50 protein-coding genes (2 of these 50 only partly in view) are annotated in these 57671 nt (G+C 42.4%); 33 read left to right on the forward strand and 17 right to left on the reverse strand.

The features are described from left to right. The 5 genes from CVU62_01340 to CVU62_01360 all read right to left on the reverse strand — a co-directional run. Positions 1 to 1069, reverse strand: partial view of an ATP-dependent protease gene (locus CVU62_01340; protein PKN38873.1) — the 5' portion only. Its footprint begins 461 nt before the window's first position; the window shows 1069 of its 1530 coding nt (coding positions 1–1069); it begins with the start codon at positions 1067 to 1069; its stop codon lies beyond the left edge, outside the window. Positions 1070 to 1535: 466 nt separating this feature from the next. Continuing rightward, positions 1536 to 2339 (reverse strand): hypothetical protein, encoded by an 804-nt coding sequence (locus CVU62_01345; GenBank protein ID PKN38874.1) that lies wholly within the window; start codon positions 2337 to 2339, stop codon positions 1536 to 1538. A 208-nt stretch (positions 2340 to 2547) separates the two neighbouring features. After that, a complete protein-coding gene (locus CVU62_01350; GenBank protein ID PKN38875.1) occupies positions 2548 to 3369 on the reverse strand; it encodes a hypothetical protein in 822 nt (273 codons plus the stop codon). 48 nt (positions 3370 to 3417) lie between these two features. Beyond that, positions 3418 to 4458 carry a hypothetical protein gene (locus tag CVU62_01355; protein ID PKN38876.1) on the reverse strand — a complete coding sequence of 347 codons (1041 nt, stop codon included), beginning with the start codon at positions 4456 to 4458 and terminating at the stop codon, positions 3418 to 3420. 34 nt (positions 4459 to 4492) lie between these two features. After that, positions 4493 to 6523, reverse strand: coding sequence for a hypothetical protein (locus CVU62_01360; GenBank protein ID PKN38877.1), 2031 nt, complete (start codon positions 6521 to 6523; stop codon positions 4493 to 4495). Positions 6524 to 7074: 551 nt separating this feature from the next. On the opposite strand from CVU62_01360, the gene moaC reads away from it, so the two are divergent. From moaC to pyrG, 6 genes are all read left to right on the forward strand, one after another. After that, positions 7075 to 7551 carry a cyclic pyranopterin monophosphate synthase MoaC gene (gene moaC / locus CVU62_01365; GenBank protein ID PKN38878.1) on the forward strand — a complete coding sequence of 159 codons (477 nt, stop codon included), beginning with the start codon at positions 7075 to 7077 and terminating at the stop codon, positions 7549 to 7551. A gap of 71 nt (positions 7552 to 7622) precedes the next feature. After that, a complete protein-coding gene (locus CVU62_01370; GenBank protein PKN38879.1) occupies positions 7623 to 8138 on the forward strand; it encodes a hypothetical protein in 516 nt (171 codons plus the stop codon). Between the two features lie 65 nt (positions 8139 to 8203). Continuing rightward, positions 8204 to 8524, forward strand: coding sequence for a hypothetical protein (locus CVU62_01375; protein PKN38880.1), 321 nt, complete (start codon positions 8204 to 8206; stop codon positions 8522 to 8524). Between the two features lie 89 nt (positions 8525 to 8613). Then, positions 8614 to 9822, forward strand: a complete 1209-nt coding sequence (locus CVU62_01380) for a UDP-N-acetylglucosamine pyrophosphorylase (protein PKN38881.1) — start codon at positions 8614 to 8616, stop codon at positions 9820 to 9822. Beyond that, positions 9822 to 13538 carry a glutamine--fructose-6-phosphate aminotransferase gene (locus tag CVU62_01385; GenBank protein ID PKN38882.1) on the forward strand — a complete coding sequence of 1239 codons (3717 nt, stop codon included), beginning with the start codon at positions 9822 to 9824 and terminating at the stop codon, positions 13536 to 13538. Before CVU62_01380 ends, CVU62_01385 begins: the two co-directional genes overlap by 1 nt. Positions 13539 to 13615: 77 nt before the next feature. Then, entirely contained in the window at positions 13616 to 15262 is a 1647-nt protein-coding gene (gene pyrG / locus CVU62_01390; GenBank protein ID PKN38883.1) for a CTP synthetase, read from the forward strand. Here pyrG and CVU62_01395 read toward each other — a convergent pair. Then, positions 15255 to 16574 carry a hypothetical protein gene (locus tag CVU62_01395; protein ID PKN38884.1) on the reverse strand — a complete coding sequence of 440 codons (1320 nt, stop codon included), beginning with the start codon at positions 16572 to 16574 and terminating at the stop codon, positions 15255 to 15257. The two genes, pyrG and CVU62_01395, sit on opposite strands and share 8 nt — an antisense overlap. Positions 16575 to 16952: 378 nt before the next feature. Between CVU62_01395 and CVU62_01400 the strand changes: the two genes are divergently transcribed. Together CVU62_01400 and CVU62_01405 are read left to right on the forward strand one after the other, a co-directional pair. Continuing rightward, entirely contained in the window at positions 16953 to 17216 is a 264-nt protein-coding gene (locus tag CVU62_01400) for a 30S ribosomal protein S20 (GenBank protein ID PKN39437.1), read from the forward strand. 239 nt (positions 17217 to 17455) lie between these two features. Then, complete coding sequence (locus CVU62_01405; GenBank protein PKN38885.1) at positions 17456 to 18187, forward strand: DUF1460 domain-containing protein; 732 nt, start codon at positions 17456 to 17458, stop codon at positions 18185 to 18187. A 299-nt stretch (positions 18188 to 18486) separates the two neighbouring features. Here CVU62_01405 and CVU62_01410 read toward each other — a convergent pair whose 3' ends face one another. The 4 genes from CVU62_01410 to CVU62_01425 form a co-directional block, all read right to left on the reverse strand. Continuing rightward, a complete protein-coding gene (locus CVU62_01410) occupies positions 18487 to 19041 on the reverse strand; it encodes a hypothetical protein (GenBank protein PKN38886.1) in 555 nt (184 codons plus the stop codon). A 5-nt stretch (positions 19042 to 19046) separates the two neighbouring features. Next, a complete protein-coding gene (locus CVU62_01415; protein PKN38887.1) occupies positions 19047 to 21449 on the reverse strand; it encodes a hypothetical protein in 2403 nt (800 codons plus the stop codon). Between the two features lie 221 nt (positions 21450 to 21670). Further along, the gene (locus tag CVU62_01420) at positions 21671 to 22207 is read right to left on the reverse strand and encodes a hypothetical protein (GenBank protein ID PKN38888.1); all 537 of its coding nucleotides are present in this window, start codon (positions 22205 to 22207) and stop codon (positions 21671 to 21673) included. A gap of 170 nt (positions 22208 to 22377) precedes the next feature. Continuing rightward, a complete protein-coding gene (locus tag CVU62_01425) occupies positions 22378 to 24954 on the reverse strand; it encodes a leucine--tRNA ligase (GenBank protein ID PKN38889.1) in 2577 nt (858 codons plus the stop codon). A 415-nt stretch (positions 24955 to 25369) separates the two neighbouring features. Between CVU62_01425 and CVU62_01430 the strand changes: the two genes are divergently transcribed. Further along, positions 25370 to 26191 carry a hypothetical protein gene (locus tag CVU62_01430; protein PKN38890.1) on the forward strand — a complete coding sequence of 274 codons (822 nt, stop codon included), beginning with the start codon at positions 25370 to 25372 and terminating at the stop codon, positions 26189 to 26191. Next, complete coding sequence (locus CVU62_01435; GenBank protein ID PKN38891.1) at positions 26182 to 26376, forward strand: hypothetical protein; 195 nt, start codon at positions 26182 to 26184, stop codon at positions 26374 to 26376. Before CVU62_01430 ends, CVU62_01435 begins: the two co-directional genes overlap by 10 nt. A 105-nt stretch (positions 26377 to 26481) precedes the next feature. On the opposite strand, the gene CVU62_01440 is transcribed toward CVU62_01435, so the two are convergent. The 4 genes from CVU62_01440 to CVU62_01455 form a co-directional block, all read right to left on the reverse strand. Continuing rightward, positions 26482 to 27474 (reverse strand): hypothetical protein, encoded by a 993-nt coding sequence (locus tag CVU62_01440; GenBank protein ID PKN38892.1) that lies wholly within the window; start codon positions 27472 to 27474, stop codon positions 26482 to 26484. An 89-nt stretch (positions 27475 to 27563) separates the two neighbouring features. After that, positions 27564 to 28280, reverse strand: a complete 717-nt coding sequence (locus CVU62_01445; protein ID PKN38893.1) for a hypothetical protein — start codon at positions 28278 to 28280, stop codon at positions 27564 to 27566. A 345-nt stretch (positions 28281 to 28625) separates the two neighbouring features. Further along, a complete protein-coding gene (locus CVU62_01450; GenBank protein PKN39438.1) occupies positions 28626 to 29900 on the reverse strand; it encodes an MFS transporter in 1275 nt (424 codons plus the stop codon). Positions 29901 to 30029: 129 nt separating this feature from the next. Then, positions 30030 to 31349, reverse strand: a complete 1320-nt coding sequence (locus CVU62_01455) for an amidase (GenBank protein PKN39439.1) — start codon at positions 31347 to 31349, stop codon at positions 30030 to 30032. A gap of 134 nt (positions 31350 to 31483) precedes the next feature. Between CVU62_01455 and CVU62_01460 the strand changes: the two genes are divergently transcribed. The 20 genes from CVU62_01460 (at position 31484) to CVU62_01555 (ending at position 52558) form a co-directional block, all read left to right on the forward strand. Further along, positions 31484 to 32404, forward strand: coding sequence for an ATP-binding protein (locus tag CVU62_01460; GenBank protein ID PKN38894.1), 921 nt, complete (start codon positions 31484 to 31486; stop codon positions 32402 to 32404). A 23-nt stretch (positions 32405 to 32427) separates the two neighbouring features. Next, on the forward strand, positions 32428 to 33081 hold the full coding sequence (locus CVU62_01465) for a hypothetical protein (GenBank protein ID PKN38895.1): 654 nt from the start codon (positions 32428 to 32430) through the stop codon (positions 33079 to 33081). Positions 33082 to 33234: 153 nt separating this feature from the next. Continuing rightward, positions 33235 to 34593, forward strand: a complete 1359-nt coding sequence (locus tag CVU62_01470; GenBank protein ID PKN38896.1) for a hypothetical protein — start codon at positions 33235 to 33237, stop codon at positions 34591 to 34593. A gap of 284 nt (positions 34594 to 34877) precedes the next feature. Next, positions 34878 to 36104 carry a type II secretion system protein GspF gene (gene gspF, locus CVU62_01475; protein PKN38897.1) on the forward strand — a complete coding sequence of 409 codons (1227 nt, stop codon included), beginning with the start codon at positions 34878 to 34880 and terminating at the stop codon, positions 36102 to 36104. A 169-nt stretch (positions 36105 to 36273) separates the two neighbouring features. Further along, positions 36274 to 36726, forward strand: a complete 453-nt coding sequence (gspG, locus tag CVU62_01480) for a type II secretion system protein GspG (protein ID PKN38898.1) — start codon at positions 36274 to 36276, stop codon at positions 36724 to 36726. Continuing rightward, positions 36668 to 37381, forward strand: coding sequence for a hypothetical protein (locus CVU62_01485; GenBank protein PKN38899.1), 714 nt, complete (start codon positions 36668 to 36670; stop codon positions 37379 to 37381). Before gspG ends, CVU62_01485 begins: the two co-directional genes overlap by 59 nt. A 15-nt stretch (positions 37382 to 37396) precedes the next feature. After that, positions 37397 to 37768: a hypothetical protein gene (locus tag CVU62_01490; protein PKN38900.1), complete on the forward strand. Its 372-nt coding sequence runs from the start codon at positions 37397 to 37399 to the stop codon at positions 37766 to 37768. A 3-nt stretch (positions 37769 to 37771) separates the two neighbouring features. Next, complete coding sequence (locus CVU62_01495; protein ID PKN38901.1) at positions 37772 to 38668, forward strand: hypothetical protein; 897 nt, start codon at positions 37772 to 37774, stop codon at positions 38666 to 38668. Between the two features lie 5 nt (positions 38669 to 38673). Then, positions 38674 to 39633, forward strand: coding sequence for a hypothetical protein (locus tag CVU62_01500; GenBank protein PKN38902.1), 960 nt, complete (start codon positions 38674 to 38676; stop codon positions 39631 to 39633). After that, complete coding sequence (locus CVU62_01505) at positions 39633 to 41153, forward strand: hypothetical protein (GenBank protein PKN38903.1); 1521 nt, start codon at positions 39633 to 39635, stop codon at positions 41151 to 41153. The genes CVU62_01500 and CVU62_01505 overlap by 1 nt, the downstream gene beginning before the upstream one ends. Beyond that, complete coding sequence (locus CVU62_01510) at positions 41150 to 41698, forward strand: hypothetical protein (GenBank protein PKN38904.1); 549 nt, start codon at positions 41150 to 41152, stop codon at positions 41696 to 41698. Before CVU62_01505 ends, CVU62_01510 begins: the two co-directional genes overlap by 4 nt. A 16-nt stretch (positions 41699 to 41714) precedes the next feature. After that, positions 41715 to 42539 (forward strand): type II secretion system protein GspN, encoded by an 825-nt coding sequence (gene gspN, locus CVU62_01515; GenBank protein ID PKN38905.1) that lies wholly within the window; start codon positions 41715 to 41717, stop codon positions 42537 to 42539. Next, positions 42539 to 43489 (forward strand): hypothetical protein, encoded by a 951-nt coding sequence (locus CVU62_01520; GenBank protein PKN38906.1) that lies wholly within the window; start codon positions 42539 to 42541, stop codon positions 43487 to 43489. Before gspN ends, CVU62_01520 begins: the two co-directional genes overlap by 1 nt. A 23-nt stretch (positions 43490 to 43512) precedes the next feature. Further along, positions 43513 to 44379 carry an AAA family ATPase gene (locus CVU62_01525; protein ID PKN38907.1) on the forward strand — a complete coding sequence of 289 codons (867 nt, stop codon included), beginning with the start codon at positions 43513 to 43515 and terminating at the stop codon, positions 44377 to 44379. A gap of 34 nt (positions 44380 to 44413) precedes the next feature. After that, positions 44414 to 45157: a hypothetical protein gene (locus CVU62_01530; protein PKN38908.1), complete on the forward strand. Its 744-nt coding sequence runs from the start codon at positions 44414 to 44416 to the stop codon at positions 45155 to 45157. Continuing rightward, the gene (gene gspD, locus CVU62_01535; protein PKN38909.1) at positions 45093 to 47402 is read left to right on the forward strand and encodes a type II secretion system protein GspD; all 2310 of its coding nucleotides are present in this window, start codon (positions 45093 to 45095) and stop codon (positions 47400 to 47402) included. The genes CVU62_01530 and gspD overlap by 65 nt, the downstream gene beginning before the upstream one ends. Before the next feature lie 20 nt (positions 47403 to 47422). Continuing rightward, on the forward strand, positions 47423 to 49216 hold the full coding sequence (gspE, locus tag CVU62_01540; GenBank protein PKN38910.1) for a type II secretion system protein GspE: 1794 nt from the start codon (positions 47423 to 47425) through the stop codon (positions 49214 to 49216). A 59-nt stretch (positions 49217 to 49275) separates the two neighbouring features. After that, entirely contained in the window at positions 49276 to 50094 is an 819-nt protein-coding gene (locus CVU62_01545; GenBank protein PKN39440.1) for a diaminopimelate epimerase, read from the forward strand. Positions 50095 to 50220: 126 nt separating this feature from the next. After that, entirely contained in the window at positions 50221 to 51390 is a 1170-nt protein-coding gene (locus CVU62_01550) for an LL-diaminopimelate aminotransferase (protein PKN38911.1), read from the forward strand. A gap of 136 nt (positions 51391 to 51526) precedes the next feature. Then, positions 51527 to 52558: a redox-regulated ATPase YchF gene (locus CVU62_01555; protein ID PKN38912.1), complete on the forward strand. Its 1032-nt coding sequence runs from the start codon at positions 51527 to 51529 to the stop codon at positions 52556 to 52558. Positions 52559 to 52722: 164 nt separating this feature from the next. Here CVU62_01555 and CVU62_01560 read toward each other — a convergent pair whose 3' ends face one another. The 3 genes from CVU62_01560 to CVU62_01570 form a co-directional block, all read right to left on the reverse strand. Further along, complete coding sequence (locus CVU62_01560; protein ID PKN38913.1) at positions 52723 to 53157, reverse strand: hypothetical protein; 435 nt, start codon at positions 53155 to 53157, stop codon at positions 52723 to 52725. Next, positions 53151 to 53648, reverse strand: a complete 498-nt coding sequence (locus CVU62_01565; protein ID PKN38914.1) for a hypothetical protein — start codon at positions 53646 to 53648, stop codon at positions 53151 to 53153. Before CVU62_01565 ends, CVU62_01560 begins: the two co-directional genes overlap by 7 nt. A 126-nt stretch (positions 53649 to 53774) precedes the next feature. Continuing rightward, the gene (locus CVU62_01570) at positions 53775 to 55211 is read right to left on the reverse strand and encodes a hypothetical protein (GenBank protein PKN38915.1); all 1437 of its coding nucleotides are present in this window, start codon (positions 55209 to 55211) and stop codon (positions 53775 to 53777) included. A 207-nt stretch (positions 55212 to 55418) separates the two neighbouring features. Here CVU62_01570 and CVU62_01575 point away from each other — a divergent pair, with 207 nt between their 5' ends. The 3 genes from CVU62_01575 to CVU62_01585 all read left to right on the forward strand — a co-directional run. Next, positions 55419 to 56513: a hypothetical protein gene (locus CVU62_01575; protein ID PKN38916.1), complete on the forward strand. Its 1095-nt coding sequence runs from the start codon at positions 55419 to 55421 to the stop codon at positions 56511 to 56513. A 147-nt stretch (positions 56514 to 56660) separates the two neighbouring features. Beyond that, entirely contained in the window at positions 56661 to 56930 is a 270-nt protein-coding gene (locus tag CVU62_01580; GenBank protein PKN38917.1) for a hypothetical protein, read from the forward strand. 139 nt (positions 56931 to 57069) lie between these two features. Further along, positions 57070 to 57671, forward strand: the start of a protein-coding gene (locus CVU62_01585) for a phosphoglucosamine mutase (GenBank protein PKN38918.1). 748 nt of this gene lie beyond the right edge of the window; the window shows 602 of its 1350 coding nt (coding positions 1–602); its start codon is at positions 57070 to 57072; its stop codon lies beyond the right edge, outside the window.

Genomic DNA, 57671 nt, shown 5'->3' on the forward strand with positions numbered 1-57671 from the left:
AATAGCCGCAGGGACAAGGATTCATCGCCGCTACCAGCATGAATTTCGCGGGAAAAGAAGCGGTTACTGAAGAACGAGTGATTGTTATTGTGCCATCCTCCAAAGGTTGTCTCAGAGCTTCCAGAGCGTTTTTTTTGAACTCAGGAAGTTCGTCCAGAAAAAGGACGCCCAAATGGGCAAGGCTTATTTCTCCGGGGCGCGGTGTCTGGCCACCTCCAACCAGACCGGCATCGGATATCGTATGATGCGGTGAACGAAAGGGACGCACTGCCATTAACGTTTCTTCCTTATTAAGGAAACCGGCAATAGAAAATACTTTGGTCACTTCAATTGCTTCATCAAAGGAAAGATCCGGTAAAATCGTCGGCATCCTTTTTGCCAGCATACTTTTTCCTGAGCCGGGCGGTCCGATCATCAAAACGTTATGTCCGCCGGCTGCCGCTATTTCCAGAGCTCTTTTGGCCTGCTTCTGCCCTTTTATTTCGTTAAAATCCAAATCATATCTACTTGTTCTTTGAAAAATTTTACTTATGTCCAGATCAAGCGGTTCAATGTTCTTTCTGCCTTCCAGAAATTCCACAACATCCGGTAATGTTTTTACCGGGATTACCTTAATCTCTTCCACCATGGCCGCTTCCGCTGCGTTTTCTTCAGGAACAAAGACAGACTTAATGCCTATTTCCTTCGCCTTGAAAGTAGCCGGCAAAACGCCGTTTACTCTTTTTATACTTCCATCAAGAGATAGTTCCCCGATAAAAAAACAATCCTTTAAATTATCTTCTTTAATTAATTCTTCTGCGGCCAGAATGCCCACAGCGATGGGAAGATCAAAACCGGTGCCCTCTTTTTTAATGTCGGCAGGCGCCAAATTAATGGTTACATGACTGCGGGGGAAACGATAGCCGGAATTTTTTATAGCGGCTTTGATTCTGTCCCTGCTTTCTTTAACTGAAGCATCCGGCAAACCTACCGTAGCAAACTGAGGCAGCCCCTGAGATGTATCAACTTCCACGAACACAGGGTATGATTCCATGCCAATAACGCTCATACTTATTACTTTAACGAACATCAGGACCTCTGCAACAACAATTTTTTAATACCATTTTAATTGGAAGCTGCCGCCTGCAAGGTAGTAATTACAAGCGAATTGGCGTAAAACACTATCTAATCGGAATCTCAATATCAAGATATTTTCTTGCTTTTCCCAATTCTAAATCAAAGCGCTATTTTTGTTGGTCCCGATTCATCGGGATTGTCGGCTTCCTCAACGTATAACCTAAAGGTCCCACGTGTATAATACGCCTCAGAGTTTACCCGGCGCATGCCGGGCATTAAGCCTAGCCCCGCTGAAGCGGGACAGTTCAACTAATGAATTCCAGTTTACTTTGTTCCTGCAATTCGAGTTTCACTGCCGCCTCAATATCATCTTTGATCGGGAGCGCATCCCCTTTAGGGGGCGCATAATAAATAGAAACTTTCATTGCCGAGAATTTTCGCCAGCATGGCGAAAACTTCCTTTAAAAATGGGATTGCTTCTATTTCTCGTTGTACCAGCATTTAGGCAAAGGAAGAGAGGGCTTGTCTTTCGTATTATCAATGTCTAAAGGGTGCGGGAAAATTTTAGCAAATGATGAACTACTGATGCGATCATTGCGCAAGAAGGTAAGTTCAGTCACCATAGGAAGCTCTATATCTTCGAATTTTACAGAATCGGAACAATTATTGGGATGGTTGTGTACACATGTATGCGTCTGTAATAGTCTTTCAAATACCAGCGATGCCATATTAAAAAATGGTTTACTCCAAAGTTCGTTTAGAGAATGAAATTCAACCACAATAATCCTGAAACGTTTCAACAGATCATCAGAAGCGATTAATAATACCTCATATTCAGAACCTTCAATATCCATTTGCAACAATAAATCACCTTGCGAATCAGGCCATGATGATTTTACCCAATCGTCAATATTCATAAAATTATCGTTGGTTTTTATACCGATATGCTTTTTTGTAAACACAAAAAGCTCGTGAGACAGGCTTGGTTGATCTAAAGATCCATCTGCTAAAAAAACCTTCATTCCTCTGTTCGCACAATCTTTTTCAAATACGGAATCAAAACCCACACCGGGTGAAAAACATGCTTCAATTCCCGCAAGGTCATCCGGGACAAGATAACCTCCATCACCTATTGCCCCTAAACGAATCAATTCTTTGTCGCAGGATACAGGCTGCAATTTGTTCAATAATGATTGTAGCTTGTCTTTTTTTGTCAATCCACGGTAATGTAGACTCATTGCCACAAATAAACTAAGTGCAGGTTCATTTATAAATTTTTTCATTATTGATGCTCAGTTCATATTTATTGTTTAAATTAACATACGATTTTTCCAATTAAAATTTCTTTTAAAAGACTAACTAATCGAAATATTTATATCAAGACTTTTCTCAAAAAATGGGCATTTGGTTAATGAGAATTTTAGAAAAAACAAGATTATGCACTTCTCTTTTTATTCAAAGTTTCTAGTGTTAAGAATTGATACTTTGAGATTATGGGTCACTTTCCAAATACTCAAGCAGTAAACGGTTCAAGCGCTCCGGTACATCAAGTGGAATCCAGTGGCTCGCGCCGTCGATCATCTCGTATCTCCACGGACCATCAACATAGGCGGCACTTTTCAACATTTGCCCCTTGGACAAAAATATATCACCGCTGCTCCAAATACCGAAGACCGGAACTTTTACATGCGGGAAATCGTCAAAAAGTAGACGTGAAAAATTTGCGCGGTACCAGTTCAGGCCTGCCGTTAGGCGGCCTTTCCTGGAAAGATCGCTGATCCAGTTATTTGTTTCTGTATGGTTTCCCGTAAGCTTTCGCAAAAGGAACCAGTCTATGGCACTGACCCCCAATTCCGAAAGAAAGGGAATTTGAAATAAAACTGCATACCAGGATCGTAATTTTTGTATAAAATCAGATCGGTAGGCCAGCGGATGGCCGACAGATATGGCAACGTAGCACTCTACGCGTTGTGGATGTTTGATAGCCAGTATCCATCCGACAATGGCTCCCCAATCATGACCCACCACTAAAGCCCGATTAATGCCGAGCTGATCCATTAGAGCCGTCACGTCACCGACTATGGTCTCGAGGGTATAATTTTCTTTGCCTTCCGGAGCGTCGGAATCACCGAATCCCCGAAGATCCGGAACAATCACTTGAAAACCACGGCTTGTCAAGAATTTGATCTGATCACGCCAGATACGGGCCGAATCCGGAAAGCCGTGCAGAAGAATAACCGGCCGCCCCTTCCCCTCTATAACAACATTCAGATTAATATTATTGACTGTTATTTTCTGACCTTTAAGGCTCATTCAATTCTCACCATTTCCTCATAAAAACTTGTAAACATCACTATTATTTTATTTTCTGCAAACCGCGATTCCGTGGATTTTAAACGGTTCGTAAACTAGTCGGATTTCTCCCGCCGTAAACCCACCATGAATGAGCAGGTCAGCGAATTCTTCTTCGCTGCGATAGATCATGGGCCAAATAAGCACCCAATCAAGAAATATCTTTTCCCTGTTTTTTCTAATGTTACAAGTGATAAAAATTCCACCTTCCGGAAGCTGCATTTTGATTCGATCAATTAAAGTTATCGCCTGGCTGCGAGAACGGTAATCCAGAAAGCCCACCATTTCAATGATATGGGGTTGGAAAACACTGGCAGCATTTTCTATGACTTTGATCGTGTCATGAACATAAGAAAAGTGAGCATCAAAGCCAGCTTCTCTGACCAGTTTTTTCGCTTCGTTGATGGCGCTGGCATCGGCATCAAGTAGGAGGACTTTGATATTGAGATGCGGACATCTTTTCATGGCCTCAATTACTTCCTGGGCAGCGCCGGAAGCAATTGAAAGGAGTCTAATTTCTTTGTCTGCAGGAAATTCGGAAAAGGCAGCAACCAGAAGGTCAATAACAACTTTAAATCTGTTGGTCACGGCCTGGCGGTTTTCAAATTTACCGATCCAATGACGCGTTATCCATCCTTCAAAATTCCCTTTTAATTGCGGCTTTATTTTCTCGTGATAGTTGTAAAACAAATCAAGCGAGCGCCAGCCAGCCGCCCCGTATTTTGCCTGGCGATTGAATTTACTCAAACGGTCAAAGGCGAAACTCGAAATATGATTACGATCCCGTCCCATATTCCAGAGGATCTTATTAAGAGAACCGCCGCCATTGGCTGCTTTCCTGTACAAAGCCTGAGCAAGATTAGTTGCCATAGCAACCATGCTGGTGACCCATACACCGCCAACATAGCAAATGTTTCGGCGGTCATATTCTCCGCCGAAGTCATCAGGGTCAAATATATATACGGGCAATTCACCTTTTACTGTTTTTATTCTGTAATGTTTTATTACTTTTGTCCCCGCTTCACTCATATTTAATATTATGCCATACACCAGGAATTATCACACAACATATCCCTTCCTGAAATTATGAATCTGAACAAGTTCTGTTCTTCCCATTTTTTTTCCCCTGGTACATAAGATGATCAACCCTGTTAACGAAAGCCTTTACGTCCTCCTGTTTCTTGTATTGCGCAACTCCTATGCTCACTGTTAGATAAACTTGTTTATTGGGCATCGGAGAAAAATTCTCTTTTTTCAATTCTTCTCTTATTCTTTCCGCGGTAACAACGCCTTCCTCGCTTGTTGTCATAGGCAAAATAATTGTAAATTCCTCGCCACCATAACGATAGGCGGAATCTTCCTTGCGCAGGCATCTTTTTATAACCTGACCGAGTCGTAATAAGACCTGATCTCCCTCAATATGACCATAAGTATCATTGAAAGCCTTAAAATCGTCGAGATCAAGAAGGAGAAGAGTTAATGAATATTCACGCCTTTCCAGTCGATCGATCTCTCTTTTAAGCTGATGGTAAAAATATCTGGAATTGTAAAGCTGGGTAAGGTCATCGATAATACTTAACTCGCGGTACCTTTTTTCACTATCTTTTAACTTCTTCTCCACCAATTTGCGGTCCGTGATATCGCGAACAATAGCCTGAAGGTAGTATTTGCCCATATTGCTAAAGGCGTTCAGGCTGACATCTGCGTCAAATAGAGTTCCATCGTAACGCCGGTGTTTCCACTCAAAGTACTGCGTCTGACCTCTAAGCGCCGCCTGGATCTTCTCCCGGGCTTTCTCTATGGATCTTCTTCCATCAAGCTGAAATTCCGGGGAAAAAAGATAAGGATGCTGCCCGACGATCTGTTCCCTGCTGCAACGAAACATTTCCAAGGCCTTGAAGTTGCAATGAATAAAAATATCCTGATCCATTAAAAAAACAGCATCGTTGGCCGTCTCGAAAAGAGTCCGGAATTTGGATTCGCTCTCCTGCAAAGCTTCCTCCGCCCGCTTGCGGTCGGTAATATCCTGATATATAATTTGGAATTGTTTTTCACCATTCCAAAGTATCTCTTTGCGAAAGACCTGGAGATTACGGACTTCACCATTTTTTCTGATGATATCTATTGTATATTCGAACGGAACATCGACACCTCGTTTTATTTTCTCATTTCTGATCTTGAATTCTGAATAGCTTTTTTTTGTATAGCGTTTCTCTACGGGGATCATTTCCAATTCTTCAATGCTATCATAGCCATAGAAATCCAAAATAGCCCGATTGGCATACAAGGTTTCCTCTTCTTTGGTCACGATGCGCACACCCAGCGAAGACTCATTTATAGACCGGCGAAAATTATCTTCGCTCAACCTTAATGCTTCCACCGCCTGTATGTGGCTGGCGATTTCCTGCTCAAGCGCCTGATTAATAATCTGATAATCAGCAGTTCGTCTTTTCACTCGCTCTTCCAACTCCTGATTCACCTTATTAACCTTCTCCCGCTCAATCTCCAATTGCTGCGTCAGAAAAAAATCATGTCGAGCATAGAATTCGATGAAATAACTGGCCAGCATTCCAAGGGCGTTTGCGCTGATTAAAAAAAAGTTATTATTGATCAGAATATCAAAGGGCACAGGATTTATCCAGATAACCACGACTTCATACAATATAACCAGCACCCATCCAGCCAATGCAGCCCAAAGAAAACGAAGACGGATAAACATGTAGCCCCACATAAAAACAAGCATAAGGCCGGCATAATAGTAATAACTGACTGGCGGCGGTGCAATAGCGATCATACAAATAATGCCCCCGCCAGCCACAATTAGGATGCTGGCCAGTATCGGCTGCATATACCGTTCAAAAAAATCTGAAAACGATATCAATAAAACCACTAACAGCAGAGGACAAACGACAACAAAACGAATAAACCATATTGTAGTTTTTTGTTGAGGCATAAGGAGCGCATCGAGGATACCAAAAGTCGCGTAAAGCAGCGATCCCAATACCAGAAAGGTGCGGATTTGTGTAAGTGATAGACGATAGTAATTATTCTGGAACAGTGCTTCAAGATTTGAATATTTACCGGAAAATTTCAGCGTCAGCAGATGCAATTTCATAATGTGCCAGATAATTTATGACTAATTAGGCTATTTTTTTAAGTCGAAAAAAGCTATTTCTTTTAATACTATTGATTTTGTTCTCTTATGTAACCATCATAATTCTTAGCAATGTTATATTTTTTCAACTATCTATCTATTCATTAGCTCCTGATACTAAGAAAATTGAGCACAATAATTATTTTACTTCTTTATTATTATATACATATCATCATAACCGGGAAATAACAACCTTCATTACAAGATTAAATTATTAGTTCTTACGAATGTTTATACTTACGAACTACGATAAAAATAAAGCCCGAACAAATATACTAAAACCGGATGAATTTAAAAAATATTTAAAAAAATAGTTACGTTTCTTGACTCATTAATTGGCCTATGTTAAAGGTCAACAAAATCGAGTGGAACTATTCCGCAAATAGTACATTCAGCTCTGTTTGCTAATGCGACTTCGCACGATTAAAGTCAAATTCATTCATCTGTTGAAGTCGTGAATTTCAAAGTCGCTGATTTGATTCAACAACAAATTCTTAGAGTCAATAAATGCCATGAAAAAATTGTCCCATGTGAATGATGAAGGCCACGTCCAAATGGTAGATGTTACAGCAAAGGCTCAGACTTTCCGCAAGGCGAAAGCCCGGGGGATTGTCAAAATGGATCCTCAAACTTTAAAATTAATAGAAAAAGGTAAAATTGCCAAAGGGAATGTTTTGACAACGGCAAAAATTGCAGGCATTATGGCTGCAAAGAAAACGGGAGAACTCATTCCCCTCTGCCATCCGCTGCAATTAACGGGAATTGACGTCGATCTGAATATCGATCATAAAAACTCGCAAATTGTAATAGAAGCTCAGGTGCAAATAGCAGGGAAAACAGGTGTGGAAATGGAAGCGCTAACAGCCGTGAGCATTGCCGCTTTAACTATTTACGATATGTGTAAGGCTGTAAATAAGAAAATAGTTATCGGAGAAATCATGCTTTTAGAAAAAAGTGGCGGCAAAAGCGGCACTTTTATTCGTGACTAGTTAGAAGCAAGTAAAACCATTCGGAAAAGCAATATTTGCATGTTTTATTAATCAATCAAGGGAACTAATAAATGACACAAAGTATTTTTAAAATTAAAAGGACTTTCCTCATACCTTTTATCACTTTCGTTGTTCTTCTCTTCTTATTGTTTCTAATCAGTTTATTTAAAGGTCAAATGCTGGAGAAAATCATTCTGGCAGTTTCTTTCGCCATTACCTTATTTATTGCTGTTGAAGCAACAAAAAGAAAAATTATTGTAACTAACGAGGGCTTAAAAATAGAGAAGTTTTTTCGTATAAAAGAATTTACCTGGGCAGAGATTACACAATTAGGAGTTGTTATCCTGCGTAATAAAATTTATTTTATATTAACAACGACCAAGGGATTTTATTTTTTTTCCAACTTATTAGAAAACCATGCTTTACTTATTCGTTCTCTTGTGGATAAGGTGGAAAATGAGAAAGTCGAAATAGAAGTTAAGAATTATCTGGAAAATCCTGTGGAACAACGTTCTTTGATTGTGATGTGTTGGTTCGGTGTCTTAATCTGTACTGCCTTTATAATTTTAAAATTGTTATCATTTTAAGTTTGGAATTAACCATTCTTTTTAAGTACATTTTACTTTCTTAGTAAATTCTACCCGAAAGGAGTATGCTTCAAAAAATGCGATCGAAAAAGCACAACAAGTCAGAAATGGTTATGAATGTGAAGGCAACCCCTTATGTAGCTGTTGAAGAAATAATGGAAAAAAAACTGGAAGATATTACTACTATTTTATCTTCTTCCGGTGATCGCAAAAGCAAGCTTTATGAAGAAGTCCTGAGTATGGTGGAAAAGGGTTTATTTAAAATTGCTTTGCGCCGGTCAAATGGCGTAAAGAGTTCCGCTGCAGTATTTTTAGGCATTAACCGCAACACATTTACTGATAAAATGGCTAAACTGGGTATTAGCTGTGGGAAAAATCATAAGTAGTCTTTTAAAAAATATTTATGACTAGAACGATTAAAAAAACTGTAACCTTATCTCCAAAGGTAATTTGTCTCTTAAAAAAAGGGGTTCGGATGACGGCCCCTTTTTCTGTGGAAATCGGTGATGAAGTAAATCTGGAAAAGATTGACGATTCCTCAATAATTTATGGCGCCGCAAGGATTTACGGTGAAAACACATTAATTTCTCCGGAAGTAAAACTGGGATTCGAAGGACCAGTTACTTTAATTAATTGTCAACTGGGCACTGCAGTAGAACTCAAGGGCGGATATTTTACCAATTCGGTATTTTTAAATAAGTCAACAATGGGCAGCAATGCGCAGGTTCGTTCCGGCTGCCTCTTGGAAGAAGAAGCAGGCGGAAATCATTGTGTCGGTTTAAAACAAACAATTCTCTTCCCTTTCGTGCAGCTGGGAAGTCTGATTAACTTTTGTGATTGCCTGATGGCTGGTGGCACGAGCCGCAGGAATCACAGTGAAGTGGGCAGTTCCTACATTCATTTTAATTATACTCCACGGCAGAATAAAGCGACTCCTTCATTAATCGGCGATGTGCCGCGCGGAGTAATGTTGCGGGAGCCACCTATCTTCCTGGGCGGTCAGGGTGGCATTGTGGGACCGGTACAAATTGATTATGGAACGGTGATTCCCGCAGGTGTTATTTGCCGGCAAGATTTTAAAACCGAGGGAATACATTGGACATCGTTAACCTCGCTGGAGAAGAAGAAAGAGTCTGCCGGTGCCTACGGCAGCGACATCACTCGAAAAGTTAAGCATAACATAGAGTACGTGGCTAATTTGTCGGCTTTGAGGCAGTGGTATCGCCATGTGCGTCGCGAGTTTTTTATGAAAGAACCGTATGGCGATCTTCTTTATTCCGGAGCGGGCATGGTTCTGGATGAAGCCATTGCAGAAAGGGTCAAGCAGCTACGCCTGTTTGCACAAAACATAGAAACTTCTATGGAAGTAGTCACAAAAATAATGGAAAAAATATATCCGGGTAGCGTGTCGCGTGCTCAGAAACAGTTTTTGCAAAATTGGCCCCGAATGGAAGAATATCTTTCCGGTAACAATGAGGAAAAGATTGGGCTGAAGAAGAGAGATTCGTTTGTAAAAATAATGCATCGCCTTTCCAACAAAGGAAACTCTTATCTGGAATCAATACAATTGTTAACGCCTGCACAAACTCAGGAAGGTACGGACTGGTTAAGAGGTATTACTAAAAACATTATAACTGAGTGTATAAATAATAACCCTGACGCTTCGCGGCGGAAAGAAAAATAATGTTTATTGCGCGAATGCTCAATACCATAAAAAATATGGGCCGGTTTCTTGCGGTCTGTCAAATATTTATAGGAAAACATCCGGCAAATGTTTCCGTTCCGGCAATAATCTTTTTCCCGGTTATGACTTCTCAACTTAACTGCGGCTTTGCCGGACTGATGACTTTCCATCCCGATAAAAAACCTGCGGAATCAACCGAAGATCTGGAACTGGCAACGTTGTGGAAAAAGATCAAAAGTTTTGGTTTAAAAAATGCCTTAACCGGAAAGATTATCGCAGAAAAATACTTAGACGGGCTCGAAACTCTCAGCTCCATGGAAAAAATTACATTGGAGCTAAAGCAGGAAAGTAATCAGGAATTTCTTTTCTTCCATAATGCAAGATCCAAAAAACTTCTAAGTTTAGTTGAAAAGATGAAATTATTTCTGGCGGAAGAAGAAAACATCCTGGAAGGTAACGCCACTAAATTTACTTCCACCGATCTGGAAATTATTAATAGCCGGATGATTCTGTTTAAAGATATCCAATGGATTTTAGAGAAAGATATCCTGGCTAATTTCCCGAAGATTCTTGATCTTTCCGGAGCAAAAAAGATATCCGAAATCAAACCGGCGTCCTTCAAAAAATACCGGCAAATTAATTTATTGCTCAATGCACTGGACCGATTGGAAGTCCGAGGCAGAGATTCCGCGGGACTGCAAATTGTCTTTACACTGGAAAATGAAAAAGACATGGAAAAAATATTGGTTAAGTTGATAGATAGCAACTTGTATCAAAATTATTTAACTCGGGTAAAGGAAGGAGACCTTCTTAATGATTCAATATCCGTCACAGCGGATAGAAGAACCCTGGCTTTTACTTATAAAACATTTTCCATTGTCGGCGAATTGGGACGCAATGTCAGCAACCTTAGGCAAACAATTAAAAAAGATGAAATTCTCCGGCACCTTGCTTCTTTGGATACGTTATACGAGACCGCTCTCACTCATACCCGCTGGGCTTCTGTCGGTTCCATAACAGAAGAAAATTGCCATCCGGTAAATAATTATAAACCTAACCAGATAAGTCCGCTTTTCCCTTTTTATCAAAAGTCCGTAGCTCACATTAATGTTATTCTGAATGGTGATATTGATAATTATCCGGCATTGTACACGAACCTGGAAATAGGCAAAGAACCTATTAACCCGGAAGTTACCACTGATACAAAAATTATTCCTCTGCAAATCGAGAAATATCTGAAGGCGGGGCAAAATCTTGCCGAGTCCTTCCGCCTTGCCTTAAATGATTTTGAAGGTTCACACGCCATAGCCATGACCAGCGATCTGGAACCGGGAAAATTCTTTTTGGCGCTCAGGGGCAGTGGCCAATCAATTTACGTTGGCATTAGTTCTGATCAGTGTATGTTTTCTTCAGAACTCTATGGCTTAGTGGAAGTAATGCCTCATTTTATCAAAATGAATGGAGAAATTAATGCTTCCGGCGAAAACGCAGCAGCGGGACAAATTTTTATTTTAGATCAGAATTCTTCCGGAAGATTAGCAGAAATCAAGGCTTCCTATTATGATGGCACCAAAATTTCTTTAAAAGAAAACTCCTTGCAAAAAGCTGAAATTACAACAAGGGACATTGATCGCGGCGATTATCCTCACTTTTTCCTCAAGGAAATTTCCGAATCGGCTGTTTCCATCAAGAGAACTTTGCGGGGCAAATATCGAATTGTGACGAAGAATGATTCTTTATCGCAGGTTATTTTTAATTTAGGAATGAATATCGTACCAGCCGCTGTTCAATCGGGCCTTAAAAACGGCACCATCAAAAATATAATTGTTATCGGTCATGGAACAGCAGCAGTTGCCGGAACAGTGGTGGCCGATGCTTTGGATCATTACTTGAAAGATAAGAACATTAATGTAACGGCCAGACTGGCTTCCGAATTAAGCGGTTTTTTGTTAAAAGAGGATCTTTCCGATACATTGGTAATTCCTATAACCCAATCCGGAACAACTACTGATACGAATCGCGCCGTGGCTATGGCCAATGAACGAGGTGCTTTCATTATTTCCATCGTCAACAGAAGGCAGTCGGACATAACCGTAAAATCGCACGGTGTATTTTACACGAGCGACGGCCGTGATATTGAAATGTCAGTAGCCTCTACTAAGGCCTTTTATTCTCAGATTATTGCAGGCCAGGTTTTAGCGCTTTTTGTTGCACAACTTTTAGGAGCCCGGACAGACGATTACATTGCCGCTAAATTGCGTAATTTGGAGGCAGCGCCTCAACTGATGGCCCGCGTCTTTGCCCGAAGAGATCAAATCTCTGCGTCCGTTAAAAAAACTTCAGCTAAAAATTTCTGGGCCATAGTTGGAAGCGGACCCAACAAAGCGGCAGCGGATGAAATCAGAATCAAGCTCAGTGAACTTTGTTATAAAACTATTTCTTCAGACATAGTGGAAAATAAAAAACATATTGATCTTTCAGCCGAACCTTTAATTTTGGTTTGCGCTGCCGGAAATCCGGCACAGGTTATAGAAGATATTGTCAAAGAGGCTGCGATTTTTAAAGCGCATAAAGCCGCTGTTGTTGTTTTCGCAGAGGAAGACGACCATCGTTTTGATAAAATTGCCGATGCCGTAATTTACATTCCTGCCGCCCGGATGCCTCTGCCGGTAATTCTCAATACAATGGCTGGACACTTATGGGGTTATTATGCCGCCTGCGGCATTAATGAAGAAGCTCTCATTTTTAAAGAATTCAGAAATAACTTAAGTCTGGCTACAGCCAGGCAGGATAAAAATAATTATTCTCTTTACGAAAAAATTGCCGATGGCAGCCTGCGCCAAATAATCAATAAGTTTTATAAATCTTTCAATCACTATCGCAATGAAGGTTCCTTCACTTTATTAAGTGTCAGGACCATGTCCGATTTGATACTTTTAATAAAATATTCTGCCGGGAAGTTGCCACTGGAAGATTTTAGTCACGAATTCAAAGTCGATGAAAATTATGTCTCACCGATCAGTTTCCTGGATGTTATTCTGGGAAAGGCGATTGATGAACTTACCAGACCGATAGATGCCATTCGCCACCAGGCCAAAACGGTTACAGTAGGCACAACCCGCAGGGAAAAAGTATTTAAAGGAATCATCTTTGATTTGTTGGAAGGGCTTAATTTTTCCATCAAAGATCTAACTTATAAAAATGTTATGACTGTAAGCAGAATACAACCCGTTGTTTTAGCTGTGCGTGGTTACACCATCTACGATATTAACAATCTCGACGCGCAGGGCAATCCCGCAGAAGATTCAACAATCACCATTCTGAAAAAGGAAGGAGTAGCCAGTCAAATGACATCCCGAACAGAAACTTCCAAGCTATTGATGGGAACAAAAAGAACTATTGTCAGCACCGGCCAAGTCTATATCGGCAAAGGTAAAGCGGATGGTGCATCCATAGTAATTTTACCGCTACGCGGGAAAAGTGATTTTATCGGTAATCTGCTTTTGCTTCATGTTGACTACGACGAGCATTTATCCCTTCTGGAAAAGAAGAAAGCTCTGGGTTACCGTTACAACGATATCCGCAATCTGGTCAACGAATATAATATTAACTGGGATGACGGTTATTTGGAAAAAATCCCAATCGCTGATTTGTTTAGTGAACCGGTGGAAACTCTGGCCGGGCGCATTAAACAATTGGTCATTACAGATAATTAAATTTTATTATCAAACTTGTGTCCGAAGCGTTTGATTTTTTACAGTCATAAATATGTGGAAAGTATTGAGGAGCGATTATGAAAACGAAATTTATCTTTGTCACCGGCGGCGTTCTTTCTTCGCTGGGTAAAGGATTGGCGGCGGCATCAATTTCAGCCCTACTGGAATGCCGGGGGCTGAAAGTTAGCAATCAAAAACTTGATCCTTATATTAATGTTGATCCCGGAACAATGAGTCCTTTCCAGCATGGCGAAGTCTTCGTTACCGACGACGGTGCAGAAACCGATCTTGATCTGGGACATTATGAGAGGTTCTGCTCCACCTGCATGGGAAAGAGTAACAATCTCACAACCGGGCAGGTTTATTATTCAGTCATTACCAAAGAAAGGCGTGGCGATTACCTGGGTAAAACCGTGCAGGTCATTCCCCACATTACCAATGAGATAAAAGATTATATTCGAAAAACGGCAACCGGCTTCGATGTTTCCATCGTAGAAATAGGAGGCACGGTCGGAGATATCGAAAGCCTTCCCTTTCTGGAAGCAATACGTCAGTTTCGCAATGAAGCGGGAAGAGAAAACGCTATTTTTATTCACCTGACATGGGTGCCTCTTATCAAGACAGCAGGCGAGGTTAAAACAAAGCCCACCCAGCACAGCGTCAAGGCGCTTAGAGAAATCGGCATTCAGCCGGATATTCTGCTTTGCCGGACGGAAAATTTTCTTTCCGAGGAAATTAAATCCAAGATTGCGCTCTTCTGTAACGTGGAAGTCAATTCAGTTTTTACCGCTAAAGATGTCAATTGTATCTATGAAGTACCGCTGATTTTCCATCGGGAGGGGCTCGATGCCAAGATTGTTGATCTTCTGAATATCTGGACAGGACAACCGAAACTGGAAGTCTGGGAAGATGTGGTTAACAGGTTTAACAATCCTCCTGATGAAGTATGTATTGGTATTGTCGGCAAGTATGTCAACCTGACCGATTCATACAAAAGCCTCAATGAAGCTCTTGTGCACGGCGGCATCGCCAACAACTGCCGAGTAAAGTTAAAGTTTATTGATTCGGAAAAAATAGAAGCGGAAGGGCTGGGCACAAGTCTGAACGATGTTGACGCCGTTCTGGTTCCGGGAGGTTTCGGCATTCGCGGCATAGAAGGCATGATTCTTGCCGTCCAGCACGCGCGGGAGAAGAAAATCCCTTTCTTTGGAATTTGTCTGGGAATGCAGATGGCCGTCGTGGAATACGCCAGAAATATCTGCGGATTGAACAAAGCCAACAGTTCCGAATTTGACCCCGCTACTCCCTATCCGGTAATCGACCTGCTGCCCGAGCAGCGCAATGTCAAAGAAAAAGGTGCTTCCATGAGACTGGGCGCCTGGCCTTGTGTTGTCGAACCGGATTCCTTCGCTTTCACAGCCTATGGACAGAAAAAAATCTCAGAGCGGCATCGTCACCGCTACGAATTCAACAATGATTATAAAAAGACTGTTACCGATAAGGGCTTACGCATTACAGGCATATCACCAGACAGACGCCTGGCGGAAATAGTGGAGATAAAAGATCATCCCTGGTTTCTGGGATGTCAATTTCATCCGGAATTCAAATCCCGGCCGATTAAACCTCATCCGCTGTTTAGCAGATTCATTGAAGCCGCCTTGAAAAACGCTCAAAAAAAGAAGCAGAAAATAAAACAAAAGAAAAAATCCGTAAAGGTTACCTGATAACATTAGAGTAAAACATGTAATTGTTGCGCCCTTGTGTTTTTACAGCATACATGGCCATATCTGATTTTTTCAAAAGAGTTTCAATATCTTCGCAATCATCAGGATAGACGGCAATTCCTATGCTTGCCGGGGAAGTAATCTTATTGTCGGCAAACTCAAACGGTTTCCGCAGTGATTTTAGAATAACCTTAGCGACTCCGGCGGCGTATTCGATTTTTCCCAAATCTGATAATAGAATGACAAATTCATCTCCGCCCAGCCTGGCGACCGTATCGTTTTGACGCAAAATGCCCGTTAATCGGCATCCCACTTCTTGAAGAAGCTTATCACCGACCATATGCCCCAGAGTGTCATTAATATCTTTAAAATTATCAAGATCCAGCATTATCACCGCCAGTTTGTTCTGATTTCGATTAGATTGAGCAAGAGCGATCTGCAGACGATCCATAAACAACATTCTATTAGGTAATCCGGTTAGAGAATCGTGGGTAGCCAGATGGTTGAGCTGCTGTTCTATTTGCTTGCGTTCGGTAATGTCACGAAGATTTATAATTACCGCTTCCACAACATTATTGTTGGAAAGATTACTGGCGACAGACTCGAAAAAAGTCCAGTTCCCATTTATATCGCGTAGCCGCACTTCCGAACGAGAAGCAGGAGTGTTAACGTCTTTGAACAATCTCTCAAATTCACGAGCAACAAAACTCATATCATCGGGATGAATATTATCAAATCCTCGACAACCTAACCTCTCCTTTGCCTTGAATCCCAGAACTTCTTCAATGGCTTTGTTTTCGTAAGTTATAAGACCTTCCCGATTAACGATAACAATAATATCAGAGGATTGATCCGTGAGAGCTTTAAAAAGTTGTTCCTCACGCTGTAATTTCTGTTCCATGTTCTTACGTTCCGTAATATCAATGAAACTACCCAGCGCAGCCCGCTCACCCCTATATTCAATGGATGCAACCGCTTCCAAAACCCATATTATCTCGTCATTCTTTGTAACAAATCTGTATTCATAAGGTCCTGAGCGTTCCCCCTTCAGACATCTTATTGCCTGTTCCCTTACCTTTTCTTTATCATCGGGATAAATATTATTGAGAGAATATGTGCCTATGAGTTCCTTATCAGTATATCCGGTAATTTTCTGATATAAATCACTAACATAAACAAATTTGCCATGCTGTACGATATATATCCCGACACCGACATTCGCTATAATGTCTTTTGCCAAAAGAGACAGGTCTTCCTGTCGTATTTCTGTATTATTGTCGGATTTTTTCCCAGATTTCTGTTTCGCTGCCATTTTTATTCAAACCACTTCAAATATTATGACAAACACTTTAAAACTATGTACAAATATTGAATTAAATAATTTTTAATATTGCGTCACAGAAATTCGATGAAACTTATGTTCTCTGGAAGTATCTAGATGGTCTGTTTATATAAAGAAAAAACATTATGTCAAGAAAATTTAAGTGTTTTTTAAAAACTTTTGAAGCAAATTTATACTTTCCTATAAAAAACAATGAGATACGGTGGGGCAATAATCCAGTTTGTGCTTGACAGCCCCTAATAATTAAGCTAATCAACAAACCCTATTTAAGAAAACTCAAATATTACAAACGCAGCAAGGTAATATTTAACAAAACTTTTATAAAAAATTAAGTTCAGGAGGATGCTTTTGGCAACACATAAATCAGCAGAAAAACGTGATCGGCAGAACAAAAAAAACCGCGCGCGCAATATCGCCGCCAAGTCCGCACTAAAAACAAAGATTAAATCAGTAGTTGAAAATGTGAACAGCAAGAATAAAGAAAAATCTATTAATGCGCTTAAAACTGCTATCCCCGCATTGAATAAAGCAGCAAGTAAAGGCTTAATTCATAAGAAAAATGCTTCACGCAAAGTTTCCCGACTGACTAAAAAAGTCAACGCTGTTAAATGACCCTCGCTAGTGAGTCCCAAATTTTTTAAGTAAAACGCGCTGAAATTTGTCGGACGCATTATCCCAGAAGCAAAGCGACGTGGGATCAATAATAAAAACGCATAAAGCGGCCAGTTCTAATACCGGCCGCTTTTTATTTATTATTAAAGCACTTATTTCCTCTCTCTGCTAATCCTTAATATTAGTATTTGCTTTGTTCCGAATAATCATTTAGACACTAATCAAAAGAAGAGCTTATTATGAAAGCAAAAAAACACGACGAATCATCTTACGGCGATTTAATAGTAGATATCGGGTTTCTTTTTATTAACAAGCTCTACAAAGTGGGAACGCTTGAGAAATCCGGTAAAGAAAATTTGATTGTCAATGTATCGGCCTTTGATTGTACTACTTTGGTGGAAACTGTTCTTGCACTTGCCCAATGCGTCACTGCCGGGAATATTTCAAAGCATGAATTCCGGAAAAATCTAAAATCAATACGTTATCGCCATGGGAAGATTGATGGCTACTCTTCGCGCCTGCATTACTTCACTGATTGGTTACGCGATAATGAAAAAAAGGGAATTTTAACTGACGTGTCTAGTAGTCTTGGCGGCAAACCTCAACAAAAAAAAATAAATTTCATGACTGTTCATCGTGAATTGTATCCTGCATTGCAAAACAAAGCGCAACTTGCCAGAATGGCATCGATTGAAAAGATACTTTCCCGAAAAGCTTTCTCTGTAATTGAAAAAGATAAAGTAACCACGCAAAAATCAAAAATATATAATGGCGATATCATTGCCTTTACCACAAATCAGGAAGGACTGGACGTTGCACACCTGGGCTTTGCCTTATGGCAGGGGAAAAGCCTGCGCCTGCTTCACGCCTCAAGCAAGGAAGGAGCAGTGGTCATCTCGAAACAAAATCTCGTTGCCTATCTGAAATCCAATAAAAAATTTGCCGGCATCATCGTCGCCCGCCCATTATAATTACGACTTTAAATATATCTAAACATTCATCGCATATAATAATTTATTTTCAAAAGTATACCGCGGCGGCCAAGAGGAAGCTCCCCCGCATACGCGGGGCAGGATCCGGCGTATTTTTTTATACGTCGAGGAAGCTGACGATGCAGTCAACAAAGGCAGGCGAATGAAAATATTATTCCGATTTCAGATCAAAGATGATAGCAAGGCGGAGAGGAAGAAGCTCCGCAGGCATATATGTTAATATGTCGAGGAGCTGATGACGAATCCAACGAAGATAGCGCTTTGATGTGAAATCGGAATCAGGGTTTCTCGAAATGATGATAGTCCTTCGGTTGTTCAAAGTTACCGCCCCAGTGCCAGCCTCGCTTGAGAAATTCCTGGACGATAGGGTTGTCGGCCATAAATGTTCCCCTTTCTTCCGGCAGGTATTTTGCGCCGGAAGGTGCAACAACTCCGTTGGGATAGATAACCGGATTTTGTACCGGATTGATATCCACGGCTTTACCAAGTGAATGCATGGATAATTTTGTCGTTCCTTCTATAACCCTGAAATTGAAAGATGAAGAATTATTGTCCGCCATGGAATTATGATCATTCCATTGATAAGCGACTATGGGGATAACTTTTCCAACAGGGAATAAAATCTTTTCAATAAGGTTAAATATGTCATAAACATCATCTTCCAGTTCCCGGTTGACGATAATCTGTCCCTGATGCTTTCTGCCGTCAAAAGAATAGTAGCAGACATCTATCATTGATAAGAGATCGATAATCTCCAGTGGCGCATTTATTCCTTCTATCGCTTCGGAAAAGCTCATCGAGCTGTCTATAATTATATCTTCGGTAAAAAACATTTTCACTATCCTTTTACAATTTCTTTAATTATTGAATTCATCACATTCTCCGGTAGTGATACTTCGCTGTAAATTTCGCGAATGGCATTATAATCCAGTTGATTGTAATTATCCAGAAGCGGCGTGATTACAAATCCTGCCATATCAACGGCACCCGGAGAAATAAATATTCTATCTTTGCCTTCTGCAAAATAGGAATTCGGACGGTGTTTCTGACGCAGGAAGACAGCCAACCTCCAGCGTTTACCTGAATAGTCGCAAATGATATTTAACTTCGGTTCATCATTTATCTTAAGTATTCTTTGCGCTACTGTTAGTAAATTAAAAAATTGTTCGCTTAATTTTTTCGCATTTTTTGCTTCCAACAGAATTACGGAACGGTCAAAAATTTCCCACCGGCTGTATCTTACATAAGAATTTTCTTTAACCGTCGACAGCTTTTTAAATTCCCGGAAGAAAGGAAGGCCGCTTTTTGGAACCGCCTGAAAATGCAGATGATCGGGTGCGGATGCGCCGCAGGCCGGACCGTTGTAAAGGATAGCATATTCCGACGAAAAATCGTCAGCCAACTGCAAAAGAGAAAGCAGAGAGGATGCTATCTTCTGTGGTTCGTGTTTAATCGCTACTATTGTAAAATGATTTATAAAAATCGGCGCCGGATTACAAAGAATTAAATATTTGTTTCTGTATAAAATTCCTTTCTGCTCCACTGGAATATTTTCATGACATAAAAAGCAATGTCTTTTCTTAATTGACTCTGCATCAACCGCGGCTCCGCTGCTTATAGCGCGGGCGGAATTGTATTGCAGATAAGCTTTATATTTCCCTGATAGCTTTCTATTATTAACGGCATTTAAGTCACGGCAGGCATCGGCTAGTCGTGGCCAGTTTTTCTTTTGCGAATCATAAAGACTTTGGCAAAGCAAGGCCAACGATAAACCTTTTCCTCCATCAAATTCGGCAAAAATTCCTTCCTTGTTGAAAAAAGGTTCTTCTTTACCGGCTGATCTTCTGGCCCCAATTTCCGTTGTGCGCAGCTTATCTTTATAAAAATCATTGGCGTTTTTTTTCTCCATAGAAAGTCGGGCGTCCGTGTTGTTCTTCCAGCGACGACAGAGATATAGGCTGTCATAAATTCTTCCGACTTTATATTCACGAGTAACCCTCAGAGCCACAGCGTAATCCTCGCCGTAACTGACATTGGGAAATCCTATCCGGCGAATCACGGAAGCATCGAAAGCGCGGGGTGCTCCCATACCGTTGACACGCAACAAATTATTGTGTCCATTAGCCTGCGTCCATTCTTTGTGGTTAATAATCCCCGGCGGAATCTTTTTTAGTCTCTCATTGACAATCGTGTAAGAGCCCACAACCATTGCGTTTCGGCCCCGGCGCAGAGTGTTCACGATTTTTTGCAGTGTTTGCGGTGAGCTGTATAGATCATCGGAATCGAGTTGAACAACATAACGTCCGCAGTACTTCGAATAGATTGCTTCATTCCAGCAGCCACCGATGCCAAGGTCGCGTCTCGTGGGAATAATATGATGGACATGGGGATATTTTGCCGCGAATTTTTTCAAAATACCCGTGGTATCGTCCGTGGAATGATTGTCCACAACGATAATATTGAATGGAAAATCGGTTTTTTGTTCCAAGGCACTGGTCAGCGCGGCGGCAATCGTCTTTTTACGATTGAGCACGGGAATGACGATGCTGGAGTTCCACTGCAAGTCATCCTGTCCTTTATTCACGCTTTTTGTACGTGGAGGCAGATATGCTCCGATGCGCTTCAGGTGATCTGTTGCTATCTTTTCGAGCTTTTTTTGACGAATCAAATTTTCTTTAGCAACGTAAGCAAAATGCGCCTCTGTTTGCCTACCGGATTTTTTTATCTTTTTTTTATTTTCCGTGGATACAGTGTACAGAAATTCCGGTACGTGAACTATTTTATGGTCAGTGGAAATTTTCAGACGCAAATCGTAAAAAGCCGCATCCTCATCAGAAGGCAGCGAGCCGTATTTTTGCAGACTTGATTTGATTGCGGCACAAGAAAATAAAAAAAGATGTCCGAAATTAAAATCGTCGCGAATACTGCCCGCCTGATAATCTATAAGCGGATGTTCAACCAGCCTATTTCCGTCGCGCAAAATAAAATCTGAATAAATCTTGCCTGCTTGATTTGTTTCGGCAGCGCTAACGAATTCGCGCAAAGACAATTTATCAATAATAATCTTTGGGTCGGCATCAATTACCAGTAAATATTTGCTTGACAATTTTTTCAGGAATAAAGAAAGATTTTTTGTTTCCTGGACATCATGCGCGCCGGACCGCCAGACGCTTAGCGCCTCCTTTGCGTCATTGACGGGCAGAAGAAAGAATCGGCCGAATTTTCTAACTGAAGGCGTCATGTTTAAAATAATTTAATCAATTAAATTAGCTCGCGTTATCACTCTCCACGAGAAATTACATGTCACTTCGAACCCAGTTTTATCGCGGTGAGAAGTCTTATTTTATAATTGTTTAAGATTCCTCATCCCGACACGTCGTGATTTACCCTAAAGGGCACTATGCAGAATGACATTCTTTAATGTTATGAGTCAGTCTGCACACCGGTGTGACATTAATGAAGTTAAAATCCTGACATCATCAGGTTAAAGGTTTTTTCCGCCAAGTCATTGGCCAGCTTCATCAGAGCTTGTTTTCTGGTTGTGGGAAGCAGATTAATATCATCGTTGAGCTTATAATCAACCGATTGTGTCATGTTCTTCGCGCTCCAGATTACTTTGCCGTTTGAATTATCCTGAAAAACAACTTCTATGATAACCGCCGCCCGTTCTTCGGCTGCAAGACCATCTTTTATATATGAAAGCGGTGATGTATTAAGATTAAGAATTTTACCCCTTACTACCGCGTCCGCACCCTCCGCACTGGACGCGATTTTAAAACGGCTATTTTGAATAAACTGATTAATAAAAGCTGTCCTGACGTAATTTTCTATTTCCGCCTGCGCTGTTTTGTTGTCAAATGATTCCACGTAAACTTTTTGAATACGGTTATCTATTGACTCTCCACGTGATGTAAATGAATAGCCACACCCAAACAGGCAAGCAAACAAAAAACAAATAAAAGCGACTTTAATTTTCAAATGATTTTTCCTTTTTATCATAATAACACCACTCGTATCTTTGCAAAACTGTACCTCAAGTCATTTCGAGGAGTCCCGATGTATCGGGACGACGAGAAATCTTTATTTTATGTCATTAACTTATAAGATTTCTCCCTTCGGTCGAAATGACAAATCGATAATAGTGCAAAGGTCTCACCATTATTTTGTTATTAACCGACAACAATATTGACCAGCTTTTTAGGTACGTAAATAACCTTCTTTATTTGTGTCCCCTCGGTCATGGCCTTGATTTTTTCATCAGCCAACGCGTTTGCTTTGATTTTCTCCGGGTCCTCATCCACAGCCACAGTCATCCTGCTGCGCAGTTTTCCGTTAATCTGCACGACGATTGTCATCTCTTCTTCACTGGCAATCGCCGGATCAAATTCCGGCCACGCAATATTGGCAGCCAGATCTTTATGACCAAGCAACTGCCAGAGTTCTTCCGTGATGTGCGGCACAATCGGCACCAGCAAAATTATGGCGGCCTCCAGCGCTTCTCTCACAGTAGACAGCGCCACTTTATCATCGCTGTCGGGACGTTTAGTGTGATAGACAGTATTTACTAACTCCATTACCGCGCTGATGGCCGTGTTGAAATGAAAACGGTCTTCGATATCAACGGTCACTTTACGGATAGTCTGGTGGGTTTTGCGCCGCAACGCCTTTAACTCACCTTCCAGTTCAAAGGCACCGGACAGAGGTGCAACAGGCTTTATGTCTTCAAGATATTCTTCAACGATGCGCCACAGACGACTGAGAAAGCGGAAAGAGCCTTCCACACCTTGATCGCTCCATTCCAGATCCTTCTCCGGCGGCGCCGCAAACAGACAAAATATTCGTGCCGTATCGGCTCCGTAGGTTTTTATCAGATAATCGGGATCGATAACATTCTTCAGCGATTTGGACATTTTTTCGGTCTTGCCGATAATTATTTCCTGTCCGCAGATGCGGCATTTGCCATCCGCCACCTGCTCAGGGAAAAGATATCCGTGTTCTTTGCATTTCATCGTCTCTTTGCAGACCATGCCCTGCGTCAGCAGATTGGTGAAGGGCTCGTCCACGCCGATCACGCCAAAATCGCGCAGGACTTTAGTGTAAAAGCGCGAGTAAAGCAGATGCAAAATGGCATGTTCAATGCCGCCGATGTACTGATCAACCGGCATCCAGTAATCAAGTTTCTTGCGGTCGAGACCGGGCTTGGTGTCGCAATCAGGACAGCAGAAGCGATCGAAATACCACGAAGATTCCACGAACGTATCCATCGTGTCCGTCTCGCGAACGGCTTTACCACCGCACTTGGGGCAGGTCGTATTGACAAATTCGGGAAGCGACGCGAGCGGCGAACCACCTTCGGTGCTTAATTTAACATTTTCCGGCAGTATGACAGGCAGATTCTTTTCATCAACCGGAACGATGCCGCATTTAGCGCAGTTAATCATGGGAATCGGCGCGCCCCAGTATCGCTGACGGGAGATGCCCCAATCGCGCAAGCGGTACTGGATGGTGCGTTTGCCCTTCCTTTCTTTTTCCAGAAAATCAGCGATAGCTTCCAAAACCTTGGTGTTTTCCATTCCATCAAATTGTCCGGAGTTAACAAGGACTCCTTCATCAACGTAAGCTTCTGTCATCATCGCCGGATCGAGCATTCTGTCTTTCGGAGAAATGACCACAATCAGCGGCAGATTGAATTTTTTGGCAAATTCGAAGTCACGCTGATCGTGTGTGGGCACAGCCATGACACAGCCGGTGCCGTAATCGGCCAGAACGAAATTGGCCGCGTAAATCGGCATTTCCTTCCCTGTTAAAGGATTTTTACAATAGGCATCTAGAAACATGCCTTCCTTTTCATAATATTCGGAAGTCCGCATCAGCTTATCCTGCTTTTTGACTTTTTCGACAAACTGCAGGACCTCTTTTTCAATGGCCTTGCCCTTGCTTAATTGCATAACCAGCGGATGTTCCGCAGCAACCAGCATGAAGGTCGCTCCGAAGAGTGTATCCTGACGCGTGGTGAATACCTTGATGGCACTGTTGCCATCGGCCATTGGAAAATCCACTTCACAGCCGTAGCTTTTGCCGATCCAGTTTTTCTGCATTGTCATAACGCGTTCCGGCCAGCCGGGCAGTTTGTCGCAGTAGTCCAGCAGTTCTTCGATATAGGCCGTGATCTTGAAAAACCACTGATCCAGCACCTTCTCCTGCACTTCCGTGCCGCAGCGCCAGCACTGGCCGCCTTCCACCTGCTCATTGGCGAGCACCGTGTCGCATTGGGTGCAGAAATTAACTGTGGAGCGTTTTTTGTAAGCCAGACCTTTTTCATACATCCAGATAAAAAAGAGCTGTTCCCAGCGGTAGTATTTCGGCTCGCAGGTGGCGATTTCCCGGTCCCAGTCATAGCTAAAGCCCATGCGCTTGAGCTGCTTTTTCATGTGATCGATATTTTCGTGCGTCCACTTCGATGGATGAATTTTATGTTCGATAGCGGCGTTTTCCGCGGGCAGGCCGAAGGCGTCCCAGCCCATCGGGTGCAGAACATTGAAACCTTTCATTCGCTTGTAACGCGCCACGACATCGCCGATGGTGTAATTACGGACATGGCCGATATGAATTTTGCCGGAAGGATATGGAAACATCTCCAGCAGATAATATTTTTTCTTTTGCGGGTCTTCGGTAACCTTGAAGGACTTTTCATCCTCCCATTTTTTCTGCCATTTTTCTTCAATTGTGATTGGTTCGTACTTCATTTTAAAAATCTCTCCGGATTGTGAATATTGATGATTTGCTTAACATATCGGAATGATGAGCGCAATGCCTTTGTCGAAAGGAAATTATTTCAAATTGATATTATTTATTTGAAATGAAGCGAAAAGGGATTATTGTATGATAATTTTTGCATATACCATCAAACGTGCCACCAAACGAAAAAAATCGCTATCTGAAACTTGGCGCCTTCTGGCTGTCAAAGAAAGGCACAGGCTTTCGCACCGAGCCTCTTATTGACAATGACCGTAATGATATTGACAGCCAAACCCAGTCTTGTTATAAGCGTCCAATAAGTAAGTTCTTATATACTTTACATCATGCAATTTTATTACCGCCGACGTGTTGCTGCGGCTGCTGATATAAAAAAATACATCCATAAAGGAAGCAACTGACGCCATGAAACCCATTTACCGTTTATTGACAATAGAAACCGTCTTGGCGATACTTTTCATTCTCTCCTCTTTGGTATTTTTCAACTCGGACACCTTTGCCCGCATTGCTGATGAAATTGCCGCTAAGACCGACGGTAAATCGCCAGTGATCAATGCCACCATTACAGACTATGGCACGTTCATGAACGGAGTGAAAAACCGAAAGTGGCTGTCGGTTCGACCGCTTCTGGATAATTGGACCGGTTTCGTGGCGGTAAAAAATACTGGAACCACCTTTATCGACCACTTTACACTCACTTTTTCTTGTCCCATGAAAGACTCAGATGCCCTCCGCATCGACCTGGTTTCGCCCGCCATGCCGTCCTGGATGTGGAAGCCTTTTGCCGGCGACCTGCTCAGCTTGTGCACCCGAGATATGCTCTTTACGGTTAAAGACGGCAGCCTAAAAATCTGTGACGCCACATCCGGCACACCGATCGCGGTGACCCGGTTGATTTCTTCCAGATTATTGGGGTCGGCCGGACTGGCCCCGGGACAAGCCGTGATGGTTGAATACACGGAACCCTACGACAAATGTATGGAGGGTTTTGTGAACAGTATCGCGACAAGAAAAAAAATGGTTATCGAGACTAAAATCACGAACAGGGAAAACAACGTGATGCAATTGACCATGAAAAATTTTAAAATCACCTTCCTGACCTTTGACCAAATTGTGGCCGACATCACTTTCCGGGGATGTGGCGAATATGGTAGCTGCGATCTGAAGCTTTCCATAGACGGAAAGCTGATGGATTCGGCACCGTGGATTCAATATGAATGGAAATGAATGAGCGCAGTGGCTTTATCGAAAGCACAGCACGAATTGATAATTTTACAAAGCAAACACCATCAACTCATCTTCAAACAAATCATTTGTTTCATGCTTTAGACATTAACCCAAAATCACCTTTCTGGAAAAGCGGGATCCCGACTGGAAAATGTCAGCCGGCAAAAACCTGCCTGATTTTCTGAACGATTCTTTTTAAAAAGCCGCCCTGGACCATATTAGGGGAATTCAGGCGACAGTATACTTAATTATTCATCACGATAGTAATTATATTTTAAGTCCTAAATTTTCTAATAATTTCTCCGGGCGAGGATTGTTTCACATTCAATTGCCAGATCGTTGAGCGTTTCCAGGCCGCTTACGTTATCGACGGCCGTGAGTAAGTTCTCCAGGCCATTGCCGATATGCCCAAGAAAAGCCGGTTTATTTTTTTTGAGGCCGAGAAAACCGTAAGCACCCAGTGCCTGCAAAAGCCGTTGTACCGATCCCATCCAAAAATTATGGATAAATTCATCATGGCTGTATGAAAGATTCATCAGCTCATAATAAAAATCTAACAACTCTTTTCTTTCTTCGTCAGTAAAGGTGACGTAAGGATCGCAGAGCAGCGAGCCAAGATCATAAAAAAGGCATCCTTCGCGCATCCCCTGAAAATCAATCAATACCGGTCTTTCGTTTTTAATCATGATGTTTTGCGATTGAAAATCTCGGTGAATCAGACAGGGCTCAATTTTTTGCAGGCGGGCGGACAGCGCGTCCAGTTCTTTCATCAACTTTGCGGCGTCCGATGATGAAAGTTTTATCTTGCAGACTTCCCCGACAAGATTCTCCAGAAAATAGTCATGCTCCCATTTATAGAGTCTGGGGCCGTAACCCTCGGACAATTTTACATCCGCGGGAATCGATTTCAGATCAAAGGAATGCAGACGGTAAATTTGCGTGAGTGCCTGAAAATAATAATCGCGTCTTTCCTCCCAGGACTCAAATCTGAGCGACCACAAATCAACTTCGCCTAAATCTTCAATCAGGATAAAATGCTTTGAGATGTCCTGTGTGATAATCCGCGGTACATTCATATCCAGCGATGCCATGAATTTATTGATGCCGGCCCAGTGGGCGTTTTCTGCAACGTCATCGCCGTAATGCATAAAAACAAAACTGTCTCCATGAGGTAAAGACACCCTGAAAAATTGGCGGTCGGAACCGCCCTTCTTGATCGGCTCAAGCTTGAAATCAGCCTTGCCCAGATGTTGAGTTAAAAATTTTTGTATTTCTTTATGCATAGATTGCCATGTTTATGTCATGTCGAACCGCAGGGAGACATCTTGTTTAAAAAAAAGATTTCTCGTCTCTGCGTTCCTCGAAATGACAATCAAGTTATACCTTCCCTCTTCAACTTCTCATATTCTGAGATAGAACCTACATCATACCAAGAGCCGTCATCTATAACTACACCGCCGACCGAGCGCGGATTTTCTTTTATCATCTCCATCAGCGGTAAAACAATCGATTCGATTTTGCCCGCGGTCAATCGCTTCAGGAAAGATTTTTCCACTATATAGATGCCGGCAAAAAGGCAACTCTTGACGCCTTCATTCTTCAAAATATGCCGCATGTCGCAAACAAAACCTTCTTGATCAACATTGACATTGAGCAGCGGTCCGATTGAACGCAGCGCCAGCGTGACGGTTGTTTTCAATTCAAAATGTTTTCTAATAAGCAGTTCAATCGGCATGTTGGTAATGATGTCTCCGTTGTAGACGATAATGCGTTCGTCTTCGGCAATCAGGTCTTCGATGTTTTTAATGCCGCCCGCAGTATCCAGTAAAACAGGCTCGTGGCGAAACGTAATCGGAATGCCTTTCCAGTTATTTTCGGAAAAAGCCCCGGTATATTTTTCGGCACAATGATGCGTGTTGACAATAAACCGTTTTATCCCAACAGCTCGCAGATGTCCCATTGCATAAGTGATGATCGGATGTCCGCCGATCTCCAGAAGCGGCTTGGGCGTGTTTTCGGTGAGTGGCCGGAGCCTCGTCCCCAGCCCCGCGCCTAAAATAAATGCCGTGTTGATTTGTTTGTCATTCATAATTTTTATTTCATATCGCAGAGTAGAATCAATCTTTCAAATCTTTTCTATCATTATCCAGCTTGACCGGATAATCCAGTACTATTAAGTTCTGGATTCCCACATACGAGACTGTGTCGTAATAATAGATATAGTCATTTAATGTTCTCCGCTGGCGGAGGTGTCACGCAGTGACGGAGGTGGATAAAATTCACGTAATACGTAACTGGCCAATATTACGTATGTTCTGTTCTAAAAACTTTCACCCCCGACCCCCGCCAGCGGGGGACATTACTCATTACGCACAACCGATATTTGCAATTACGACACAGTCTCTGCGCGAGGAATGACAGACTTAAGAACTTTTCACGGAGTCGCTTTCTTCCCGTACTCCGGATCAATTTTAACCAAAGCCGCTACAATAAATCCGGGAATGGTCGTAATCAAAATCCAGATGAAGAAATTTTTATAGCCCAACATTTCCTGAATCCAGCCGCTGCCCATCGCGGGAATCATCATACCCAACGCCATAATCCCCGTGCCTATGGCGTAAAAGACAGTTTTATATTCACCTTGCGAAACCATGATCATATAAATCGTATAGGCGGTAAAGCCGAAGCCATAACCGAATTTTTCAATTGCCACGGCGGAACCGACCAGCCATAAACTCTCCGGCTGATAGTGAGATAGATAGACAAAAATCAAATCCGGCAGGTGCATAATCAAAACCATTGGCCACAGCCAGAATTTTAAACCTTTCTTATAAATGACGAACCCGCCCAGAAGCCCGCCCAGCATCAGAGCTATGACACCGACCGTGCCGTAAATGATGCCAACATCCGCCGTCGTTAAATCCAAGCCGCCTTTAGTGCGCACGTCAAGCAAAAACGGCACGACCATTTTAGTGAGTTGCGCCTCGGCAAAACGGTAAAATAAAAAGAAGCTGATGATGATAAGAATATCCTTGCGCCGGAAAAACAGGGTCAAAACGCGGAAATATTCCGTCAAAAAATTTTTCGATTTATCCCATGGCGCGCTGATATCGGATGCAGGCCTGGGCAGAGCGAAAAGGTGATAAATAAAAAACGCGAGAAAAACAGCCGCGACACCGATAAAAGAAAGAGACCAGGCGCTCGCTGCCGGATAACCGTAATTTTCCAGCGTTCCGGCCATAAATACCAGACCGCCTTCGGCGGCAATAGTGGCAATACGATAAAAAATAACGCGCACACCGACAAACGCCGCCTGCTGCGGCGTATCGAGTCCCAGCATATAGAAACCATCCGCAGCTATATCATGCGTAGCGGAACAAAAAGCCATAATCCAAAAAATAGCCAAAGAGTAGCGCACAAAATTAGCCGCGGGCAGAGTCAAGGCAACGCAGGCCAGTGACGCGCCGATGGCCAGTTGCATTGCCAGTATCCAGAAACGTTTGGTGCGGAAAATATCAACAAACGGGCTCCAGAGAGGTTTGATTACCCATGGGATATAAAGCCAACTTGTATAAAAAGCTATTTCGGTATTGGAGAGTCCCATATCTTTGTAAAGTACAACGCTGACCGTCATGGCAATCACGTAAGGAATGCCTTCGGCAAGATATAGGGAAGGAACCCAGAACCATGGACTCCGGCTCGTATTCATTCGCCTGCCTTTGTTGGCATCGTCATTATTTGTGTCTGTTTTTATTTCGGACATAATTTAGTTACTGGATTCCCGCCTTCGCGGGAATGACAAATATTAAATATTTCGTTTCTAAAAAATTACTACATATCAATATAGCTTTTGTATTTTTGCGCCGGTGAAGTAGTGCGTTAGTATTTCTTCCGCTTTAAATCCTTTGGACGCCATCACCGCAGCGCCAATCTGGCAAAGACCTACACCGTGACCCCAGCCGCCACCCTGCAAAATAAAACGGCTTATTTCTCCGGCTGCCGTTCGCTCCACCGATACTATAAAAGCACTGCTTAAAAGATGACTGGGTGAGAGCCAGCGGCGGATTTCCAATTCCTTGCCGACAATTACGGTTTTTTTCGAACCTTCAATTTTCAATTTATAGATTCTTCCCGACGGACCGCGTTCCAGAGGAGTAAGGTTTTTCAATTCACCAAAATCAATACCTGATTTTTTTTGGATTATTTCCTCCAGTTCTTTTCTTGTATAGATCACCTGCCAGCGATAGAAATTCGGTGTTTCCTGATCAAACGCGGGCAGAATATTTTTCAATAATTCCTCGTCAGTCGTGTCGCAAAAAGCCTGCGGTCTGCCTCTCAGCCATTTTTCCGCATCCGCTTCCGAACAAACAGGCGGATGATGCTCAGCATCATCGCTTATGTTTTTCAAATATCCTGGATTTATATCCTCCCAGGCAGTCGCAAAAATTTCCGTCTGACCGCCACAGGATTTGTAATAGCGGGCATCACAGATTTCTCCGCTATAAATCAGAAACATCCCCCGTGTTTGCTTTATCGCTTCACGAACATTTTCTGAAATAATTCTGGTTATTCCCTGATAGCGCTGGCAGTGATCATCAGCGCATACATCAAATCCCTCGTGATCGTTGACATCCTGCCAGACGACAATTTCATTGTCGTTTTTCAATTGTGTCGAATACCTGGCAGATTTTTTTTTAGCGAGCATACTCACCAGCCAGCTACGGGCGACAATTGCCTGAGCTCTTAAAAATTCCAGTGGCGCTTCAGCGGACATCTCCGAGGAAATAACGCTTTCCAAATAATTTTCCAGATGAATTTTGTTGATGAGATTAAAAGTGGATTCGGAAACGGCCGATAAAAACAAATTGCCGCGAAACGATTGTTCCTGAGTTCGTTGCCAGTGGAAATCAATGCCGATTTTCACATCGGACACGGTGAAATATGCATCGCCCTCCGGCGTCATCAAGATTTCTTTTTGGCGGATGATTTCTTTCCCTGAAGAATCCTCAAGCAGAACAAATCCTCGCTCCGCGCGAACAATGAAGCGGCCATCCGGCGCGCATCCGTCAGGTGGGAGAAATCGTCCATTAAAAGCGACACTCGCTTCATTGTAGTTTTGCAGTAAGGCGACCTTAATTTCAGGTTCACTGTTAATCATGGTTAGTTTTAAGAATAAAAGCAAAATAAGTCAAGGAAGTTATCCTTCAATAAATCGCAGAAAACAATAAATTAATACTTGAATATCAATATTTTATCATGTATGACTCTCGTAAATCATAAATTGGATGGCTTATGGCGCATATCTGGCCAATTGGAGGCGGCAAAGGAGGATCAGGCAAGAGTTTCTTAACCAGTTCCCTGGGGCGTCTTTTAGCAAAGGCGGGCAGGAAAACTCTGCTGATTGATCTCGATCTGGGTGCGGCAAACCTGCATACGATGGTTGACGTCCCTTATCCGGAGAAATGTTTTTCCGATTTTATCACAAAAAAAATAAGCTTATTGGAAGACATTGTTCTGGCAACTCCTTTCCCCAATCTCTTTTTGATCAGCGGCGCTCACGATAGTCTGGACATTGCCAACCTTCCCTATGAAAAAAAGATAAAAACGCTGAAGTCCATAGCCAAACTCAAATACGAATATATTATTCTGGATCTGGGAGCAGGCACAGCCTTTAACACTCTTGATTTTTTTCTCGCCTCCCAAAACGGCATATTCATCACTACGCCGGAGCCGACTTCCATTGAAAATGTTTACCGGTTGATGCGCGCCATATATCTGCGCCGTATCCGCCATTATTTTTCCGCGGCCGATTTCAAGATGCTGGAAAAGAAAGTTCGAGAGCACCTTGGCGATGATTCTATCAACAAACCCGAAAATATCGCTTCCGTTGTCAGGAAAGAATACCCCGAAAAATTCGCACTGATCAAAAAGGATTTTAATTCTTTTCACTTCAAACTTATTCTTAACCAATTGCGCAAACAGGACAATGTAGAGTTGGGTTCACAGATATGCAAGATCATCAAAAAGCACCTCGGGCTGCATGTTGATTTTGCCGGCAACATCGCTTACGATGAACACGTTCACGATGCCATTTGCCAGAGAGTATCGTTTTTAGATCGTTATCCTCACACTCGTGCCGCCAATGATCTGCGCGAGCTGAACAGGAAAATGAGTAATTCCTTAGGCGAACAATTGATTCTTAACTATCTTTAAAATTTACCAGTTTGAGGCCGTAAATGGAAAAAGATTTCGCCCAGTTGAATTATTACGAAATGCTGGATATTAAAACGAATGCAACAGCTCTGGAAATTCGTGCAGCTTACAATTCCGCATTACAGATGTATCAGTCCAATTCGCTGGTCAGTTATTCCTTTTTTTCGCAGAAAGAAAGGAAAGAAATACTCGCATATCTGGAAAAAGCTTACTTCACACTCATCAATGAAAAAGAAAGAGAACTCTACGATAATGAACTTATCAAGGCCGGGATTATAACTCCGACGGAAAGAGGCCCGGCAGCTAAAGGACCTGTCAGTATTTTCGATTTTAACCGGCAGAAGGATACCTCCGGTACTCTGAAAACTCATACTTCTGAATTAAAAGCAAAAATTTCCCAAAATCAACGCATCAGAGAAATCATTTCCCGGCAGGAAATCAGAGGCTCTGATCTTAAGGAAATACGAAGCGAACTGGGCATCGCCGTTGAAACAATTCATCAGCAAACAAAAATCCGCCTCGATTATCTGCACTGGATCGAGGATGATAAAATAGAAAAATTGCCTGCCGCTGTTTTTCTCAAAGGTTTCATTAAATCCTATTTAAAATGCCTCTGTATAGAGCCGGCAGATGAGATTAGCGCCCGTTACGTGAATTTTCTGGAGCGCAAAAATTAGCTTGACAGGCTACGCCTTTGATGTGCATTATTTAACAGTAATAATCAATTAAAAATGTTTTTAAATGCGGATTTTTATTTCTTATTTTTTCAGCATCTTTGGAAAATAGACGTTTCAACATACAATAACATAAGATGATTTTAAGGAGCATTAATGAAAAAATTATCAGCATACTTATTATTGTTGAGTTTGATTATAATTTTTATATCCGCCTGCTCGTCCGGTAGCGATACACCACCGGTTACGCCATCACCACCTTCTATATTGGGTGCGCAACTGAGAGCCGAAGCCGGAGATCAACAAGTCACTCTTTCCTGGCCGATGGTAGTGGGCGCCGATACTTACAATGTTTACTACAAAGCTTCCGGCATACCAACGAAAACCTCTTACGACCAGAAGTTTACCGGACTAACGAGTGCGCCTTATATAGTAACAAGCCTCACTAACGAAACAACGTACTATTTCGCATTTACTGCCGTAAATACCTCCACAGGTGAAAGTGCTTTGTCAGAGATAATTCCGGCGACACCGCAGGGAACACCCATTCCGCCTGCATTTCCTAAAAATGTCCGCGCCAATGCGGGAAACACAACCATCACCGTCACCTGGACTACCGTAACGGACGCCGAAGTTTACAACTTATATCAATACTCGAATTTAAATGACTTAATTCTTGCTGCTGAAATTAAAAGTACCGACAGCAATTGCTCCACCAGCCAATGCTCATTTACAGCGACCGGTCTTGAAAACGGAAAGACTTATTTCTTTTATTTAACGGCGGAAAATAATACGAGCGGCAAGTCAGATGAAGTTTGGGCAAAACCAAGCGCAGGTTCGCCCACGTCCGGCATACAGTCAACATCATTAGATATAACAGCGCCACAAAATGTAAGCGCAGCAGCAGGAGACGCTATGTTGACGCTCACATGGGATCCACCCTCGGGCGGAGCAACCCCCAACACTTTTTACAATGTCTATTATGATACGCATTACCCTATTACACCTACCGCAGATAACAAAGTCCCCCAACGTACGAGCCCATGGCCTTTTAACGGACTGACAAATGGAGATACTTACTACCTCTATGTAACGGCCGTTCTGGCCAGCGGTCCCTCCTTCGCAGCTTATGCTACGCCGAGCGCAACCCCGCCGCCTTTTGCTCCCGTCATCACTAGCGTAGTTGCAGGAGATGGTTATGTGGATCTATACTGGAACGCACCGGTTACATCTACCGGCAGCGTTACCTATAACATTTATTATGGAACAACGATGGGGATCACAAAAGAAAACGGTGTATCACCTTCATCGGCTCGCGGAGTGACAGGTAACTCGGGTCGAATGGCAAGCCTCACTAACGACGTTAAATACTACTTTGTTATAACGGCAGTGGATGACAACGGTGAAGGTGCTGAATCAAACGAAGTGTGGGCAATACCTTCAGCATCTTCCCCCTCTAGTGGTATTGAAGGTACCAATTTAAAAAATGGTTCAGTGGTCATTTATGCCCTTTAGCATGATTAATAACTAATATGATTAAAGAAGAAAAAGGGGCTTAAACGCCCCTTTTTCTTTTAGGAAAAATTTTATTAACACCCATAACTTATTGAATCAAATTCAAATTCATGTTAAACTTTACAAGTGTTTCAGTAATGGCTTCATAATTTTGTCATTTCGAGCATAGCGAGAAATCTTAGTAATTTTAAAATGTTGAAAGATATCTCCCTTCGGTCGATATGACAAAGCATTCATGAAATACTCCACTAGTGTAATTTAATGGTCAGCGGAGTTAAAAATAAATGAGTGTTTTCGAATATGTAGCGCTGGATGAGAAGGGTCGGCAACGCAAAGGTTTTATTGACGCGCCGGGTGTGACCGCGGCACGACAGAAACTGCGCGAAGAAAACGTTTATCCCGTCGAAATCAATCAGGCAGAGAACAAAAAAGAAAACGCATTATCGGAAATTTTAAAGTTCAACATCTGGCAACGGGTTTCCGCCGGCGACGTTTCCATATTCACCCGTCAGTTATCAACTCTATTAGGCGCCGGGATGCCGCTGGTGCCTTCTCTCACGATCCTGATGAAACAGACCAATAATCCTCTTTTAAAAAAATCACTGGCGCAAATCCGCGAACAGGTTAATGAAGGCAAAAGCCTGACTGAGGGCATGTCCAACTTCCCTCAAATTTTCCCGCCTTTTTACTTAAATATGGTCAGGGCCGGAGAAGCATCGGGAACCATCAATCTGGTTCTGGAGCGCCTTGCCGACTTCTCGGAGAATCAGCAGGCATTGATGAGCAAGATCCGCTCTGCCCTTGCCTATCCTTTTATTATGTTTTTTATCGGAAGCGCCGTTATTTTGCTGTTGATGACTTTTGTCGTACCCCAAATTACCGGCATTTTCACCGATATGCACCAAGCCCTGCCGCTGATTACAATTATTTTAATTGCTGTCAGTAATTTTTTGAAATCTTTTTGGTGGCTTATTTTGATAATTCTCGCCGTCTCGATAGCCGCTTTCAGATACACGACAAACGGTACGGAAAAAGGCAAGCGCCTGTGGGATAATGTTAAACTGAAAGCTCCGGTATTTGGCCAGATCAATCGAAAAATCGCAATTGCCCGTTTTTCCCGCACACTGGCCACTTTGCTGCAAAGCGGCGTTCCGCTTCTTCAGGCCATGGAAATAGTCCGCAACGTCGTTAATAATATTATTATCGGCGAGGCAATCCGTAAAGCCGGCAAAGACGTAGAGGAAGGCAAAGAGCTCTCCTCTCCCCTGACGCAAAGCGGCATATTCCCTCCCATGGTGACTGAAATGATTGCCGTCGGAGAACAAAGTGGCACGCTGGAGGCAATGCTCAACCGTATTGCCACGACTTATGAAACAGAAGCTCAGGCAGATATAATGGTTATGACTTCTCTTTTGGAACCGTTAATGATACTGGTAATGGGGTTTATTGTCGGATTTATTGTTGTTTCCATTTTGTTGCCGATATTTGAAATGAACCAGTTGGTTCGATGAAGACTTTGTAAAACACCCTATATGTTTTACGTGTCCCCCGCTGGCGGGGGATAAAGGGGGTGGAAGAGTGAAAAGCAGAGGATTAGAGGATTGGATATCCACCTCCGTCACCAGGGTGACACCTCCGCCAGCGGAGGACAGAAAATAACAAAAGAAACAGGGGTTGGTTATGAAAAAAAACAGGCAAAAGAAAAACGGACAGGCTGGTTTTACCTTAATAGAATTGATGGTGGTTATTATCATTTTAGGAGTACTTGCCGGTCTTATTATTCCCCGCGTCATGGGACGCCCCGACGAGGCAAGGCAGTCTAAAGCTAAAATTCAAATGGAGGCCATGGAATCAGCGCTGAAACTTTATAAGCTCGATAACGGCAGTTATCCCACAACCGAACAGGGTTTGCGCGCTTTGGTGGAAGCACCTACCGTAGGCAACGTTCCTAAAAACTGGCGCCAGGGCGGCTATCTGGAAAAAGGCAAAGTGCCCAAAGACCCCTGGGGAAATGAATTTATTTATATAAGTCCCGGCAGCCACAGCGATTTCGACTTAACTTGTCTTGGCGCCGATGGGGAACCCGACGGTGAAGGTGTTAATAAAGACATCAATAATTGGGAAATTGAATAAACAAGCCGCCATAAAGCGCTGCAAGACAGACCATTTTGCGTGTCCTGTTGAGCCCTCGCGCCATTTCTTGTCACCTTGCGTCACCTTCATCAGGTGGCCAAGTGGTCAGACAGGCAGGACATCAGGATGTTTTGCGGTATCTCCTGGTTTCACACTTGTAGAGTTGTTAGTCGTTATTATCCTTGCAGGAGTGATTGTGGCACTAGCCGTTCCCTCTACAAGGGATGTTCTAACCGGTGACAGCCTGAAAAAGGCTTCGCGTCAGTTCATCGGCATGGAAAGAAAACTACGCGGAGACGCTGTACGCGATCAAATAGACTACATTCTCTGCATAGATTTACCAAAGGCCGCCTACTGGGTTGTTACTTCCGACATGACCACGGAAAAACAAGATGAAATAAAAAAGAACCCGAAACATTTGCCGGCGGATGTGGTCATTGCCGATATAGTTGACGAAAGCAACAAAAAGAAATCCGACGGTGAAGCAAGAATTGTTTTCAGAAAAAATAATATCTGTTCTCCGGCCTTAATTCATCTGTCCTATGAAGAAGATTCTATGACAATAGTAATAAATCCTTTCCTTGGTGTAACGGATACTTATGACAGATATGTCGATGTCTCCGTAAACGATTCGGGAATATCTCATTCCATATAGATAAAGGATGGCGGCATGACGCAAAACAAAGCAAGCGGTTTCACGCTCATGGAAGTTATGATCGCCATGGCCATTCTAGCCATCGCCCTGGTGGCTATTTTTCAACTGCAATCGCAGAGTATTTCCATGTCCACCGATTCACGTTTTATGACCACAGCAGCCCTGCTGGCTCAGAGCAAAATGGTAGAGGCTGAAGCTGATTCTACGTTGGATAACCATAGCGAAGACGGAGATTTTGGCCCCGACTATCCTCAATATATCTGGCATATGGCAGTTGGTGATACCCAACTGTCACAGTTTAAAAAAATAGAGGTTACTGTAATCAATAAATTATTTGTCAATCGCGGGACATACACCCTTGTTCTCTATAAGACACAAGGAATGTAATTTATGACCAGACGAATCACAACAAAAATTACTTATACAGAAAATGTTTGCGGCTCAGATTGTATGTGTCGGGTAGATGCTTGTCCGGCGCAAGAGACTGTGATGCAATTCATATTTATGTCATTTCGATGCGAAGCGAGAAATCTTGTTTTTAACAAATTCAGGGCTTTAAGATTCCTCATATGCGTTCGGAATGACAGCTTTCACTATCGCAACACAGTCTCGAATGCCGGGAGCGTTCGCGTGCCCTTCAGGTTTTTTCAACAGCCCCGCGGGTTTACGCTGGTTGAGATATTAATTGCCATCTTTATTCTGGGATTGGTTATGTCCACTGTTTATGTTTCCTACAGCGGCATTTTGAAAACTTCGCATCAGATGGAGGAAGAAAGCAACATTTACAAGATGGCCCGTACATCCATGGACAGGATGATTAAAGATTTATCGTCTCTACAAACCAACTCCGGCTCTCTTGACTTTCGCGCTGAGAAAAAAACATTAAGCAACCGGGAATTTTATTCTCTTTCATTCTGGTCGGCTTCTCATCTGGCTTTCGGTGAAAATGAAGGTACAGGACGTCCGGCAACAATCAGCTACTATGTGCAGGAGGATGAAGGAGGAGAAAGCTTTTCGTTGTGGAGATCAGATATCGCCGGCACCAAGCCGGACAAAGAAAAAAACTTAAGCGGCGGATTTGTGATTTGTCAAAACATCGATTCCTGGAAATTAAGATTTTACGACTCCACAGGCAAGGAATTGGAATCGTGGGATTCTTCATCTTTGAACGAGCAAAAAGACAAGGCCCCGGCAGCTGTAAAAATAGAACTGGCCCTGGTCAATTTAAATGACAAGGCAAAACCGTACAAATTCATGACTAAGGTATTTTTACCGGTAAAGAAATAAACGTAATGAAAAAACTATTTCACAACAATCGGGGCATCGCGCTGATCACGGTAATATTGATCGTCGGTATTTTAGTGGCAATTGTCATCGAATTGAACAGATCGTCTCGTGCCGAGATTTATGACGCGGCCAACATCAGCGATGGAATCAAATTAACTTATATTGCCAAGTCCGGATTTTACGGAGCAGCCGCATTGCTGACCAATTCTAAAAACGATTACGATACATTGCGTGACGATTGGGCAAAGGCAGAGCTTTTATCCGAAAAGTCCGTATCTCTTTTTACTGACGGTTATTTTATTACAGCGGTTGAAGATGAAGCCGGTAAAATCCCTCTCAATAAACTGATAAGCGTAAATGAATATAAAGATATATTGATTAGATTGCTTTGTCTGCCGGAATTCGGACTGGACGAAAGAAAGGCGAATGAAATTGTCGATTCCATCAAAGATTGGATCGATGATGATGAAAATGTTCCCGGCGCCGGAGCAGAAACTTCTTATTACGTTTCTTTAGATCCGCCTTATGAAGCAAAAAACGCTCAGTTGGATTGCATTGAAGAATTGCTTATGATAAAGGGTATAACCAAAGAAATTTTTTACGGAACAAAAGAAAAACCGGGGCTTAAAGGATACATTACCGTAGACAGCGATGGGTTAATAAATATCAATACGGCGCCCCGAATGGTACTGCGCGCACTTTCTGACGATATCACGGCAGAACTGGCTGACTCAATGGATGAATACCGCAGGAAAGAAGGCAATGATTTAGCAAGCCCGCAGTGGTATAAACAAGTTTCCGGTATGGCGGGCGTGACAATCAAGGCCGAACTGATTACGGTAAAAAGCAATTATTTTAAAATTATCTCCACAGGAAAAATGAAGAATATGGCGCAAAGCTTAAGCGGTGTGGTAAAAAGAACACAGCAAAAATCCTTCCAGATAATCAAGTGGAGGCAGGATTAATGCCGCAGACAGTATTAGGGCTGGACATCGGCCAAAGCACCATCAAGGCAGTTGTGTTCGCAAAAAAAGGTTCAACCGGCGGCCGTATTCTTGCCTTTGAGACTTTGGATATAAACGCCTGCGGCGGAATTGAACCGGCATTAAAGAAACTGGCGGAAAACAAAAGTTTTTCTAAAATTCCCTGCTGCATTTGCCTGCCGCTTGCCGATGTAATGTTCAGGCAAGTCAACCTGCCTTTTCACGATGATAATAAAATCAGAAAAACATTAGCTTTTGAGTTGGAACCGCTTATCCCTCTTCCCATAGACGAAGTAGTTACCGATTATTTAACGATTCCTAATGACGGACTTTTTGTGGCCGCGCTCGCCAAAAAAAGTGTCCGCGATTGGGTAGGAATAGTGGAAGAAAATCTGGGAAGCGTATCCATCATCGATATTTCTTCTACCGCTCTGGCGGCACAAGTACTAACCGATAGAATACCCTCCTCATCCGGAGTCATTCTGGATATCGGAGCTGTTTCAACCGCAGCGGTCTTTTATGAAAATGGCGTAATTGTCCAAATTCGTTCTCTGGCTTTCGGTGGTAATCAAATAACTCAGGCATTAACCCGTGACATGTCTGTGGGAAAAGATGAAGCCGAACAATTGAAAATCAAGGCAAATTACCCTGCCGGAAGCGACAATGTTGACTCCGTGTGTCTTCATTTCTGTTCAGAGTTGAAAAACACTATCGAGTATATGAAATTAAACGGAGCCCTGCAAAATGATCCTGCTCATATTACTATAACCGGCGGATGTGTTTTATTCGTCCCGCTTCAGAAACAACTGGAAAAATATTTTTCGCTTCAACCGGAAGTTCTTGATCTTATCCGGTTAAAGCAACTGGAAATTGAGAAAAATATTGAACATAAGTACTCTCCGCAAATAATGAATACGGCTTGCGCCGCGGCAATGAGAGCTTTTGCCGGCCGAAAATCTTTTAATTTCCGGCAGGGAGAGTTCACCGCAAAAAACGCCGGTTTGAACATTAAAGAACAATTAAAATGGGTAGCGGTAGTTGCCGGAATAATTTTCTTCATGGCAGCCGTTAATCAATTTCTTGATTATAGATTAAAAACTCAGCGCCTTGCCGACATAAAAAAACAAATTTCTTTTATTTTTAAGAAAAATTTCCCCGAAGCTCCGGTAATGATTGACCCTGTGCAACAACTCCAGACAAAACTCGCTGAAAATAAAAATACTTTTGGTTTTTTCGAAGGCACACAAAATATACCGGTAGTTGATTTATTAAAAGAAATCTCGGATTTAATTTCGACTTCCCATGATATAGTAATTAACAATTTCCATTACGAAAATATTGTTGTTTCCATTAAAGCTCAGGCTAAGAACATCGATGATGTTTCCGCGGTAAAAAATGAGCTTCTGCAATCCAAACATTTTAAGGACGTGGCCATAGGTTCGACGAGCCTCGCCAAAGATGGCGGTAAAGTTGATTTTGACTTAAGGATTGAACTTAAATGATCAAAACGTTCTGGGATAAATTAGATAAAAAGCAGCGATACCTTGTCGTGGGCACGGTAGTCTTTGTTTTGATTGCTTTACTTCTGGAAATTGTCATTTTCCCTTTCCATGAAGCAAAGGAAAAACTGACAAAGGCAACACAGGTCAATCAAAGAAAACTGACCGAAATTAGTAAACTCGACAAAGAGTTCTCGCTGCAGGAAGCAAGAATGGCCGAAATAAAAAGAGCCGTGTCTGTACGGAACGTTGATTTTACTTTATTTTCCTACCTGGAAAAAAAGGCAATACAGGCCAATGTTAAAAGAAACATCAAATACATGAACTCTTCCCGCGGAACTCAATCAGCTTCTTTTGAGGAATCACTAATCGACATGAAATTAGATAAAATCACAATAAAACAACTCACCGACTTTTTATATTTTGCCGAATCGCCGGCAGATTTAGTTAAAATTAAGAAGATTATCATCAACAAAATGAAAGAAAGTCCGGAATACTTAAGCGCACAGTTACAAATATCTTCTTTTCAAAAACTAAATCAAAGGTAGAGGAATAAATAGCAAGATGAGCATTCTGAATAAAAAATTCTTATGGTTTACGCTCTATGGAATATTTATTACCTTAGTATTTTTATATCTGCTTTTCCCCTCTGATCTTGTCAAGAGCAGACTGGAAAACGCCGTCAATTCGCCGGATTTTATTCTTAAAATGGAATCGCTGCGGCCATCTCTGCCTTTGGGGTTAAAGCTTAAAAATATATCTGTAAGCTCGGCTTCTCCGTTAAGTATTTCCTTTCAGGGCGATTTACTCGATTTGCAGTTTCGGCCATGGAACTTTTTTCAAAAACATACATACCTTGGATTGAGCGGTAAAACTTATGGCGGCAATTTTGATGGGCATGTTGATCTGACTTCTCTGTCGAAAATATATCCGCCGATTGAAGGAAAGCTTAATTTCAAAAACATCGATCTGGCCAGATGCAATTTGATCAAAAATTTTTTGAAAAAAGAAATTGCAGGAAAAGCAAGCGGCGTCTGGACGTATATTTCTAATGGCAAAGTTGGAGAAAATTCTTACGGAACAATCGCTCTTTCTTTAACCCGGGGAGTTTATCCTTTAGTTGAACCGTTTCTGGGGCTAAATCGAATTGAATTTGATCACTGTGAAATACAAGGTCAGTTGAAAAATGGAATTCTAAAGATTGAAAAATTGCAAACATCCGGTCCTCAAATAAATTGTTTACTCAAAGGTGAAATAACTCTCGCTGATGATTATAAAAACAGTCAGCTTAACTTAAGCGGCACGATGGAAATATCAGGGAAGAACAAAGTTAAAATGAATGTTACTATTGGCGGAACATTGGCCAACCCGATATCCCGCTATATTTAATGAAGGCAGTGCTGGTAAAAAGTATGTGGTCTAAAATAACACAAGTTGTAAAAGAATGGTTTAACCGGACGAGAAATATTAATGCCATTCCGGCAATTGATATTACCCTGCTGCGACCATTGCTGCTTTTGCTGGCAATCACAGTGTTGTCTTATGAAGCAGTCGATTTTTTTTACAAAATCATCAGCTTTCCTTTGACGAAACAGACTGCTGCCGTTAAAAATAACGGTAGCGTACTTGCCGTTACAGACAATACCAGGCGTAATCAACTTCTGGATTACGGAATCATTACTGAACGTAATCTCTTTCTTTCGACTTTGAAAACCATCGGAGATAAACAACTGGATGGCGGACTTTTCGACTCCGATCAGAAAAATATGGATTTTGATCTGAAAGGGACTGTCGCCTATAATTCTTCTTTTGGCTTTATCGTCATCGAGGAACGCGGCAATCACAAACAGAAATTATACCGGATGGGAGACAAGATCGGCGCGGCCAAACTGATTAAAATAACGCGTAATACGGCAACATTAAAAAGCGGAGAACAGGAAATAACATTAAAAATAAAAGCGACGATGGAAGGTCCCCTGCTTCCCCATTCACCGGCTTCAGGAAAGTATCCGGCTCCTCCCAGAAGTTTAAATTTGAGCAAAAAAGCAGTAAATGAAAATTTAAGTGATTTAAAATCAATAATGAGTCAGGCGGTTGTGCGTCCTTTTTTAAACGAAGGCGTACAGAACGGATATATTATTTCCAATATTGCTCCCAATAGCCTTTACGAAAAGATGGGGTTGCAAAATGGTGATATAATAAACGATATAAATAATAAACCCATGCAAAGCGCCGATAACCTGCTGCAAATGGTAAATTTAATGCAGTCAGGCAGCAGTATTACTTTGAACGTTAAGAGAAACGGTAAAATCGAAACTATCAATTATTCTTTTTACTGATCAGGCAAGGAAATATATTCATTATGTATGCTGCTTATTTTGGTTTAAAAGAAAATCCCTTCAGCTTGTCGCCGGATGCGCGTTATTTGTTTTTGAGCGAACAACATCGTGACGCGTTAAATTGCCTTATTTACGGAATTAAAGAAAAAAAAGGGTTCGTTTTAATTTCCGGCGACATCGGCACCGGAAAAACTACAATTTGCCGCAGTTTGATCAATTCGCTGGATGATTCAGTGGAAACAGCGCTGATTTTTAATACAGCCATTTCCGACCTGGAATTATTAGAAACGGTGCTTGTTGAATATGGCATCGATTTCCAAGGTGAATCAAAGACTAAGAAAAATTATATTGACGCTTTAAATGACTTTTTACTGAAGAATTTTTCTGCCGGGAAAACAGCGGTTCTTTTGATTGATGAAGCGCAGAATCTCTCGCATGGCGTTCTGGAACAAATTCGAATGCTTTCGAATCTGGAAACCGAAACGGAAAAGCTCATTCAGATAATCTTAATCGGTCAGCCGGAGTTGAATAATACCTTAATGCTACCGGCCTTGCGGCAGTTAAATGAAAGAATCACCGTAAGATACGACTTGAAGCCTTTATCGCCGAAGGAAGTGCGCGAATATATACAACATCGTCTGACAATCGCACAGGGACCCGGCTCGCTTAAATTTACCAACGGAGCTTTTAATCTCATTTGTAATTTAACCGAAGGCATACCCCGCCGTATTAACGCTCTTTGCGACAGATCTTTATTGATTGCCTACACAAAAAATATAAGTAAAATCACTCGCAGGATAGTGAATTCAGCGGCTCACGATATTGGCATTAATTATTTCCAAAAAACTTTAAGCAGTGGCCGGAAAATATGGGTGCGCCTGACAACCTGAAATACTGTTGGAAGTCCTTGACCAAAGGAGTATTATGAGTTACATAAATGAGGCCTTACGCAAGGTGCAAAAAGAGAAAGAATCAGGCTATGTAGCCTATAAAAGCATAGTTTCAGCTCCCGGGAAAGAACTTAATCGGCCGTCAAAATGGTCCTCCATAATCGGTTTATTGACAGTTTTATTTTTCGCTACGGGAATTATAGTTTTGATATACTGGTTGGAATATAAAAAGATGCCGGCAAAAGCACCCCAACAATCGGCACCTTTAGCTATCGTTATCCCGGCAGAGCCACAGCCGGTTAATGAAATGCCTGCGGAAAGCACCAGGGTGCCCGTGTTAAAAACAAAAAAAGCTCCTCCGGAAATTAAAGTTGAACCGGAAAAAGTTGATGCGAAGACACTTTACGCTCAGGCTCTTAAAAAGCAAAAAGAAGGTAATTTAGTGAAAGCAAGGAATCTGTATAGAAAAGTCCTGAAAATTGATCCTCAAAACATACAGGCGTTAAATAATCTGGGCGTAATTCACATGAAAAATAAAGACTACAAAAAGGCAATTATGCGGTTTAATGACGCGATTAATATAAAACATGATTACACTGACGCTCATTATAATCTGGCCTGTCTCTACGCGCAAAAGGATGATGTGCCCCAGAGCTTGTTTTATCTGAAGAATGCTGTCCGGTTCAACCCGGAAGTAAGAAAATGGGCGGGAAATGACGGCGACTTGCGAGTTATGGCGGATTTACCTGAATTTAAAAAATTACTGGAGAAAAAATAGAATCAAGATGAGAACTTCGCATTCTTTTATTTTAAAGCCATGTTTGTTTTCATGCGGTATCATCGCGCTGATAATTTTGCTGAGTGTTGGAGGACCGGCATTTGCGGCCCGTATTGCCGGAGCCGACGAAAATGTCAATACATCAACCGCGCCGGTGGATACCATTAAGAAAACTGTTGACTTGCCATCGGCACCGCCTGCTACAATAAAACAGACTATTCCTTCCGCCCAGCAGACAACAGACATTAAAACCGACGATTTGAAACAAAATCTTCAGGACACAAAAGAAGAAAAAGAGCCGTTCTCTTACACGAAAAAAGAAGTCACTAAAAAATATGTAACCATTGATTTCGATAATGTCGATATCGGTGTATTAGTAAAGTTTGTCAGCGAACTTACGGGGAAAAATTTCATCATTGATGATAAGGTCAAGGGTAAAGTCACCATTATATCTCCTAAAAAAATTCCCTTGGAAGATGTCTACAAAGTATTTCTGTCTGTTCTGGAAGTGAACGGATTTACTGTAGTCCCCGCAGGGAACATGACAAAGATCATTCCCTCTGTTTCAGCGCGTGAAAAGAGCTTGGAAACAAGGTTCAAAAAAGACCTTACCGAACCGGATGACCGCATGGTCACGCAGGTAGTTTCACTGGAACGCGCCAACCCCGATGAAATAAAACGTGTATTGGATCCGATCATTTCCAAGTCCAGTTCAGTGCTTTCTTATCCGCCCGCGGGCATTCTGGTTATCACCGATTATCTTTCCAATATCAAACGCCTTCAGGAAATAATCACAGCTCTGGACGTTGAAGGAGCAGGCGATCAGATATCTTATATTCCGCTGACCAACGCTTCTGCCTCGGAAGTAGTAAAATCATTGATGACGATTTTTCAACAGCGTCGCCCCAATACAACGGCCATCAGGGTCGTACCGGATTCCCGGACTAATTCAATTATAATTCTGGCGAGCGTCGCAGATACGGAAACTGTGCGCAAACTTGTTGCCCTTATGGATAAAGACGCTCCCCGTGGCGAATCCAATATTCAGGTTTATCGCCTGCAAAACAGCATTGCTGAGGACCTAGCCAAGGTTCTTAACAGTATTATCAAAGATAGCGGCGCGTCTGCCGCTACCGGCGGTACCGCTACCGGTCAAAAAGTGCTTGCCCCGGTGGTTTCAAAAAATGTTCAGGTCGTGCCGGATAAGGCAACCAATACGCTGGTAGTCATGGCTGAAAGAGAAGATTATAAGATTCTTGAAAATATTATCAAACAACTCGATGTGCCGCGTCCCATGGTTTACATTGAGGCCTTGATTATGGAAGTCAACGCCAATAAAGCTTTTAATATTGGTGTGGAATGGCGCGGTCTGAAAGATACAGGAAAAATATCCGGTGTGGATACAGGACAATCGGCGGCCTTTATCGGTTCCGGTGGCGCGGGCACTACCACGAATCCCGGCGCATACAATATCCTTACCGGTTTAACTACAGGAGCTGCGGCTGCTTTTCCGAGCGGGTTTTCCATGGGGATTGTCGGCGCCGGCATTACTATTGGAGGTATCTTATTTCCGAATATCGGGGCTGTCGTTCAAGCATACAAGACTGATTCAGAAGTCTCCATCTTATCCACTCCCCAGATCATGACTCTGGATAACGAGGAAGCGGAAATAAATGTTGGCTCCAATGTGCCCTATATTACCCGTCAGGATTCAACGACAACATCCTCCACTTACCCGGTTAATTACAACACCTATGAATATAAAGATGTCGGTGTGGTCTTGAATATCACACCCCATATAAACGAGGAAAACTTTATTCGCCTGAAAATATCACAGCAGGTAACCAAGGTTACATCCGCCTCCACCTCCGCAACACCGACAACTTTAAAAAGAACAGCAAAAACTACGGTTGTCGTCAAGGATAATGAAACAATCGTTATCGGCGGCCTGGTGGGAGACAGCACACAGGATAATACCTATAAAGTACCGTTGTTGGGCGACATACCTCTTCTGGGCTGGCTTTTTAAGACAAATTCCACTTCCCGGGAAAAAACAAACCTGTATGTCTTTTTGACGCCCCATATCGTCCGCACTCAGAAGGATGCCGCAAGCCTTTATCAGGAAAAAAGAGAAACCATGGGAGAAGTGGTGGAAGGCATTATAAAATTAAATGAAAAGAAACCGGAGACTAAACCTTCCGGCACACCTGCTCCTGCCAAAAACAAAACACCGGCTAAACCTTAAGCTGAAGGCTTTGACCCCTTATGTCTAAAATCCATACAGCCTTAAAAGCATCCGCGGGCACAACATCCGGTTCGTCCACTCCCCGGGATGTTATTTTTTCTTCTCTGGATAAAAAATTGATTGCCGCCGGAGTCAACCCGGATACTCTTGCCGAAGCGCACAGTCTGAAGAAAAATAACGGCACCGTATTCTTTGATCATCTCATCCGGAAAAAAGCCATCGATGAAATCCAATTATTAAAAATAATGGCCGGGCACTTCGGCCTTTCTTTCTGGCCGGAATTACCGATGGAGAGCATTAATATTGATTTTACGCAAAACGTTTCCATTCAATATTTAAAGAAACATAAGATTGTGCCGCTCATCACCTCTTCGGATTCGGCAATCGCCGTAAACGATCCTACAAATTTCCAGCCCATTGATGATTTAAGGCAACTCTTAAAAAGCCCGGATCTGCCGGTTGTCCTTTCCTCACAGGACGCGATCGCCGCTGCAATTAATATGGCTTATGATATGAGCCGCGCTTCAGCTAAAGATTATTTTGAAGAGATGAATGAAGCTTCTACTGATGATCTTATTTCGAAAATTGATGAAACAGCCGATTTACTTGATGAAACCAGTGACGCGCCGATTATTAAGCTGGTCAATTTACTTGTTTCCGGAGCGATCAAAGACCGTGCCAGCGATATTCACGTTGAGCCTTACTCCGGCAACCTTAAAATCCGCTATCGTATTGACGGAATTTTATACGATATTTTAAACTTGCCCAGGCGAATTCAATCTCCGCTTGTTTCCCGCATAAAAATTATGGCTAAACTAAACATCGCGGAAAAACGGCTGCCTCAAGACGGACGTATTGAAATAAAAATAGCCGACCGCCTCGTGGACATCCGAGTATCAGTTATCCCCACAGCTTTCGGAGAAAGAGTCGTGCTGCGCTTACTAGACAAAACCGCCAATATCCTGAGGCTTGCCGATTTAGGCATGCACGATGAACGGATCAAGCTGCTCAATAAATTGATCAAATCTCCCTATGGAATCATTCTGGTAACAGGTCCCACCGGCAGCGGTAAAACAACAACCCTGTACGCGGCTCTTTCCACAATCAATCGCCCGGAAATAAACATTATCACCATTGAAGACCCTATTGAGTATCAGATGGACGGTGTCGGACAAATTCAGGTTAATCCGAAAATCGATCTGACTTTTGCCGCAGGCCTCCGCTCTATTGTCCGCCAGGACCCGGATGTAATTTTGATCGGTGAAATCCGCGATCGTGAAACCGCGGAAATCGCCATTCAATCATCACTGACCGGCCATCTCGTTTTTTCCACACTGCATACCAATGATGCCGCCAGCGCCGTCACTCGATTAATTGATATGGGCATAGAACCTTTCTTAGTTACTTCGTCGATTATCGCGATAATAGCACAACGCCTTGTACGCGTTCTCTGTCCACACTGCAAAGAAGTTTATATGCCGGACGAAGAAACTTTGGCTAACCTTGGACTGGACCGGTCGGTATTGCAGAAAAATACTTTTTACCGGAAAAACGGATGTAACTTGTGTATGCAAACAGGATTCCGGGGACGAACAGCTATTTTTGAGATCATGATCGTTGATGACGAAATCAAAAAACTTGTGTTAAAAACATCCGATGCCAATCAAATTAATGAACTGGCTTTAAAACAGGGAATGATCACCCTGCAGAAAGACGGTATCGACAAAGTACTAAACGGCATAACTACTACGGAAGAAGTGCTGCGTGTAACCAGATCACTTAATCGCTCAGATGATATTGTCCTGGAAGTTTAACTACAGGACACGGAATTGAATGTAAAGAATGTAAATCTATGGCTGATATAAAATCAAAGATGATTGAATTTTATAAAATGAGCGGCAGCGGCAATGATTTCATCATTATTGATAACTGCGATTTGTCTTTGAATGTAGGCGATTTGCCCACGTTTGCCCGCCGCGTTTGTGCGCGCAAAATTTCCGTAGGCGCCGATGGATTATTTCTCATTGAACCTTCCAAGACCGTAGACTTCAAGTGGCAGTTTTTTAACTCGGATGGCTCAGTAGCGGAAATGTGCGGCAACGGCAGCCGTTGTGTGGCGCGCTATGCCTATCTCAAAGGTATAGCCGGAAAGGAAATGTCCTTTGAAACAATCGCCGGTGTTATCAGTGCGGAAGTTAATGATGATATCGTAAAGGTAAAGCTGACTGATCCTTCTGCTGTGGAAGCGGGAATTAAAATAGACGCGGACGGTCAGAAATTTATCCTGGATAGTATTGATACAGGCGTACCTCACGCTGTCGTCTTTGTTGATGATCTGGATAACTGCGACGTATATAATAACGGGCGAAAAATCCGTTATCATAAGAATTTCGCTCCCCGTGGAACAAATGCCGATTTCACCGCTGTTATCAATCAACATAAAATAAAAGTGCGCACATACGAGCGCGGCGTGGAGGATGAGACACTAGCCTGCGGCACAGGAATGGTCGCAGCAGTTCTGACGGCGGCACAAAGAGGCCTTGTGGAATCGCCAACAGACGTTCTGGTAAAAAGTGGTGAAACTCTACGGATTTACTTCACAAAAAAAGATGACCGCTTTGGCGAAATTTATCTTGAAGGTAAAGTAAAAATAGTTTATCACGGATTTCTTTTTGAGGAAGCGTATAAATAAACCGACCTTGCTTCTATCTGTCATTCCGGCGTAGGCCGGAATCCAGTATTATTTGATTCATGTGGAATCATAATCACTTAGCATAGGTAAAATTCGCTTCTAAATTTCTTTATTGGAGGGTTTAACTTGAAAACAGCTGAAAGACTGACAAAGATACCGCCTTATCTTTTTATGGAATTGAGAAAAAAAATCAATAAGGCCAAGGACGACGGGATAGATGTTATTTCCCTGGCTATAGGTGATCCGGTGGAAGCGACACCGGAGTCGATCATTGATGAACTTTGCGCCACATCGAGAGATCCTTTGAATCATCGTTATCCAACGGATGAAGAAAAGGGTATGCTCTCCTTTCGCCGGGAAGTGGCGAAGTGGTATGCAACACGCTACGGCGTTACTCTTAACCCGGAAAATGAAATTCTGGGTCTTATCGGCTCGAAAGAAGGTTGTCATCATTTTATACTGGCCCGTGTCAACCCCGGCGATACAGTTCTAATGACCGATCCCGGTTATCCTGCCTATCGCGCCAGTATCCTGATGGGCGGAGGCGTTCCGTATAATGTTCCCATCCTGCCGCAAAACAACTATCTACCCGTATTCGAAGATATTCCTGTAACTGTCGCTAAAAAAGCAACTGCCATGTTTCTTAATTACCCGAATAATCCGACCGGCGCCTGCGCAACTTTGAAGTTTTTAAATAAACTTGTTGATTTCGCCCGCAATTACGATATTGCCATTTGTTACGATAATCCTTACAGTGAAATAGTTTTTGCCGGTCAGAAGCGCATCAGTTTCCTGATGGCGAAGGGCGCAAAAGATGTCGGCATCGAACTTAACTCTCTTTCCAAACCGTTTAACATGTGCGGTTGGCGGCTGGGCATGGCTTGCGGTAATCAGGAACTCATCGCTGCCATCAGCAAGGTCAAAGAAAACACTGATTCTGGAATTTTTAATGCCGTACAACTTGCCGGCATTCAGGCATTGAGACATGAAACCGGATTTATCGAAGAAATGCTGGCATTGTATGGAAAACGTCGCGAGTTGGTTATCAAAACATTAAAAAAAATCGGCATTGATTTCAATCCGCCAAAAGGAACATTTTATCTGTGGGTGCCGGTGCCCAAAGGAATGACTTCGATAGAGTTTACCAACCGTTTATTTGACAAGACTGCCGTCGTTGTTGCTGCAGGCACTGCTTACGGCAAATACGGCGAAGGCTTTGTGCGTATATCGTTAACGGTACCGGATAATCGGTTACGCGAAGCGATGAAGAGAATAGAAAAGGAATTCAAACAGTAGCTTCGCATTCTTCGTATAACTTTGTTGGCCGCGGCGCAACCATCCTCGACGTATTGTAATATATGCCTGCGGTGCTTGCTTGCTGCCGCCTCGTTCTACTTTGAATACAAAACTACTGGATAGAGAGAAATTGTATATGGAAATTGGTATTCTTGGCCTTCCCCAAAGCGGGAAGAGCACATTGTTTGAAATCATGACCGGCGTGAAAAGTGGCCAGTCGCATAACGAAACGGTTGTACGCGGTCAGGCTTCCGTGCCGGATGAACGCTTTGACAAGCTTGTCGAAATATACAAACCGGTAAAAGTATCTCCGGCCAAAGTCCCCTTTGTTGATGTTCATGCCGTGGGCGAACATCCCTGGGAAGCTATACGCCAGAACTTAAGCGGCACAGACGGTATTCTGCACGTTGTTGACGGTTTTTCTCTCCCTGATGTTCAATTGAGCATCGAAGCTTATCGCAAGCTGGAAGACGAGTTGGTTCTTTCCGATTTGTTAATCATTGAAAAAAAACTGGAGCGCCTGACCAAAACATCCAAGAAAGCGCTCACACCGCAGGATGTGGCGCAAAATGACCTCCTGCCCAAATTAAAAGAATGCCTCGAGGCGGGGAAACCTTTACGCACGGCGGGGCTGACGCCTGCGGAAATTTTTACACTGCGGAGTTTCTCTTTCTGGACTATCAAACCGGAACTTGTTGTTGTCAATGTGGCGGAAGACAACCTTTCGTTTGCCGATAAATTCGCCGCTGAGGCAAAATTAGAAGAGCCCGTCATGGGAATCTGCTGCAAGATTGAAGCGGAAATGGCCGGATTGGATGCTGCCGATCAAAAAGAATTTCTTGATTCGATGGGTATTGCTGAACCGGCATTTGGCCGGATTATCCGCGCGGCCTTTTCTCTTTTAGGGCGCATGTCCTTTTTCACCGTCGGCGAGGACGAAGTCAAGGCCTGGGTTATTCCACTGGAAACCAAGGCACCCAAAGCAGCCGGAGCCATTCACAACGATTTTGAACGAGGCTTTATCAAGGCCGAAGTCATGCACTACGATGATTTCATCGCGCATGGCGGATCTGTAGCTCAAGTTAAATCAGCCGGTCGTCTTCGCCTGGAAGGGAAAGAATATGTTGTGAAGGATGGCGATATTATTACCTTCCGCTTCAATGTTTGATACCGATTCTAAATCAAAGCGTTATTTTTGTTGGTCTCGATTAATCAGGATTGTCGGTTTTCTCAACGTATACATACATAATACGCCTCGCCGCATCCGCCTAGCCGCCGCAATATCATCTTTGATTTAGAATTGGTAAGATACTGTATTGAAATAATAAAAATTTATTCTTCCCGATCATCCAGCTTATAATTAAATTTAGAAGCATCGAACATCGTCATTATTTTTTTGGAAAATTCATCAGGATCGGCTATGTTCAAAGCAATGATTTCGCCGTGACAAATGGAACGCATGTCTTGAGTGAGAATATTGGCTACAGTTTTTTCAGCTTCAGTTTTGATAGCATTTTCGTCTAAAAATTTCTTTGCCGGTTGTGAAATTAAAAGTGTTTGTATCTCCTCTATAATTCCCGAATAAACAACGAGCCGTGCTGCAGCAAACCCGATTACTTTATCATGCAAAATGAACTTTTCTTCTGTTTGCCGGTAATTTTGAAGACAATCCCAAAGAGGTCTTAAGCCGTGTCTTTGCGAAGCAAATATAATTTTATCGCCCTGAACCAATGCCAGCGAATACTTGGTAAAGTCCGGGTTCAACATGAGAATTGTTTCTTTATAGGATTAATTCCCAGGTGAATCAGCGCTGCCCATAACGTATTGGTTAAGAATAAGACAATTGCCAGCTTAGCGATAAATATTGCCGGCAAATGGACGAAATAGTAATCGGATAAAATCAACCAGGGTAGTTGACACAAGTAAGCCAGCATAACGGCAGGAATTATTTTCCCGTTTTTTTTGTAAAAAACACCGGACAGCACACCGAAAAGAGCATTCCCCACAAGAATATAAGGGTTGCCCAAAAAGAGCGCTGAGTAAAGAGAACCGGTAAGGCCGGCCAGCAAACCACCTACTGCGCCAAAAATAACAGCCGCTAAAATTATCGCTGCGGAGAAAAAGTGAATTTTCCAGTCTTGAGCGAAACTCAGATTGATCAGACTCAATGAGCAGGGCAGTATTATTAAAAGTAAAAAATAATCTGCTATTTTTCGATAAGGTTTAACTTCACAGGAAGCGGAAGAAGAATTGATCATAATTTTTACCTCTCTTGAAAAGAACTTTTTAAATTATAAACTACTGCTATATTTTTGTATAGTTATTTTAGTCATTAACTCGGAATAATTTTAGTTCCCTGTTTTATGAAGTCTCGACATAACATATTAAACTCGTTTGATAATATGCGACAACGGATGCGGAACCCTTGAAGTCGAACCCTTCATGCGAGCCATTAAAAATGCCGCCGAAATTGCGATCGGATTGATGGGCACGTATGAAACGGGATTTACTTTCATCAGGTGAAACATGGCCTCGACGGTGGAACACAGATTGTTACACTCGCCGCTTAAGTATACCTTCTTTCGTCCTAATCGCTTTATAAGATTTTCAGATACTTCTTCGATGGCGCAGTACCCGGCCACAAGCACCCGTCCATTTATATTATCGATCACGGATGGATCATGACCTTTCCCCAGCACCAGAGTCCAGCCACCCTTACCACCATTATCCATATACATCGTCTGTAGCACGCAGAGTGGATTATTCAGACAGCCTTCACGGCAGGCAAGTTTCTTCCCTTTAATCACAGTCACATCAGGAGGAAATTCAGGATATAGATCCCAGGGGTAGTGCCCATTTGCCGGCATGTCGCCGATAAGATCAATTTTCTCCAGGCTTGCCAGGTCACCAGAAAGGGCAATGTCCTGCGGTCCCATTACGCCATTCGAAAGGCCTCTCTCAATAGCAATTTTCAGGTGCGGCACATCATCAACATTGAGGCCGAAAATACGAGCACCGACAATATCGGCGGCAACCACATTGGTGCCGGCAATGAGCACCCGGAAGGGTCGCACCTGTTTATCGGCGAGGGCCGTGGCAAAATAGTGGCCGTGAATTGTTCCCTCGATGCCTTCAATCAACGTTATGTCGGGCCTGACGTGGCCGAGCACGTCGACCAGCTTTTGCGGCAAGTTATAGTTGTGGTCGAAACCCCGGCATTTCTGCATGGGAAATCCCCACTGATTTTTAACACCCAGAGTCACAACTCCCATTGAATGGGTCTTCAGCTTGGGCACATTGATATACAGATGACGGTCCCGCTCTTCCATAAGCCGTATGACGGTTTGGGGCATATCGAAAGACGTAAGATCGTAGCCATCAGGCTCCATGACTCCGGCAGGCCCTCGTCCATTAAAGGTCAGCGGCCGGCTTTTTTCTTCATCGAGATATACCGGAATCGCTCCTGTCTCGCGGCATAGTCTTGCATAGCCTGTGGCCTTGTATACCAGCCTCGTATAGTTTGCCTGAGTCGAGTTCTCAAAGAGATATATTTTTTTAGCCCCTGCCTTCTTCCAGTATAAAATTATTTCCCGAAGCACTTCAACTCTGGTGTGACTGTATGGCTTTGCATCGACTGCATTAGGTTTTATATAAACATCACCGCTGGCTTTCAGAAGCGATGAACCACCCAGTTCATCGAAGATGGCGGTAACAGCCTTGTTAATATCACTCACAAGGGCACCGTTAAGAGGCAGATAATTTGTAAAGCTTTCACTCTGATGGCTGGAGAGAAGTTTTTTAACAATAACTTTTGTTTTCATTTCTTCTCTTTTTTGATTCTGTTCACTAAATGTTTTCAGTGAAAATTGCTATGTGAATATTGTTGCACCTATTACTTTTTCATAGTAGTGACTATATGAAAGCAGATTTTATTTGTCAAGGAAATCCCTTGCTGAGACAAGTTTAATTGCATTATCATAAAACCCCATTAGCAGAACAATAAAATAAACGGTTTAATTTAGAACCGATTGATTATGAAGAAAATATTATTCAAAAGCCTGATAATAATTGCTCTGCTGATATTGGTTTTTCTTTTGCCGCTATTTTATCCCTCCGGGATAGCGGTCTATTTCAGATTATTGTTGCTTATCTTGATTCTTATTGAGAGTCTCAAATTATTCAAGATCATTTTCATAGATACAAAAGTTAATAAAATAATATCAAACGCGGCCATTGTTTTATTTTCAATTTTTGTAATTTTCATATTACTGGAAGCGATATTCATGTTTATTCCCAGGTCCCATTCCACTGATTACACATTAGCATCCCGATTGTGGTACGCCAAATACTGGAAGCCGATTAATTCTTTGGGTTTCAGGGATAAGGAACCTGACAATAATAATCCCGTTATTTTGTTTGTAGGCGATTCATTTACAGCAGGTCATGGGTTAAAATCTGTGGATGACAGATTTTCCAACATAGTTGGGAAGGAACTAAACAAAAAAGGAAAGAAATATACTGTTATAAATATAGGCAAGCCTAATCTTGATTCAAGAAGTGAATATGATGTGATGAGAGATTTTATTTATATGGCCAGAATTAAGCCTGACAAAATAATACTTCAATACTGCGGAAATGATATTGAAGGTGTCGCCATGAATAACGGATTAATATTCGACGGTTTTAATCCTCCACCGGATATGAACAAATTTTTAATACTAATTGGTTCCGGTTCTTATCTTTTTAATTATCTATATTTTCTCTCTCCCAGAGAATATCTGGGCATGTCATATATCACTTATTTAACTAAGGCTTACAAAGATGATAATATATTATCAAAACACAAAGATGATCTTAAATTATTCGTGGATTATTCCCAAGCAAACTCTGCACAACTTATCGTAGTAGTATTCCCATTTTTGACCGACCTGGAAATGAGTGAATCGATGTACTTAAATGATATTGTCAGTTTTTTCGACGCCAAAAAAATCAGCGTCATAAATGTTTCGCAAATGGCAAAGGATATTCCTGTTACTGAAAGAATAGTAAATATAAATGACACACACGCTTCCAAGAAACTCAACAATATAATAGCGCAGGAAATTCTAAAAAAACTTGAATAACATGCTTTCAATCCAGAAACGCAGCAGATATTCTATTGACACACAAAACCAAATTTATTATAATCTAAATATGAATAAGCAATATCCTGGCAAATCGGTAGCCTTGGTTGAAGACGCCTTCAAAATCCTATTGGGAAAGGTGATCTAATGCCTCCTGTAGAAGTGCGATATGAGCGAATTGTGGTGGAAACGGATCGCTACCGCGTGGAGGGCGATCTGAAGCTACTTCAGGAAAGCTATCGTAACCGTCTTTCCGACTACTTGAATTTTCAAAACAATGAATTTCTTACTATTGTGAATGCAGAACTGAAGGCAATCGACGGATCGGGACGCGATTGGAACACCCCCGTCCTCATACTTGCAAGACGGTATATTCACTTGGTAGTACCGGCCGGCCAACAAGGCAACAATCCATAGCCATTACATACTGTTTCATAATAACGTCTATTTTTTTCTTCCGTCACCATCAGCATCTAAGACCATTGTTTTCCCTGTTGCAAAAACAATTACCATACGGTAGAAAAACACAAGCGCAGTGGAAATCGGGAGGGGAATTATGGGTAAACTATTCGGCACCGACGGCATTAGGGGAATTGCTAACGAATACCCCATGACAACTGAAGTTGCCGCAAATGTGGGACGGGCCATCGCCTATCTTTCCAAGAAAAAAGGTCATAAACCGCGTATTATTATCGGCCGGGACACAAGGCTTTCCGGCGATATGTTTGAAAGCGCGATCGTATCGGGAATTTGTTCCATGGGTGTCAACGCTATCTCTGTGGGCATAATTCCCACACCAGGTATAGCTTTTTTAACTCAGGACATGCGCGCCGATGCGGGCATTGTCATTTCCGCTTCCCATAATCCCTCGCAGGACAATGGTATAAAAATCTTCAACGGCGAAGGACTTAAACTCTCCGACGAAAAAGAAAACACAATCGAAGAACTAATTTTTGCCAACAATATGCATCGGCTTAACCCTTCTCCGAAAGAATTGGGTAAATTATCGCGATTGGATGACGCCATCGGACGTTATGTGGATTTTGTGAAATCCACTTTTCCCAAAATACTTAATCCTGAAGGCATGAAAATAGTCCTTGATTGCTCCAATGGCGCAACCTATCGCGTAGCCCCTGAAGTTTTCACTGAACTCGGCTG

The sequence above is a fragment of the Deltaproteobacteria bacterium HGW-Deltaproteobacteria-2 genome (genome assembly GCA_002840505.1).
GTDB lineage: Bacteria > Desulfobacterota > Syntrophia > Syntrophales > Smithellaceae > Smithella.

What these genes read in the sequence shown, in the direction of transcription:
- CVU62_01360 (PKN38877.1), bottom strand. Translation starts at nt 6,523, where the DNA reads ATGAAATTGCATCTGCTGACGCTGAAATTTTCCGGTAAATATTCAAAT.
- CVU62_01455 (PKN39439.1), bottom strand. Translation starts at nt 31,349, where the DNA reads ATGATTAACAGTGAACCTGAAATTAAGGTCGCCTTACTGCAAAACTAC.
- CVU62_01545 (PKN39440.1), top strand. Translation starts at nt 49,276, where the DNA reads ATGATTGAATTTTATAAAATGAGCGGCAGCGGCAATGATTTCATCATT.
- gspF (PKN38897.1), top strand. Translation starts at nt 34,878, where the DNA reads ATGAGTGTTTTCGAATATGTAGCGCTGGATGAGAAGGGTCGGCAACGC.
- CVU62_01505 (PKN38903.1), top strand. Translation starts at nt 39,633, where the DNA reads ATGCCGCAGACAGTATTAGGGCTGGACATCGGCCAAAGCACCATCAAG.
- CVU62_01570 (PKN38915.1), bottom strand. Translation starts at nt 55,211, where the DNA reads ATGAAAACAAAAGTTATTGTTAAAAAACTTCTCTCCAGCCATCAGAGT.
- CVU62_01445 (PKN38893.1), bottom strand. Translation starts at nt 28,280, where the DNA reads ATGAATGACAAACAAATCAACACGGCATTTATTTTAGGCGCGGGGCTG.
- moaC (PKN38878.1), top strand. Translation starts at nt 7,075, where the DNA reads ATGAAAAAATTGTCCCATGTGAATGATGAAGGCCACGTCCAAATGGTA.
- gspG (PKN38898.1), top strand. Translation starts at nt 36,274, where the DNA reads ATGAAAAAAAACAGGCAAAAGAAAAACGGACAGGCTGGTTTTACCTTA.
- CVU62_01460 (PKN38894.1), top strand. Translation starts at nt 31,484, where the DNA reads ATGGCGCATATCTGGCCAATTGGAGGCGGCAAAGGAGGATCAGGCAAG.
- CVU62_01350 (PKN38875.1), bottom strand. Translation starts at nt 3,369, where the DNA reads ATGAGCCTTAAAGGTCAGAAAATAACAGTCAATAATATTAATCTGAAT.
- CVU62_01410 (PKN38886.1), bottom strand. Translation starts at nt 19,041, where the DNA reads ATGTTTTTTACCGAAGATATAATTATAGACAGCTCGATGAGCTTTTCC.
- CVU62_01470 (PKN38896.1), top strand. Translation starts at nt 33,235, where the DNA reads ATGAAAAAATTATCAGCATACTTATTATTGTTGAGTTTGATTATAATT.
- CVU62_01525 (PKN38907.1), top strand. Translation starts at nt 43,513, where the DNA reads ATGTATGCTGCTTATTTTGGTTTAAAAGAAAATCCCTTCAGCTTGTCG.
- CVU62_01485 (PKN38899.1), top strand. Translation starts at nt 36,668, where the DNA reads ATGGGGAACCCGACGGTGAAGGTGTTAATAAAGACATCAATAATTGGG.
- CVU62_01580 (PKN38917.1), top strand. Translation starts at nt 56,661, where the DNA reads ATGCCTCCTGTAGAAGTGCGATATGAGCGAATTGTGGTGGAAACGGAT.
- CVU62_01395 (PKN38884.1), bottom strand. Translation starts at nt 16,574, where the DNA reads ATGGCAGCGAAACAGAAATCTGGGAAAAAATCCGACAATAATACAGAA.
- CVU62_01555 (PKN38912.1), top strand. Translation starts at nt 51,527, where the DNA reads ATGGAAATTGGTATTCTTGGCCTTCCCCAAAGCGGGAAGAGCACATTG.
- CVU62_01560 (PKN38913.1), bottom strand. Translation starts at nt 53,157, where the DNA reads ATGTTGAACCCGGACTTTACCAAGTATTCGCTGGCATTGGTTCAGGGC.
- CVU62_01425 (PKN38889.1), bottom strand. Translation starts at nt 24,954, where the DNA reads ATGAAGTACGAACCAATCACAATTGAAGAAAAATGGCAGAAAAAATGG.
- CVU62_01430 (PKN38890.1), top strand. Translation starts at nt 25,370, where the DNA reads ATGAAACCCATTTACCGTTTATTGACAATAGAAACCGTCTTGGCGATA.
- CVU62_01370 (PKN38879.1), top strand. Translation starts at nt 7,623, where the DNA reads ATGACACAAAGTATTTTTAAAATTAAAAGGACTTTCCTCATACCTTTT.
- gspD (PKN38909.1), top strand. Translation starts at nt 45,093, where the DNA reads ATGACGGCGACTTGCGAGTTATGGCGGATTTACCTGAATTTAAAAAAT.
- gspE (PKN38910.1), top strand. Translation starts at nt 47,423, where the DNA reads ATGTCTAAAATCCATACAGCCTTAAAAGCATCCGCGGGCACAACATCC.
- CVU62_01385 (PKN38882.1), top strand. Translation starts at nt 9,822, where the DNA reads ATGTTTATTGCGCGAATGCTCAATACCATAAAAAATATGGGCCGGTTT.
- CVU62_01520 (PKN38906.1), top strand. Translation starts at nt 42,539, where the DNA reads ATGAAGGCAGTGCTGGTAAAAAGTATGTGGTCTAAAATAACACAAGTT.
- CVU62_01405 (PKN38885.1), top strand. Translation starts at nt 17,456, where the DNA reads ATGAAAGCAAAAAAACACGACGAATCATCTTACGGCGATTTAATAGTA.
- CVU62_01345 (PKN38874.1), bottom strand. Translation starts at nt 2,339, where the DNA reads ATGAAAAAATTTATAAATGAACCTGCACTTAGTTTATTTGTGGCAATG.
- gspN (PKN38905.1), top strand. Translation starts at nt 41,715, where the DNA reads ATGAGCATTCTGAATAAAAAATTCTTATGGTTTACGCTCTATGGAATA.
- CVU62_01380 (PKN38881.1), top strand. Translation starts at nt 8,614, where the DNA reads ATGACGGCCCCTTTTTCTGTGGAAATCGGTGATGAAGTAAATCTGGAA.
- CVU62_01440 (PKN38892.1), bottom strand. Translation starts at nt 27,474, where the DNA reads ATGCATAAAGAAATACAAAAATTTTTAACTCAACATCTGGGCAAGGCT.
- CVU62_01375 (PKN38880.1), top strand. Translation starts at nt 8,204, where the DNA reads ATGCTTCAAAAAATGCGATCGAAAAAGCACAACAAGTCAGAAATGGTT.
- CVU62_01420 (PKN38888.1), bottom strand. Translation starts at nt 22,207, where the DNA reads ATGATAAAAAGGAAAAATCATTTGAAAATTAAAGTCGCTTTTATTTGT.
- CVU62_01435 (PKN38891.1), top strand. Translation starts at nt 26,182, where the DNA reads ATGGAAATGAATGAGCGCAGTGGCTTTATCGAAAGCACAGCACGAATT.
- CVU62_01465 (PKN38895.1), top strand. Translation starts at nt 32,428, where the DNA reads ATGGAAAAAGATTTCGCCCAGTTGAATTATTACGAAATGCTGGATATT.
- CVU62_01490 (PKN38900.1), top strand. Translation starts at nt 37,397, where the DNA reads ATGACGCAAAACAAAGCAAGCGGTTTCACGCTCATGGAAGTTATGATC.
- CVU62_01530 (PKN38908.1), top strand. Translation starts at nt 44,414, where the DNA reads ATGAGTTACATAAATGAGGCCTTACGCAAGGTGCAAAAAGAGAAAGAA.
- CVU62_01565 (PKN38914.1), bottom strand. Translation starts at nt 53,648, where the DNA reads ATGATCAATTCTTCTTCCGCTTCCTGTGAAGTTAAACCTTATCGAAAA.
- CVU62_01500 (PKN38902.1), top strand. Translation starts at nt 38,674, where the DNA reads ATGAAAAAACTATTTCACAACAATCGGGGCATCGCGCTGATCACGGTA.
- CVU62_01450 (PKN39438.1), bottom strand. Translation starts at nt 29,900, where the DNA reads ATGAATACGAGCCGGAGTCCATGGTTCTGGGTTCCTTCCCTATATCTT.
- CVU62_01495 (PKN38901.1), top strand. Translation starts at nt 37,772, where the DNA reads ATGACCAGACGAATCACAACAAAAATTACTTATACAGAAAATGTTTGC.
- pyrG (PKN38883.1), top strand. Translation starts at nt 13,616, where the DNA reads ATGAAAACGAAATTTATCTTTGTCACCGGCGGCGTTCTTTCTTCGCTG.
- CVU62_01510 (PKN38904.1), top strand. Translation starts at nt 41,150, where the DNA reads ATGATCAAAACGTTCTGGGATAAATTAGATAAAAAGCAGCGATACCTT.
- CVU62_01415 (PKN38887.1), bottom strand. Translation starts at nt 21,449, where the DNA reads ATGACGCCTTCAGTTAGAAAATTCGGCCGATTCTTTCTTCTGCCCGTC.